Annotated in this window: 46 protein-coding genes and 1 pseudogene (1 of these 47 running past the window's edge); 32 read left to right on the plus strand and 15 right to left on the minus strand. The window is 41.5% G+C overall.

Annotated elements, in window-relative coordinates; all coding sequences use genetic code 11:
• The 7 genes from ENH88_RS07760 to ENH88_RS07790 all read left to right on the plus strand — a co-directional run.
• On the plus strand, window positions 1–852 hold an 852-nt coding region (locus ENH88_RS07760; protein WP_349768649.1), incomplete at its 5' end, for a glycosyl hydrolase family 95 catalytic domain-containing protein.
• A 109-nt stretch (window positions 853–961) separates the two neighbouring features.
• A complete protein-coding gene (locus tag ENH88_RS07765; RefSeq protein ID WP_304181389.1) occupies window positions 962–3,871 on the plus strand; it encodes a TonB-dependent receptor in 2,910 nt (969 codons plus the stop codon).
• A 93-nt stretch (window positions 3,872–3,964) separates the two neighbouring features.
• Complete coding sequence (locus ENH88_RS07770) at window positions 3,965–5,008, plus strand: UDP-glucose--hexose-1-phosphate uridylyltransferase (RefSeq protein WP_304181487.1); 1,044 nt, start codon at window positions 3,965–3,967, stop codon at window positions 5,006–5,008.
• Window positions 5,008–6,153: a galactokinase gene (gene galK / locus ENH88_RS07775; protein ID WP_304181489.1), complete on the plus strand. Its 1,146-nt coding sequence runs from the start codon at window positions 5,008–5,010 to the stop codon at window positions 6,151–6,153. Before ENH88_RS07770 ends, galK begins: the two co-directional genes overlap by 1 nt.
• Window positions 6,154–6,201: 48 nt before the next feature.
• The gene (locus ENH88_RS07780; RefSeq protein WP_304181390.1) at window positions 6,202–7,758 is read left to right on the plus strand and encodes a sodium/sugar symporter; all 1,557 of its coding nucleotides are present in this window, start codon (window positions 6,202–6,204) and stop codon (window positions 7,756–7,758) included.
• Between the two features lie 265 nt (window positions 7,759–8,023).
• Window positions 8,024–8,269, plus strand: coding sequence for a YfhL family 4Fe-4S dicluster ferredoxin (locus tag ENH88_RS07785; RefSeq protein ID WP_304181392.1), 246 nt, complete (start codon window positions 8,024–8,026; stop codon window positions 8,267–8,269).
• 224 nt (window positions 8,270–8,493) lie between these two features.
• Window positions 8,494–10,245, plus strand: a complete 1,752-nt coding sequence (locus tag ENH88_RS07790) for an SWIM zinc finger family protein (RefSeq protein ID WP_304181394.1) — start codon at window positions 8,494–8,496, stop codon at window positions 10,243–10,245.
• A 148-nt stretch (window positions 10,246–10,393) separates the two neighbouring features.
• Here the strand turns inward: ENH88_RS07790 and ENH88_RS07795 are convergent, their stop codons facing one another.
• On the minus strand, window positions 10,394–10,807 hold the full coding sequence (locus tag ENH88_RS07795; RefSeq protein ID WP_304181395.1) for a LysR substrate-binding domain-containing protein: 414 nt from the start codon (window positions 10,805–10,807) through the stop codon (window positions 10,394–10,396).
• Here ENH88_RS07795 and ENH88_RS07800 point away from each other — a divergent pair.
• Both ENH88_RS07800 and ENH88_RS07805 read left to right on the plus strand, forming a co-directional pair.
• A complete protein-coding gene (locus ENH88_RS07800; protein WP_304181397.1) occupies window positions 10,790–11,077 on the plus strand; it encodes a hypothetical protein in 288 nt (95 codons plus the stop codon). The genes ENH88_RS07795 and ENH88_RS07800 overlap by 18 nt on opposite strands.
• Window positions 11,078–11,238: 161 nt before the next feature.
• Complete coding sequence (locus ENH88_RS07805) at window positions 11,239–14,160, plus strand: TonB-dependent receptor (protein ID WP_304181399.1); 2,922 nt, start codon at window positions 11,239–11,241, stop codon at window positions 14,158–14,160.
• Window positions 14,161–14,204: 44 nt separating this feature from the next.
• On the opposite strand, the gene ENH88_RS07810 is transcribed toward ENH88_RS07805, so the two are convergent.
• Complete coding sequence (locus ENH88_RS07810; protein ID WP_304181402.1) at window positions 14,205–14,603, minus strand: ribbon-helix-helix domain-containing protein; 399 nt, start codon at window positions 14,601–14,603, stop codon at window positions 14,205–14,207.
• Between the two features lie 30 nt (window positions 14,604–14,633).
• Window positions 14,634–15,191, minus strand: coding sequence for a DJ-1/PfpI family protein (locus tag ENH88_RS07815; RefSeq protein WP_304181404.1), 558 nt, complete (start codon window positions 15,189–15,191; stop codon window positions 14,634–14,636).
• Between the two features lie 695 nt (window positions 15,192–15,886).
• Between ENH88_RS07815 and ENH88_RS07820 the strand changes: the two genes are divergently transcribed.
• Entirely contained in the window at window positions 15,887–17,371 is a 1,485-nt protein-coding gene (locus ENH88_RS07820) for a SulP family inorganic anion transporter (RefSeq protein ID WP_304181406.1), read from the plus strand.
• A 10-nt stretch (window positions 17,372–17,381) separates the two neighbouring features.
• Window positions 17,382–18,230 carry a universal stress protein gene (locus ENH88_RS07825; protein WP_304181408.1) on the plus strand — a complete coding sequence of 283 codons (849 nt, stop codon included), beginning with the start codon at window positions 17,382–17,384 and terminating at the stop codon, window positions 18,228–18,230.
• A gap of 116 nt (window positions 18,231–18,346) precedes the next feature.
• Here ENH88_RS07825 and ENH88_RS07830 read toward each other — a convergent pair whose 3' ends face one another.
• Both ENH88_RS07830 and ENH88_RS07835 read right to left on the minus strand, forming a co-directional pair.
• Window positions 18,347–19,471: a GGDEF domain-containing protein gene (locus ENH88_RS07830; RefSeq protein ID WP_304181410.1), complete on the minus strand. Its 1,125-nt coding sequence runs from the start codon at window positions 19,469–19,471 to the stop codon at window positions 18,347–18,349.
• A 271-nt stretch (window positions 19,472–19,742) separates the two neighbouring features.
• A complete protein-coding gene (locus ENH88_RS07835; protein WP_304181412.1) occupies window positions 19,743–20,627 on the minus strand; it encodes a LysR family transcriptional regulator in 885 nt (294 codons plus the stop codon).
• A 127-nt stretch (window positions 20,628–20,754) separates the two neighbouring features.
• Between ENH88_RS07835 and ENH88_RS07840 the strand changes: the two genes are divergently transcribed.
• From ENH88_RS07840 to ENH88_RS07850, 3 genes are all read left to right on the plus strand, one after another.
• Window positions 20,755–21,387 carry an NAD(P)-dependent oxidoreductase gene (locus tag ENH88_RS07840; protein WP_304181413.1) on the plus strand — a complete coding sequence of 211 codons (633 nt, stop codon included), beginning with the start codon at window positions 20,755–20,757 and terminating at the stop codon, window positions 21,385–21,387.
• 62 nt (window positions 21,388–21,449) lie between these two features.
• Window positions 21,450–21,653, plus strand: coding sequence for a hypothetical protein (locus ENH88_RS07845; protein WP_414704819.1), 204 nt, complete (start codon window positions 21,450–21,452; stop codon window positions 21,651–21,653).
• Complete coding sequence (locus ENH88_RS07850) at window positions 21,650–22,369, plus strand: SIR2 family NAD-dependent protein deacylase (protein ID WP_304181415.1); 720 nt, start codon at window positions 21,650–21,652, stop codon at window positions 22,367–22,369. Before ENH88_RS07845 ends, ENH88_RS07850 begins: the two co-directional genes overlap by 4 nt.
• Here ENH88_RS07850 and ENH88_RS07855 read toward each other — a convergent pair whose 3' ends face one another.
• Window positions 22,370–23,962 (minus strand): carboxylesterase/lipase family protein, encoded by a 1,593-nt coding sequence (locus ENH88_RS07855; RefSeq protein WP_304181417.1) that lies wholly within the window; start codon window positions 23,960–23,962, stop codon window positions 22,370–22,372. It abuts the gene before it with no gap.
• A 195-nt stretch (window positions 23,963–24,157) separates the two neighbouring features.
• Entirely contained in the window at window positions 24,158–27,097 is a 2,940-nt protein-coding gene (locus tag ENH88_RS07860) for a TonB-dependent receptor (protein WP_304181419.1), read from the minus strand.
• 201 nt (window positions 27,098–27,298) lie between these two features.
• Here ENH88_RS07860 and ENH88_RS07865 point away from each other — a divergent pair, with 201 nt between their 5' ends.
• From ENH88_RS07865 to ENH88_RS07895, 7 genes are all read left to right on the plus strand, one after another.
• Complete coding sequence (locus ENH88_RS07865; RefSeq protein ID WP_304181421.1) at window positions 27,299–28,546, plus strand: amino acid deaminase; 1,248 nt, start codon at window positions 27,299–27,301, stop codon at window positions 28,544–28,546.
• A 12-nt stretch (window positions 28,547–28,558) separates the two neighbouring features.
• Window positions 28,559–29,410, plus strand: a complete 852-nt coding sequence (locus ENH88_RS07870; RefSeq protein WP_304181424.1) for a MurR/RpiR family transcriptional regulator — start codon at window positions 28,559–28,561, stop codon at window positions 29,408–29,410.
• 2 nt (window positions 29,411–29,412) lie between these two features.
• On the plus strand, window positions 29,413–30,882 hold the full coding sequence (locus tag ENH88_RS07875) for an N-acyl-D-amino-acid deacylase family protein (protein ID WP_304181426.1): 1,470 nt from the start codon (window positions 29,413–29,415) through the stop codon (window positions 30,880–30,882).
• Entirely contained in the window at window positions 30,875–31,258 is a 384-nt protein-coding gene (locus tag ENH88_RS07880; RefSeq protein WP_304181428.1) for a RidA family protein, read from the plus strand. The genes ENH88_RS07875 and ENH88_RS07880 overlap by 8 nt, the downstream gene beginning before the upstream one ends.
• A gap of 147 nt (window positions 31,259–31,405) precedes the next feature.
• A complete protein-coding gene (locus ENH88_RS07885) occupies window positions 31,406–32,854 on the plus strand; it encodes a sodium:solute symporter family protein (protein WP_304181430.1) in 1,449 nt (482 codons plus the stop codon).
• Window positions 32,847–33,803 (plus strand): sugar kinase, encoded by a 957-nt coding sequence (locus ENH88_RS07890; RefSeq protein ID WP_304181431.1) that lies wholly within the window; start codon window positions 32,847–32,849, stop codon window positions 33,801–33,803. The genes ENH88_RS07885 and ENH88_RS07890 overlap by 8 nt, the downstream gene beginning before the upstream one ends.
• Complete coding sequence (locus ENH88_RS07895) at window positions 33,796–36,108, plus strand: family 20 glycosylhydrolase (RefSeq protein ID WP_304181433.1); 2,313 nt, start codon at window positions 33,796–33,798, stop codon at window positions 36,106–36,108. Before ENH88_RS07890 ends, ENH88_RS07895 begins: the two co-directional genes overlap by 8 nt.
• A 56-nt stretch (window positions 36,109–36,164) precedes the next feature.
• On the opposite strand, the gene ENH88_RS07900 is transcribed toward ENH88_RS07895, so the two are convergent.
• Window positions 36,165–36,845 carry an SDR family oxidoreductase gene (locus ENH88_RS07900; protein ID WP_304181435.1) on the minus strand — a complete coding sequence of 227 codons (681 nt, stop codon included), beginning with the start codon at window positions 36,843–36,845 and terminating at the stop codon, window positions 36,165–36,167.
• Between the two features lie 337 nt (window positions 36,846–37,182).
• On the opposite strand from ENH88_RS07900, the gene ENH88_RS07905 reads away from it, so the two are divergent.
• Window positions 37,183–37,443: a hypothetical protein gene (locus ENH88_RS07905; protein ID WP_414704820.1), complete on the plus strand. Its 261-nt coding sequence runs from the start codon at window positions 37,183–37,185 to the stop codon at window positions 37,441–37,443.
• A gap of 215 nt (window positions 37,444–37,658) precedes the next feature.
• A pseudogene (locus tag ENH88_RS07910) lies at window positions 37,659–38,300 on the plus strand (mechanosensitive ion channel family protein); the annotation flags it as partial.
• 97 nt (window positions 38,301–38,397) lie between these two features.
• On the opposite strand, the gene ENH88_RS07915 reads toward ENH88_RS07910, so the two are convergent.
• The 3 genes from ENH88_RS07915 to ENH88_RS07925 form a co-directional block, all read right to left on the minus strand.
• Window positions 38,398–39,312, minus strand: a complete 915-nt coding sequence (locus ENH88_RS07915) for a DUF4382 domain-containing protein (RefSeq protein ID WP_304181438.1) — start codon at window positions 39,310–39,312, stop codon at window positions 38,398–38,400.
• A gap of 414 nt (window positions 39,313–39,726) precedes the next feature.
• Window positions 39,727–41,067 carry an N-succinylarginine dihydrolase gene (astB, locus tag ENH88_RS07920; RefSeq protein ID WP_304181439.1) on the minus strand — a complete coding sequence of 447 codons (1,341 nt, stop codon included), beginning with the start codon at window positions 41,065–41,067 and terminating at the stop codon, window positions 39,727–39,729.
• 63 nt (window positions 41,068–41,130) lie between these two features.
• Window positions 41,131–41,361 carry a helix-turn-helix domain-containing protein gene (locus ENH88_RS07925; protein WP_304181442.1) on the minus strand — a complete coding sequence of 77 codons (231 nt, stop codon included), beginning with the start codon at window positions 41,359–41,361 and terminating at the stop codon, window positions 41,131–41,133.
• Window positions 41,362–41,850: 489 nt separating this feature from the next.
• Between ENH88_RS07925 and ENH88_RS07930 the strand changes: the two genes are divergently transcribed.
• Together ENH88_RS07930 and ENH88_RS07935 are read left to right on the plus strand one after the other, a co-directional pair.
• Window positions 41,851–42,516, plus strand: a complete 666-nt coding sequence (locus tag ENH88_RS07930; RefSeq protein WP_304181443.1) for an alpha/beta hydrolase — start codon at window positions 41,851–41,853, stop codon at window positions 42,514–42,516.
• A 41-nt stretch (window positions 42,517–42,557) separates the two neighbouring features.
• On the plus strand, window positions 42,558–43,595 hold the full coding sequence (locus tag ENH88_RS07935) for an acyltransferase family protein (protein ID WP_304181444.1): 1,038 nt from the start codon (window positions 42,558–42,560) through the stop codon (window positions 43,593–43,595).
• A gap of 68 nt (window positions 43,596–43,663) precedes the next feature.
• On the opposite strand, the gene ENH88_RS07940 is transcribed toward ENH88_RS07935, so the two are convergent.
• On the minus strand, window positions 43,664–44,674 hold the full coding sequence (locus ENH88_RS07940; protein WP_304181445.1) for a zinc-binding alcohol dehydrogenase family protein: 1,011 nt from the start codon (window positions 44,672–44,674) through the stop codon (window positions 43,664–43,666).
• A 112-nt stretch (window positions 44,675–44,786) separates the two neighbouring features.
• On the minus strand, window positions 44,787–45,218 hold the full coding sequence (locus tag ENH88_RS07945) for a MarR family winged helix-turn-helix transcriptional regulator (protein ID WP_304181446.1): 432 nt from the start codon (window positions 45,216–45,218) through the stop codon (window positions 44,787–44,789).
• 124 nt (window positions 45,219–45,342) lie between these two features.
• Here ENH88_RS07945 and ENH88_RS07950 point away from each other — a divergent pair, with 124 nt between their 5' ends.
• Both ENH88_RS07950 and ENH88_RS07955 read left to right on the plus strand, forming a co-directional pair.
• Window positions 45,343–45,771 carry an organic hydroperoxide resistance protein gene (locus ENH88_RS07950; RefSeq protein WP_304181449.1) on the plus strand — a complete coding sequence of 143 codons (429 nt, stop codon included), beginning with the start codon at window positions 45,343–45,345 and terminating at the stop codon, window positions 45,769–45,771.
• Window positions 45,772–46,039: 268 nt separating this feature from the next.
• Window positions 46,040–48,160, plus strand: a complete 2,121-nt coding sequence (locus tag ENH88_RS07955; RefSeq protein ID WP_304181451.1) for a methyl-accepting chemotaxis protein — start codon at window positions 46,040–46,042, stop codon at window positions 48,158–48,160.
• Window positions 48,161–48,297: 137 nt separating this feature from the next.
• Here the strand turns inward: ENH88_RS07955 and ENH88_RS07960 are convergent, their stop codons facing one another.
• Complete coding sequence (locus ENH88_RS07960) at window positions 48,298–48,642, minus strand: PEGA domain-containing protein (RefSeq protein ID WP_304181453.1); 345 nt, start codon at window positions 48,640–48,642, stop codon at window positions 48,298–48,300.
• A gap of 256 nt (window positions 48,643–48,898) precedes the next feature.
• Window positions 48,899–50,869, minus strand: a complete 1,971-nt coding sequence (locus tag ENH88_RS07965; RefSeq protein WP_304181455.1) for a serine/threonine-protein kinase — start codon at window positions 50,867–50,869, stop codon at window positions 48,899–48,901.
• 417 nt (window positions 50,870–51,286) lie between these two features.
• Between ENH88_RS07965 and tagH the strand changes: the two genes are divergently transcribed.
• The 5 genes in view from tagH to tssM are tightly spaced (at most 21 nt apart) and all read left to right on the plus strand, a layout consistent with a single transcriptional unit that may run on beyond the window.
• The gene (tagH, locus tag ENH88_RS07970) at window positions 51,287–52,600 is read left to right on the plus strand and encodes a type VI secretion system-associated FHA domain protein TagH (protein WP_414704821.1); all 1,314 of its coding nucleotides are present in this window, start codon (window positions 51,287–51,289) and stop codon (window positions 52,598–52,600) included.
• Between the two features lie 17 nt (window positions 52,601–52,617).
• Window positions 52,618–53,082 (plus strand): type VI secretion system lipoprotein TssJ, encoded by a 465-nt coding sequence (gene tssJ / locus ENH88_RS07975; protein ID WP_304181457.1) that lies wholly within the window; start codon window positions 52,618–52,620, stop codon window positions 53,080–53,082.
• 12 nt (window positions 53,083–53,094) lie between these two features.
• A complete protein-coding gene (tssK, locus tag ENH88_RS07980) occupies window positions 53,095–54,423 on the plus strand; it encodes a type VI secretion system baseplate subunit TssK (RefSeq protein ID WP_304181459.1) in 1,329 nt (442 codons plus the stop codon).
• Window positions 54,424–54,444: 21 nt separating this feature from the next.
• The gene (tssL, locus tag ENH88_RS07985) at window positions 54,445–55,725 is read left to right on the plus strand and encodes a type VI secretion system protein TssL, long form (protein WP_304181460.1); all 1,281 of its coding nucleotides are present in this window, start codon (window positions 54,445–54,447) and stop codon (window positions 55,723–55,725) included.
• A gap of 10 nt (window positions 55,726–55,735) precedes the next feature.
• Window positions 55,736–57,671, plus strand: the 5' portion of a protein-coding gene (gene tssM, locus ENH88_RS07990) for a type VI secretion system membrane subunit TssM (RefSeq protein ID WP_304181462.1). 1,565 nt of this gene lie beyond the right edge of the window; only the first 1,936 of its 3,501 coding nucleotides appear in the window; its start codon is at window positions 55,736–55,738; the stop codon falls past the right edge of the window.

The raw sequence follows: 57,671 nt of genomic DNA on the forward strand, positions 1-57,671 counted from the left end.
AGCAAAGGGACTTATATGGTTAGCCCTAGTTATTCACCTGAGCACGGCGATTTCTCTGTTGGTGCGGCAATGTCACAACAAATAGTCAGCAAGTTACTTGCCAGCACCCTCGCGGCTGCAAAGTCTTTAAACGATCAAACAATGGTGAGTGATATCACTGCGGTACTTGCGAAGTTAGATACAGGTTTAAAAGTCGGTTCGTGGGGCCAGCTACAAGAGTGGCAACAAGATTGGGACGATAAACTTTCTCAGCATCGCCATGTTTCACATTTATTTGCCCTACACCCAGGTAATACTATTTCACCGTTATTTACACCTGCGCTTGCAAAAGCCGCTAAAACAACATTGTTAGCACGCGGTGATCAAGGAACGGGCTGGAGTAAAGCATGGAAAATTAATTTCTGGGCACGATTATTTGATGGCGATCATGCTCACCAATTACTGCAAGAACAGCTCAATGGATCAACATTAAAAAACTTGTGGGGTAATCATCCTCCATTTCAAATCGACGGTAATTTGGGGGCGACAGCTGGCATTACCGAAATGTTGCTACAAAGCCAAAATCAAGAAATACATGTTTTACCTGCACTACCAAGTGACTGGCCGATGGGCAGCATCACGGGATTAAAAGCACGCGGCAATATAACAGTGAGTTTTAAATGGGCTAACCACCAGCTTACTCATCTTGAACTGAGCTCAGCGTATTCACAAGCTGTGGTGATCAGAGCTGCTGCGCTTAACGGCAAGACTAAGGTGTTAACTCGTGATGGTAAAACAGTTAATGCGCGTTTCGAACAAGGGGTATTGCAATTCGAAGCACTAAAAGCGGAGTCATACCAGCTCAAACTATAGTGCCTAACAGGATTAATTTACATTATTTATTGTTTTTAGATATTAAAAAATCAATAGGTTACGGCAGTTGTTGCAAAAATAATAACATTTAAAATATCAGAAGGTAACGATGAAAAACTATATTGAACACACACACACTCGCTTACAAAAAAAGTTTAGCAGAACCTACATTTCACTCATAGTACTAGGCGCATTCGGAGGCGTTTTACCATGCATTGTTGCGGCTCAAGAATCGTTGCCGGAACCTGCAGCAAAAGAGTTAGCGAAAGATCCTGTTGATGATATTGAAATAATTTCTGTGACAGGACTGCGCTCATCGGTTATTGCATCGCAAGCCCGTAAATTAGATTCAGATAAAATTATGGATGGTATTACGGCTGATGACATGAGCGCGTTACCCGATAATAGTATTACAGAAACATTGCAGCGGGTGGTCGGCGTAACAATTGATCGTTATATGCAGCAAGATGATCCTGAGCATTTCTCTGTTGAGGGGAATGGTGTTGCGGTACGTGGTTTAACCCAAGTTAGTAGCCAACTTAATGGCCGTAGTACATTTAGCGCTACGGGTGGCAGAACCTTAAGTTTTGGCGATATTCCCCCCGAGTTGATGTCGGCTGTGATGATTTATAAAAGCCCAACGGCAGATCAAATAGAAGGGGGACTAGGCGGAACTATTGATTTAGAAACTCGTAAGCCTTTTCAACAAGATGGTCAAAAGTTTGCCTTTGATATTGCTGGCAATTATGGCGATTTAATAGAAGAAACAACGCCGTCTTATTCGGCGCTTTACAGTAATTCATGGGATACCGATTTAGGGCGTATTGGCTTTTTGGCCGATTATGCCTATTCGGAGCTTAAAACAAGAAATGATTCTATGTACTTACGGCCTTTTTTTACTCGTACTGACATTATTGGCAATGAAGGTCAAGAGGTCTATGTGCCACGCGGGGCTGACTGGCGCAGTATGAGTTTTGATCGTGAACGTGAAGGTCATTATTTAGCTTTGCAATGGGCGCCACGTGAAAACCATGAATTTACATTTACTTATTTTAATAGCCAGTACGATATGACGTGGGATGAAGATGCCATTTTTGTTGGTAATGATGCGTTAGCGATTCAAGTGGAACCTGGGGCCAGTTACGACTCACAAGGAGTGATTGAAAAAGGCCGATTGTACCAACCCGACATAGGGATTGCGATGGGATCTGACGTAAGAGTATCTACGCAAGATTCACGCACACAAGACTACTCTTTAGAATATAAATTTTATAACGATAGTGTTGAGTTTAAGGCTTCGGCGCAATACGTTAAGTCATCGTCTACTGGATTTGATTCAACCGTCGCAACCGAAATACTCGTGCCATACATTGATATTGACCTATCGGCAAGCCTGCCGCGCATTTCATCAGATGATGCTGCATTGACCGAGGTTGGTAATTACACTTGGAACTTCTCTCAAGATCAACTCTATAATCGTGAAGGCGATATGTTAGCTTTACAAGCTGATACTAAGTTTTATATTGAGCATGACATAGTGCGGGCGATTAAAGTCGGTGTGCGGTATACCGACTCTTCATCTGATAACGCTGATACAGGTTATAATTGGAGCCCACTCGCGCCCTCATGGTTAAACTTAGTGGACGGCGATCCGGTGCCCACATCAGCAGATGTTAACCTAAATACGTTTGATAACTTTTTTGGTGGTGAAACGGTCTCGCCTTCAAGTGTGTATGCGCCAGTGGTTAGTTATGCACTGGACTACCCAAATAGCTATGCAAAATTGAACGATAAATTTGTTTATGATGAAGCCAGTAGCTGGGCTTATTGGAGTCAACGTAGTTTAACGGATCCACAATATCAAAATAATCAATCAGAAAAGACCTACGCTGCTTATCTGATGGCGAACTTTTCATTTGAAGATTTGCCCTACCCCATTGATGGTAATCTCGGCGTGCGTTACGTCAGAACTGAAAATAGTGCCGCAGGTTATTTAACCTTCCCTCAGCCTGATTTTTTTGGAGCAAGTGCATATAGCCCTACGCAAGCGGAAAATAGCTATAGTCATTTTTTACCTAGCTTTAATATGAAAGTTGAACTTGCGGAAAGTGTGTTATTGCGTTTTGCTGCCGCACAAGCCATAGCGCGACCTGATTATTCACAAATGGCGGCAAACCAAGTGTTAAGTGCAGGTTATACAGAGGAGTTTCAAGAAGCGTTAACAATGGATCCCACTTTAACTGCGCAACCAGAAAACTATTTATTAACCTCAAATTCTGATCAAAATCCTTATCTAGAACCGATGAAATCAACCCAGTTTGATTTGTCTCTTGAGTGGTACTATAGCGATAGTAATACTGCTTATTTAGCGCTATTTACTAAAGACATAGACGGCTATCAAGCTAAGCAAGAAGTGACTGAATCGTACGGCGCACAGGGGTATGAGCAATATGATTATAAAGTTACTCGACCCGTAAACTCTGGCAGCGCCAAATTGTCGGGTGCGGAAATTAGTATTAATCACTTTTTTACTTCACTGCCAACGCCGTTTAATGGTTTTGGCGTATCGGCAAATTATACTTATATTGATAGCTCAACAGATACCGAGCTAGATACTCAACCTGTTGATACCGATGGCTCAAGTTATGGCAAAATGCCTTATTTTGGTATTTCAAAAAATGCTTACAACGTGGTTGCTATGTATGAGCTTGATGATTTTCATATTCGGCTGGCGTACAACTGGCGAAGTAAGTACCTCACCTCTATTGGGGCTAATGGCTTTAACGGCAGTAATGCTGGAATTGATTGGAAATTACCTGTCTACAATGAGGCTGCTGGGTTCTTAGATGCATCTATTGCTTATGATATCACGCAGAACATTTCTGTATCGCTTGAGGCGAACAACCTGACTAACGAAGTGAGTCGCAATATTATGCAACAAAATGCACCTGGCAGTCAGTATAGCGCATATCACTATAGCGACTCTCGTTACACTTTATCTATTCGCGGCCGCTTTTAACTGCACCTAGCAAAAAATAAAGCAATTATGTTTTGGTCTTAACAGGCCAAAAACATGTGGTTTGTATATTTTGGTAATGACTTTGGGGTTTATATGAATCGTTGTTTTTCGCCTACTGAGCATCCGCATCGGCGTTATAATCCGTTAATAAATGAATGGGTGCTAGTTTCTCCTCATCGCGCAAAGCGTCCTTGGCAAGGGCAGTATGAAACGACACAAGCAGATGAAGTAGCAAACTATGATGAGAACTGTTTTTTATGCCCAGGTAATCAGCGTATCAATGGTGAACTAAACGAAAATTACCAAGCTACGTTTGTTTTTCAAAATGACTTTGCAGCACTACAAGCCGACACCCCCGAATATGAGTCAGATGAGCCGCTTTTTAAACTCGTCTCTGAGCAGGGCGAGAGTCGGGTTATTTGTTTTTCGCCTGATCACAGCAAAAGCATACCGCAATTGAGTATTGCTGAAATAACAGCCATTGTAAAAACTTGGCAAAGCCAATGCAAAGAGCTTGGTCGTCACTATAAGTGGGTACAAGTATTTGAAAATAAAGGCGCTGTTATGGGCTGTTCAAATCCTCATCCACATGGGCAAATATGGGCGCAGCAGCATTTACCAACCTTGGTCAATAAGAAGCAACATGCGTTGTCTGATTATTATCAAACATATAAGCGCAATTTATTATGTGATTATGTTAAGCGCGAAATTGAGCTGAAAGAGCGGCTTGTGATCGAGCATGAAGAGTGGCTTGTTGTGGTGCCGTATTGGGCAAGCTGGCCTTTTGAAACCTTGTTACTGCCACGTTTTCCTGTAAGCCGAATGATCGATTTAACCCCAGCACAACAAAGTTCATTGGCTGTGATCCTTAAGGAAATCACAATTAAATACGATAATTTATTTAATTGCTCATTTGCTTACTCGATGGGCTGGCATGGCGCGCCTTATGACGGACAAGTACACAGCGAATGGTTACTTCATGCTAGTTTTTTCCCGCCTTTATTACGCTCTGCCAGTGTGCGAAAATTTATGGTCGGCTATGAAATGATGGCTGAACCACAGCGCGATTTAACACCAGAGCAGGCAGCCCAACAGCTTCGAGAAACGGCTAATACGCATTATAAGGAAGCCAGATGATGTCGTCTTATACTGCGCTTGAAGCATTTGAAAGTTTTTATTTGTCATCCCCTGAGCATGTTATTGATGCACCTGGGCGAGTTAATTTAATTGGTGAGCATACCGATTATAATGATGGTTTTGTGTTACCAGCGGCTATTAACTTTGCCACCAACATCGCCGCTAAAGCGCGTAGCGATCGCATAATAAATGTACTGTCAGTGGATTATCATTACCAACATAACTCTTTTAGTTTAGATGCAATTGCATTTAGCGAACAGCAAATGTGGGTTAATTATATTCGTGGCACAGTGGCAGAGCTGCTAAAAATTTACCCCGATATTCAAGGTGCTGATCTGGCGATTTCGGGTAATGTACCACAAGGGGCAGGCCTTAGTTCATCAGCAAGCTTTGAAATTGCGATACTGAAAACCTTGGTGGTGCTCAATCAATTACCACTTGATGGCGTGAAAGCGGCGTTAATTGCGCAACGAGCAGAAAACAATTTTGTGGGTTGTCGTTGTGGCATTATGGATCAACTTATCGCGTCGTTGGGTAAACAAGATCATGCAATGCTGCTTGATTGTCGCAGTTTAACCTTTGAATACGCAACAATCCCGAACGATATAGTCCTGCTTATTATTAATTCTAATCAGCAAAGAGGCTTAGTTGAAAGCGAATATAATACGCGACGAATACAATGTGAACTGAGTGCTAAACACTTTGCTAAACCAGCTTTACGAGATGTTAGCTTGGCTGAATTAGAGTGCGAAGCAGCAAATTTAGAGCCACTCATTTACAAACGTGCTAAGCATATTATTACCGAAAATGACCGCACAATACGTGCTTTTAACGCACTTAGAAGCAAGGATATGCGCGCCATGAGCCAGCTGATGAGAGAGTCTCATCTTTCTATGCAGTACGATTTTCAAATAACCACACCCGCAATTGATTATTTGGTTGATATTGTTGCCGACGTTTTAGGAGATAGCGGCGGTGTGCGAATGACTGGCGGAGGTTTTGGCGGGTGCGTTATCGCGTTAACTCCAGCTCATTTAATTGATCAAGTTAAAAGCACGGTCACCCAGCTGTATCAGGCTAAAACCGGTTTTAAAGCCGATATTTATGTATGTGATGCTATGGATGGTGCTTTTTTAAATAGATAGCGGTAGCTGAAAAATAATAATTAACAGTAATCAACAAGGTTTGCGAGTATGAAATTAGCATTACTAGATATGGTGATATTTACCACCTATGTGGTTGGACTATTAGGGTTAGCGCTGTGGATATCAAAAGAACAAAAAGGTGCCAGTAAGAATACCGAAGATTATTTTTTGGCGAGCAAAGCCTTGCCTTGGTGGGCCATTGGCGCGTCGTTAATTGCTGCTAATATTTCTGCGGAACAAATAATTGGTATGTCAGGATCTGGTTATGCCATTGGTTTAGCAATTGCGTCATATGAATGGATGGCGGCGATCACGCTGATCATCGTGGGTAAATATATGTTACCTATTTTCTTAAAAAATAAAATATTTACCATGCCGCAGTACTTAGAGCAACGCTTTGATAATAGAGTAAAAACCACCTTAGCACTGTTTTGGCTCGCGGTTTATGTTTTTGTAAATTTGACCGCCGTGCTGTGGCTTGGTGGCTTAGCAATAGAGACTGTTGCGGGTGTAGATTGGTTGTACGGAATGATTTTTTTAGCTATTTTTTCAGTTGCATACTCACTATACGGAGGCTTGAAAGCCGTTGCATACACAGACATTTTACAAGTGGTTTTATTGGTGTTTGGTGGTCTGTTTTTAAGTTATTTGGCGTTAGATACCGTGGCCGATGGCCAAGGCATTGTTGCTGGGTTTAATATTTTAACCGCGCAATTACCTGCGCATTTTACGATGATCTTAAGCCCTGAAAATAAGCACTATGCAAGTTTACCTGGGTTGTCTGTGTTACTGGGGGGGTTATGGATCATGAACTTCAGTTATTGGGGGTTTAACCAATACATAATACAAAGAGCGTTAGCTGCTAAAGATATCAATGAAGCACAAAAAGGCATTGTTTTTGCGGCTTTCTTAAAGTTATTAATGCCCGTCATTGTGGTGTTGCCTGGGATTGCTGCGGTGGTTATTTTTCCGCAGTTAAGTGCTGCCGACCAAGCTTACCCAGCGATGATGTCGCTGATGCCGGTAGGGCTTAAAGGGCTTATTTTCGCAGCATTAGTTGCGGCTATAGTGTCGTCGCTTGCATCAATGACAAACAGTATTTCAACCATTTTCACAATGGACATTTATAGTCAACTAAGGCCTGGTAAAACTCAGCGTCATTACGTATTTGTCGGTCGTTTAGTTGTGCTTTTATCATTACTCATAGCTCTAATTGTAGCCCAGCCTTTACTAGGGCAATTTGAGCAAGCATTTCAATACATTCAAGAGTTTACAGGCTTTTTTACACCAGGAATTGTGGTGATTTTTGTACTGGGAATGTTTTGGTCTAAAGCGAGTTCTTTAGGAGCATTGGCGGCGGCGATTGGCTCGGCTGTGTGCTCTATTTTATTAAAAATTTATTGGCCCGCATTGCCCTTTATGGATCGGGTTGGCGTGGTCTTTTTATTATGTTTATTGTTGTGTGTGATTGTTTCTTTAACCAAACCAGATCAAGGCCTGCGGGTTAAGTTAGCCGGTATTAATTTTGTTACTAGCAGCAGTTTTAATATTGCGGCATGGGTTATTCTCCTTATCTTAACTGCCCTGTATGTTGTTTGGTGGTAGTGAGGTTACTAGAATTAAATTTGTGCAGGCTATTTTATCGTCATTGTAATGGGTATAGATTAGATAATGCATACCAGTTTAAGACGCATTGAGGCCGATTTTTAAACTTAGCTGTGAACTTAAATCGATGCTAAAATAGCTGCCAGACAAAAAATGTAAAAATGATGATTAACTGGATATTGCAGCCGATAAATAACAGCAAACGCGGTATTTTATTGTCGGCGCAGCACTGTCATGTTAATGGGACCTCTAGGAAAATAGTAGAATGGCTTTATTGATCAATAGCAAATGTATTAATTGTGACATGTGCGACCCCGAGTGCCCCAATGAAGCTATTTACATGGGCGCTAAAATTTATCAAATAGATCCCGCAAAATGCACCGAATGTGTCGGCCATTACGACAAACCGACTTGCGTGAGTGTATGCCCCATTGATTGTATAAAGCCCGATCCGAACTATCGTGAAAGTATAGATCAACTGGCCGAGAAGTATGTAAGGTTAACGGGGTAGTTTAGTATTTATTTGTTATTTAACGAGCGTAATTTTAAAACGAGAGACACTGTCTCTCGTTTTTAGTTTTTATGAAAAGCAATAGTGTAATCTCATAAGTGTTTAATTAAAGCAAGTCTATTGTTAGTACCAATTTATTATTTTTTACTCTAAAAAGCATGCTCAGTGCGGTATGATAACTCTTTAATTTATAAATGATATTCCCTGAAATAAGGATTATTGCGATGTTTGATTTAAATGATATAAAGCAACGCGCGGCCAGCAAAACCTTCGATCTGGGTTGTGAATTGTATGCGTCAAATAGTGTGAGCAAATTACTGATTATTGATAATCAAGCAATGGCAAGCGTGATGGGGCAGTATAAATACAAAGTCAGTTTAGAAAAGAGTGCCAGCGGGCAGTGTTTAGCAAGCTGCACCTGCCCTGCTGCCGATTATCAAGAGATATGCAAACACGCCGTTGCCGTTGCACTCAAAGTAAATAGTTTATCCGCAGCTGAATTCGCCGACGTAAACGCTAATGACACAACGCAAGACAATGAGCGCAGTGAATTAATCGCGTGGTTTTTAGATAAACCCAGCGATGAACTTACTAATATAATCATGGGCTTTTTAGATGGTTCAGAGCATGAATACGACAAGTGGGCACTGATGATGTCAAACGACAAACAGGCACTGGACGCCAGCGAGCTAAGTAAACTTATCACCAAAGCGTTGCCTAAAACGCCAGTGTGGGGCTGGAATGAGGTGAGTAGCTATTTTGCTGGTGCAGACTCATTGTTTGAATTGATATTGCCTGCAATAGCAAAACTGTCCGTTGAACAGCAATGGAAATTAACCCTTAAAGCCTTGGTGCGTTTAAATGATGTACTTGAAGAAATAGATGATTCTGGCGGCTTTCGCTTTGAAATCGAAGGGCAACTTAACCAAAACCTAAGCGAACTTTTTAATCAACTGCCTTGGTCTGATGAACAAAAAGCGCAGTGGATTTTTGAGCATTTTGCAGACTATAAATACGATGTGTTTCCTCGTGTGCCAGAAGATTTTGAGATAACGCCAAGTGTCAATGCCTTGTTTTTATCACACTGTGCAGCAGCAATAGAAAAACGCCTGCAAGCGGGTGTTGATTTTGATGACTGGAGACAAAAAAGCGCACTTACCCGCCTTACGTCGGTATTAATAAAACACGCGCAAGCGCAGGATGATTGGCAACAGCAACTGCGTTTAATTAAAATAACCGCCCATGATTCAGCTGATTACTTAAAAATAACGGCGCTTTGCAAAGCGCGTAATGACCTGTTAGATGCCGAATACTATTTAAAGCAAGCCTATCAACGCGCGCGCAAACCGCACGAACTGCTTGCATGTAAACGTGATGAAATTGATATTCGCCTTGAGTTATCAGAATTTAAAGCGGCATGGGCCATAGCGTGGCAGATATTTGCAGATAACCCGAGTTTTAATGGCTTTAAAGATTTACAAGCGTTACAACAAAAAACCGGCGTCATTGATGCGCAGTTTACGCAAACTGTAGAGCAATTATTGCTATCTCTTTCAAACCAAGGCACTCAGCTAAATAAAGGGGTTCATCGCTTTACTAATTATCCGAGAGAATTACTGGATTTTTATATTGATCAGCATGACATCGAAAAAGCGCGTTCATGGGCCGCAAAACATAAGGTTAAGTCGAGCCAATTGATAAAGTTGGCTGATCTAATTATGGCGCAGCACCCACAAGAGTCGATAGACTTGTATCATAAGTCACTGAGCGACATAATTGAAAAAACCAATAACGACGCCTACCGTGAAGCAACTAATCTATTAATTAAAATAGAAAAAAGCTTAAAAGATAAGAGCGCTGACTGCACGCCACTGTATAACATGATTGCCGCTCTCATTAAGGATTTTAAACAAAAACGTAATATGATGAAGCTGTTGCGTGAATATTTTCCGAGATTGTTTTTAAGCAAAAAATAAATAAGCCAGTGGACGATATTAAGTAGATTCAATTATTGCACAACTTAAAAAGAATAGAGGGTAAATTTGGTAGACGGTGTCTGCCAAATTGAGCTGGTTAAATCTTGCCTTTCTCTTTTAGCCATGTACCTCTAACTGTATTGATAACTTACATGAGCTCAATGCATTTAGACTTTAAGAATTCTAAAAATACTTTTACCTTTTCTAGCGGGTATTTTCTGCCTGCGTAAAATGCGTATAACACCAGATCTTCTGGTTCATGGTCGAGTTTAATATTGATCAATGAGCCGTTGTTTATATCTTCTTGGCATGCGTGAATGGGCAAAATAGCATAGCCCAGTCCTTTTAGTGCAGCGGCTTTGGCCATGTTGCCACTGTTTACTTTAAAACTAGATTTTACTTGCACTGCTTGTTGCTGTTTAAAACGCCAAGGCATGCCTTGCAGTATAGTAATACACGGGACTTTACTTAACTCATCTAGTGAGCGAGGCGGTGGTGTATTGTTGACTGTTTGCCATATTGGCACCAGGGTAATGTACTGATTATGGGGGATGCGGCTCACGCTCCTTTACCAACTTCGGGGCAGGGGGCATGTCAGGCGCTGGAAGATGCTTGGCATCTTGTGCGGGTGTTAGAAAAGTATGATGATTTAGAGCTCGCATTAACGGCTTTTTATCAACAGCGTATAGATAAAACCTCAGCCTCTCAACGTGTTGGTCGCCAAGTTGCGCAGAAAATTTTCACTACAGCAGCTGACACTAATGAGACACCAGCGTTAGGTATCTCTGCCCAGCAGTTAGTAACGTTATGGATGCAAGGCTTGAGTAATTAACCTCTCGAGCTGTGTACTTTGGTGCGAGCAAGGCTATTGATGAGGTGGTTATTTGTTCGCTTATTCAGTTACTTGCAAGTTATGGTTAACAATCCATTAAGTCTGGCTGTGTACAATTGCCGCCTTTACAATTGTTAACCAGTAATGGACTCGCACATTCAATGGCAACTTCAACGTGTTACTCACCTTTAGCAGCATCGCTGCGTTTTTCTGTTCTTAGTTTATCGGTTTTTAGTGCTATGAATGTGGCTGCTGCCGAGCAGTTAACAAACACGCCAACTGAAAAAGATATGGAAGTGATTGAGGTGCGAGGTATTCGCTCTAGCATGGCTGAGAACTTAGCGGTGAAGCGTTTATCGAGTTCTGTTGTGGATGCTATTACCGCAGAAGATATTGGTAAATTCCCTGATAAAAACGTGGCTGATTCATTAGCACGAGTGCCGGGTGTAGTGATTGACCGCGAAGGCGGTGAAGGCTCAACGGTGAGCATTCGTGGTTTATCGTCTGATCTAACTTACACCCAGTTAAATGGTAATTTTATTGCCTCATCACCGGGGGAGCCATCGCGTTCATTCGATTATGCTTTGTTGCCATCGGCGATGATCGCAAGTGTTGAAGTATTCAAATCACCTGAAGCGCGCCTTGATGAAGGAGGCGTGGGCGGTACGGTATTAATGCATAGCCGCAAACCGCTGAATATGGAGGCTAATTCGGGGGTTTTTAATGTTGAAACTACCTATGCTGATGTAACTGAAGATTATGAGCCACAGTTTACTGGTTTATATTCATGGAAAAACGATAGCGATAGCTTTGGTTTTTTACTTGGCTATACCCGTCAACAGCGCACCAACCGTACCCTCTCTGGTGGCACAGATGCCAATGTATGGCGCTATAATGGCGCGCAGCCCAGTGATGTAAATGGCAACGCGGTTGATAACAGTAATGACTGGGGCGTTGTGACTGATGCCAACGGGCAAGGTTATGAGAATATATGGTTTCCGCAAGTGGTGCGCAGCTCTGTTGTGAATGAAAAGCGTGAACGTGAAGGCGTGCAGTTTACAACCCAGTGGCGACCAACTAATCGCATTGAACTGGGTTTTAATTACTTTGGCTTTAGTTTACAGCAACAACGCACTCACTCTGTGGTTGATATGCCGGAATGGGCGCTAAATCCGGACTTTTTAACAGGTGTTACACTGGATGAAAGCGGCACAATTGTCACAGCAATGGATTATAGTGCAATCGCCAGTGGTATTGAAAAAGATATGCAATTGCCGTGGCTACGTGGCAGTTATGTCGATGAAGAATCAACCTCAGATACTTTTGATTTTAACTTAAGCTACGAAGGCGATAATTTTACAGCGCGTTTTGTGGCGGGTAAAACTAAAGCTAAAGGTGGGCCAAAAGAAAGTTGGCAAGCAGCGTATAAAAGTTCAAACGCGGGTGAGGGACAAAGTCATATTGAGAATGCATCGCAAAGTGCCGCTTGGTCAATAACAGATGACCGTATTTCGATGCAGATTGACCCTAACACACTGAATAATTTACTCGCAGGTGTTGGCGGTGGTCGTGATGCAGGCTCATCAAATTCAAGTTTTGTACGCAGCACGCTGGAAGAAAACTACTACCAAGCCGACGTTGATTTTTATGTTGATTGGGGTATGTTTACCACCATTCGCACTGGTGCAAAATACCGCGATGCATCACTGCACCGTGAAACTGGCAACAACTTTTTCCTTGATCCGAGTTTTGATATTGCCGCAGGCGAGGCCAGCGCAGGCGGTATCACTCAATTTGATAGCTATCAATGGAATAATGGTATGCCAGCAGCGCAAGATGTGTTTAACAGCGCGGGCGAGGGCAATATTGCTGGTGGTTTTAATATCAACCTCATGCCGACCATTAATTGGCATAAATATCGCGATTATATTTACAGCAACTATGTGCCGTATACCCGCATTGAAGATAACTTTGTCTATGATATTGCCGAGCAAATTAGCGCGTTTTATTTGCAAGGGGATTTTGAATACAGTGATGTACGCGGTAATTTAGGCGTACGGGTAGTGCAAACTAAAACCACCAGCGCCTCAACTGATTTGTATACCTTTTTGCTCGATGAAACCGATGACGAAACGGGCGAGCCGGTCACCGGCGATGATCGCTTGGTTGAGCAATACCAATTGATCACACAACAAACAACAGACACTCACGTATTACCAAGTTTAAATATTGCGTGGGATGCCAGCGACGATGTGGTGATACGTGGTGCGCTTGCTAAAGTGATGTCGCGCCCCGATTACGGTGATTTAGGCAGCCAACAACGTATTACTTTCGTATCTGATGAATGGGCTGCTGATCGTGCTGCGTTTAACGAGCAACCAGGGTTTAGCGGCAGTGGCGGTAATAAAAACTTAACAGCGTTTGAGTCTGTACAAGCCGATTTATCTGTTGAGTATTACTATGCGCCAGGCTCTGCATTAGGTGTAGCGTTATTTCATAAAAAGGTAGATAACTTTGTGGTGCCATTGGTGATTGATTCACAGCGTGAATTTGCAGGCCAAGCGGGTATTGTTGATGCTGGTACTATTACTATTTCGCCTTACAGCACGGTAGGTAATGGTAGCGATGCCGTATCTAAAGGGGTGGAAGTGTTTATTCAACACGCCTTTGATAGCGGCTTTGGTATTTATGCTAACTACACGTATAACAACACCAATCAGGCTGATGTGACAGTTGCCGGTGAAAAGTTTGCTGAATCGCCATTAATAGGCAGTGCCGATTACCAATATAACACCTCGGTTTATTATGAAGGGGATAGCTTTAATATTCGCGCGTCATACAATAAACGAGGCGAAACAGTGCTCGGTATTAATAGCGGCTTAAATGTATATCAAGACCCATACCAGCAAGTAGACGTAAATGCCGCGTATAGCGTTACCGATAGCTTTAGCTTTACCGCAGCGGTAATTAATTTAACGCAATCAGAATCCGTTACACGCTTAGGTAAAGATACCGGCGCTCGTTTGTTGAATACCAGTTACTCAGGCCGCCGTTATTACGCCGGATTTAATTACAGCTTTTAAGTTAACCTGAACGCTGGTGATAGATTTATTATCCAGCGTTCAGATTAGTTAAGTGAAGACTTTAACGATGTATCGTGATATTGGCTTTTGCGCACACTGCTACGCAGTTTTTCTTGTTCTAAAACGTGACTAGCGTCGATGTCATTTAACGGTAGCGTATCTTCGCGGCTTAAGTTGCCATCGGCCACCAGCGATAAGTAACGAGAACAACACACTCGCAAAAACGAGGTGAAATTACCAATATCATGATCAGCATCAAGAGACTCAAGGTACAGTTTAGTGATCATTTGATTGACGGTCATTTGATCGCGAAAAGCCACTTCTTCTAAAATATCCCAAAAAAACTCTTCTAAACGAATCGATGTAACTACACCATCAATACGCAGTGATTTGGTTCGACAAGTCCATAACCGGCTGTCGGCATTAATGAAAAGTTGGCACATAATTTACCTCTTAATGCCGCGCAGCGGTGATTATAGTAAGGCTACAAACTGTTTTAACATGGCTGGGTGCGCAGGCCATGCTGGTGCTGTTACCAATTTTCCATCGGTAATGGCGCCATCCATTGGTAACTCAACGTACTCGGCACCCGCCATTTTTACTTCAGGTTGGCAAGCAGGGTAAGCAGATACTTTTTTACCTGTGATCACACCTGCCGCGGTTAGCAGTTGCGGGCCGTGGCAAATAGAGGCAATTGGTTTATCAGCTGTGGCAAAGTGTTGAATTATTTCGATTACTTTCGCGTTCAAACGTAAATATTCCGGGGCACGACCACCGGGTAAATACAGCGCATCGTAATCAGCGGCATTAATATTGGCAAATGTCGCGTTGAGCGCAAAGTTATGACCGCGTTTTTCAGTATAGGTTTGATCGCCTTCAAAATCATGAATTGAGGTGGCGATTGTATCACCCGCTTTTTTATCAGGGCATACAGCATCAACCTGATGACCCATTGCCAATAATGCTTGAAAAGGCACCATGTTTTCATAGTCTTCCACAAAGTCACCGGTGATCATAAGTACTTTAGCCATGTTTTGCTCCAGATCTTAATTGTGCGTAAACGTATCAGAGTGGAAATTAAGTACACACTAATACCGTGAGTGTTTAGTAAAGCACATATAAATCAGCAGCGGGTAATATTCTAATACTACAATAGCGGGAGCTGCTGTGTTCCATTCCTTATTGTTTTTAATGACTTGAATAACCAGAAAGCTGATATATAACTTATCTCCAGTGGCTTTGTTGATCTAAATAATACCTGCTGGAGCATGGTTAAAATATATGTTTTACATAACATAGTTAAAAACCCCAACCGATTCGAAGTCGAGTGCTATTTACTCGCTGCAATTGATTTTAATGAGAAATTAGCTTATTATCGCAGCAACTATTACTGATAAGGCTCGTTATTTTGCGCATTACGCCGCCCTAGGTTTTCCCCCCTCTAAATTGCCATAATTTAAATGGCTATCAATTGCTGTTTTCAGCAGGTGCTTGTTTGCGCCATCAAAAAATATTTAAGCACCCTGTTCAACGCGTTAACTGTCGATACGCTAATGTATTGCTATGTTGAAATTGTGGTTTATCGAATTTTTATCAATTTAAATTGTGTTTTTACTTTTGGCTAAATGATTTACGTATCAAAGCAGCGCATTGCTTTGCGTGTGAGCGTGTTAAGTTAAAAGAATTTTGCATGATGAAATTGATAACACATAAAACAAGGTTTTCTATGTTCGAAAAATTTAAACTCGAATGGTTCGCTAACATTCGTGGCGACTTACTTGCGGGTATTGTGGTCGCATTAGCTTTGATCCCTGAGGCTATCGCGTTTTCTATTATTGCCGGTGTTGACCCTAAAGTCGGCCTCTATGCTTCATTTTGTATTGCGGTTGTGATTGCCTTTGTTGGTGGCAGACCCGGTATGATCTCTGCGGCCACCGGCGCGATGGCACTGTTAATGGTGACGCTAGTAAAAGAGCATGGCCTAGAATACTTACTTGCCGCAACTTTACTCACCGGTGTATTACAAATTATTGCCGGTTATTTAAAGCTTGGCAGCTTAATGCGCTTTGTCTCGCGCTCGGTGGTTACTGGCTTCGTTAACGCTTTAGCAATACTGATATTTATGGCGCAGTTGCCAGAGCTTACCAATGTTACTTGGCATGTCTATGCGATGACCGCCGCTGGTTTAGGTATTATTTACTTATTCCCTTACTTACCAGTTATAGGTAAAAGCATTCCCTCGCCGTTAGTGTGTATTGTGGTACTGACTGCCGTTGCCATGACTATGGGGCTTGATATTCGTACCGTGGGTGACATGGGCGAGCTCCCCGATACCTTGCCTATCTTTTTATGGCCTGATGTGCCGCTAAACCTAGACACCTTGTTAATTATTTTACCTTATTCAATAGGCCTTGCTATTGTCGGCTTATTAGAGTCAATGATGACGGCCACTATCGTTGATGACCTAACTGACACCTCAAGCGATAAAAACCGTGAGTGTAAAGGCCAAGGTGTTGCCAATATTGGCGCGGGTTTATTAGGTGGTATGGCCGGTTGTGCGATGATTGGTCAGTCAATTATTAATGTTAAATCGGGTGGCCGTGGCCGCTTATCTACTTTTGTAGCCGGTACTTTCTTGTTAATTATGGTGGTATTTTTAGATGAGTGGTTAAAGCTCATTCCAATGGCGGCATTGGTTGCAGTAATGATCATGGTGTCAATTGGTACCTTTTCTTGGAGCTCTATTCGCGATCTTAAAAAACACCCATTCTCAACCAATATAGTTATGCTTGCTACTGTGGTCGTAGTCGTTGCAACTCATAACTTAGCAATGGGTGTGTTTGTTGGTGTATTACTGTCTGCGGTGTTCTTTGCTAATAAAATTAGCCGCTTTATGGTGGTACAGTCTGAGGGTTCTAATGGCGACAAAGTGTATACAGTGACTGGCCAAGTATTCTTTGCCACAGCGGATAAATTTGTTGATTCGTTTGACTTTAAAGACGCAGCCGACAATGTCACGATCGATTTGAGCCATGCGCATTTTTGGGATATCAGTGGTGTAGGCGCACTTGATAAAGTGGTGATTAAATTACGCCGAGAAGGTGCCGAAGTCACTATTAAGGGCATGAACGTAGCAACCCAAACCGTAGTTGATAAGTTTGCAATTCATGATGACCCCGCTGCCGTAGAAAAAATGATGGCAGGCCATTAAGGAGAACACAATGAAAAAAATAATATCGTGCGTTGACGGCTCAGCTTTGGCACCCTCTGTGTGTCAAGCGGGAGCGTGGTTATCTGAGCGTTTATCGCTGCCTTTAGTGCTACTGCATAGTATTGAAAAAGAGCACACCGGCCAAGTTAATTTAGCCGGTAGTATTGGCCTTGGGGCAAATGAAAGCTTACTGCAAGAATTAGCCGATCACGATGCGAAAAAAAGCAAACTGCTAAAAGCACACAGCAAAGCCTTACTAGAAGAGCTACAGCAGTCACTGCCTGAGCTAAATAGCCCAGTTGCAACACTTGAGCGCTTTGGTGATGTAAACCACACCCTTAGCGATATTAAAGAGTCAATTCGTTGCTATGTGATGGGCCGCAGTGGTGAAAGCCACGGTAATGAAACTCACTTTGTGGGTTCGCATATTGAAAGCGCATTACGTTTGGTTGACCGCTCTATGCTACTGACCGTTGGCGAGTTTAAAAAACCGCAATCGTTCTTACTTGCCTACGATGGCAGAGAGCAAGCTAACTTGGCCATTGAGCGGTTACTCGAAACCAAGCTACTGGCTGATTGCGATTGCCATTTAGTGATGGTGGGTAACACCAGCCATGCCACTAAAGACGCGTTTGATAAAGAGCTAAGCCGTTTAGAGTCAGAGTTTGCATCAATTACTCCGCACTTTGTTGATGGTGGTAATATTGCCGATTCATTATTAGCTAAGCAGCAACAGCTCAATGTTGACTTAACTGTGATGGGGGCGTTTTCGCACTCTAAAGTGAGGCAGTTCTTTGTGGGTAGTAATACGCTAAAATTAATTGCTAACAGCCACACTTCATTATTAGTGATTAAGTAAACTTTCAGTTTTAATGAGCCTAGCCACTACAAGACTGGGCTCATTTTTCATCCTGTTGTACGATTCAGTGCCAATATTACCTAGGATCTGCCCTGCATTAACCAAGGCTGTGCTGGTTAACCATGATTAGCGTTTTTCATTTTATACATTTTTTTATCGGCCGTTTCGATTAACGCATCCAAGGATTCACCATCGCTTGGGTAAAAGGCTGCACCATAAGAAAAGTTAATTTTCATCTGTGGGTAATCACTGCTTGCTGCCGCTTGGGCAATCGCTTTTGCAATCCTGCTGGTTAATTTATGAATATCCGCTATGGTATGAAAATGTTCCAGTAACAACACAAATTCATCACCGCCAAGCCGTGCTGCGGTATCGTCTTCTCGTAACGTATTTTGAAAAACATCCGCTAAAATCTTTAGTGCATCATCACCTGCTTGATGACCAAATTGATCGTTTAACTCTTTAAATTGGTTTAAGTCAATAAATACAATGCTTAAGTGATTAGCCTCAGCTTTTTGACTACGCTTAAAATGCTTTAACACTTGCTTAAAACGATCTTCTAGCAACAGCCTGTTAGGTAACCCCGTTAAGTGATCGTGATAGGCTAAAAAGCGAAACGTATCGCGTTGCGAAATATGATTACTAATATCAGAAAAAATAGTAATAAAACCTTTAATTTCATCATTATGTGTAATAGACGAGGTTGATTGCCAAGTGTGGATCGTTTCCCCCGAGGCTTTGCGGATCATAATTTCACCGCTCCAGTGGCCTTCGTTTTTAATGGCTCTAAAGGCTGCACGAATGGTATTACTTTGGTTTAGGCCGCTTCGTAAAAAGGTGGGTTTACGAAACAAAACACGTTCACGTGGATAACCGAACAACATAATAAAGGCGTCGTTCACTCTAATCACATCATCGTCTTTATCGGTCACCATCATCGCTTCGCCGCTGTGATTAAAGACTAAATCATCAATTGAACGTTGCTCGCTGGCTTGGGTATTAAACACACAACACACCGTCGACTGTGCTTGACTACTTTTTTTTAAGCTTATTGAGTAAATATGCTGCTGCAATCGCAACTCAATCGTTTTGTAAAACGCCGTGCTGTTTAAGTTAAACTGCTGTGTTATATCAGATATTTGCAGCTGCACCGCTTCAGGCAATGAACAAAATTGTGTATTACTACTAACATGCTCTGCACATACAAATAGTGCCGGAACAGGTAAATCATCAACTGTCATTGTATTCACCTTAATGCCTTATACTCGTTTATATATTAGTTAAGTGCATGTTATATGCTAAGATAGATTATATTTATCGCAAATTTATATACTCAGCTAATCTGGTAAATGATCACTTATGGCATAAGGAAATTTATAGCGTCGTTTGATTTTAAAGAGGTGCTCGCTAAAGTTATCATTGATTTAACTGATGGCCATTTTTGGAATATCACGGCCATTAATTGTCCTTTGCTAAGTATATGCTCTCCAGCAGCGTCTTGCTGCTGGAGGTTTAGAGTATCTGTTGTTGCCAACGCTGCGCTAGAAAGTCGATAAATGCTCTGACCAAATTTTGCTGATAGTTACGCGATAAGTAAACGGCCCATAAATGGTTACCTGGGGTAGCGTAGTTAGGCAGTACCTTCACCAATTGCTTTGTTTCCAAATCCTCTTGTGCCAAATGATAAGGTAAATTGGCAACGCCCATCCCTCTGATTGCGGCCTTGCGTAACACCGACATATCATTGGCGTTAAGATTGCCCTTTACAGTGATTTTTTCATCCGAATTCTCACCTAAGATATGCCATGTTGAACTGCCACTGTGCAGCAAACAATTATGCTGCAATAAATCTTGCGGTGTGGTGAGGTTACTTTTGCCAGCTAAATAGTCAGGGGATGCGCACATAACCGTATTTATAAACATTAACTTACGGGCAATCAGTTGTTCATCGGGCTGGTGAGTATAACGCAAGGCAATGTCTATTCGCTCATCCACCAATTGCGATAGCCGGTCAGAGAGCACCAGCTGAAACTGTGTATTTGGGTGTATAGCAACAAATTCTTCGATTGCATCAAACAACATGTTTTGCCCAATACCAATAGGCGCTGCCACCCTAATTGTGCCAACTAGCTCGTTATTATGGCTATGTGCTCTACTTTGTAAATCCAATACAGTGCTGAGTATTTGCTTACAGTAGCTAAGCGCTTCTTCGCCTTGATTAGTTAAACTGACTTTACGGGTGGTGCGGTGAAATAACCGTAAGCTAAGCCACTGCTCAATGTCTTGTACGTGGCGGGTGACTTGTAAGCGGCTGAGCTCTAAGTTAGCAGCTGCTTTTGTAAAACTGCCACAGCGGGCAACTTCAACAAAGCTTTGGATTGCAGTTATTTTGTCCATTAGTATCCTAAAGTGAACCAATGTGTATCTGTAAGGTTTATTTATCATCAATTATCGTTCAAGTAAACTGATTATCCAGAGCTGAGGTGACGACTCAGATGATTAATACTTTTTTAAGGATACAGATATGAATATTACTATTTTAGGTGCAACTGGTTGGATTGGTGGTGAGATCACTACACAGGCATTACTACGCAACCACCAAGTAACAGCAATAGCCAGAAATACCGAAAAATTAACCGCTGAAAACGTGACGCTAAAGAACTTTGATTTGCAATCAGATGACGATATCGCTCCGTTACTTGCTGGTGCTGATGTGGTGATTGCCTCAATTGGCGGCCGTGCCGCTGGTAATCATGAGTTAGTTGCCCGCACTGCAAAGCGTTTATTAGCGGCACTTTCTGGTAGTAATACTCGGCTGTTATGGGTCGGCGGCGCAGGGAGTTTAGAGGTGTCTGCTGGCGTTACCTTAGTGTCATCCCCCGATTTTCCTGCTGAATATAAAGATGAGGCATTGGCGCAAGGTGAAGCTTTAGAGGTATTTAGGGCGACCAACACAGCTACACAATGGACGTTTGTAAGCCCTGCGGCGGTTATTTACCCGGGCGCGAGTGAAGGTGCGTATCGTATTGGTGGCGATGAATTTTTCACTAATGAACAAGGTGAAAGCAAAATCTCGGTCACCGATTACGCGATTGCGATGCTGGATGAAGCGCAACATGCCGCGCATATTAATCAACGTATCAGTGTGGCTTATTAAGGTTTTTTCCAAGGGCACATAAGTGTTATTCTTGATCAATACTTGATCAGTGAATGGTACTTATGAGCCTATTTTTCTCCCTTGCTTTAGCAAGTTTACCTGTCTTACCAGAGCCCATTACAAATAACGCGGCCGCTAAAGTTATTGTTAATGAACAGCCGTATTTATTAAGCTTTATGGGCTTAATCCAAAGCAAAGATCATCACAGTGTGCATAATAAAGTGTGGGCGCTAAAGCTTGGTTATAAAATAGAGCTTTCGTTATGAATACCTTATATATAACAGGAGCCGGTGTGAGTGCCGCCAGCGGCATTCCAACTTTTCGTGGCGAAGACGGCTATTGGACTATTGGCAGTCAAAACTATACGCCAATGGAAATGGCCACTCGCGCGATGTATGAAAATAATCCGCGGGAATTTTTAGCGTGGTATTATCATCGTTTTGCCACTTATCGTAATCATGGCCCTAATGAAGTGCATCATTGGCTCAGCGATAAAAACTTAATCACTCAAAATATTGATGGCTTAGATGGTAAAGCGGGGAATAGTAATTACATTGCGATTCACGGTCGGCTTGATCAAATGACCTTGTTTCATACCCAAGGTGATGATGTTAGCGCGCATCTCACCCCTTGGGATAACGTAGATGAAAGCCGTTTGCATGACTCACTGCTGGAATTATTTAACATCGAAAACCAACAGCCGCAGCTTAATCATTCCTTTAAACCCTATGTGCTGCTATTTGATGAATATTACACTGAGCTTTATCGGATCACGCAAGCACAACAGCGGATGATCGCAGCCGATAAAATCGTATTTATCGGCACTTCGTTTAGCGTAAATATCACCCAAATGGCACTGGAGATAGCGCGCAGCTACGACATTGCTATTGAAGTGGTTGATCCACAGCCTGCGCACATAATGCACCCTAATGTGAGTTATAAAAAAATGACTGCATTAGAGTACATTCAATTTAAGGGCTAATTACTGCTGTGCTTTCGCTTGCGCTACATTGAGTCGCAGACCTAGCGGATCAGTAACAAATTCTGCCACGCCGGATTTATTTAACTCTAAAATAGCTTTAGGTGCTTGCTGAAAACTTTGCCAATTTATTAGGCCTGGGCCATTTGGGTTACCTGCTTTGATAAAGTTAGTGACGTAGCGATGCATGGTTTTGCCCGCTTGTTTATCTTGCTCAGTAGTGACATGGCCATATTTAGTGGCCACCGTATTAAAAAAGTAAGGGATCTCGCTCGCGTGCGCTGCACCTTTTGCATCTAACGTTTGTGCGACATAAGCGAACCGATAAAGGTAAGCATTTTGGCCACGTTTACTAAAGCGTTGCGCAGTAAAACGAGCCGGTTCTTGCATTAGTTTGTCTTGGCCAACTTGGTAGTTTAATAATGCCAGTGGCTTATCATTTTCTGGATCATAGGCAAACTGGGCTTGTTTGGCATTATCGGCAAAGCTGTTGAATAAAGCGTGTTTAGAGGCAAAGTTGGCATTGCCGATATCATGGCTGGTGGTACCGACCATTAACGGTACTTTGCTAAATTGACCATTGAGTAGGTTTTCGTTGGTGCTGCCAGTTATGAGTGTACCGTCTAAGATTGGCCCACCAGAGTAAGTTACAAGCGAATCATTAATACTGCTTAAGGTACTTAGGTTTAAATTACCAACAATAGCTTGGGCGGGGAGTGCACGCAGTGCTGTTAGGCTATTTTTATCACTGCCGGTTATTTGATGTTGGGCTGCAAAGTTAACGCCTACTTGCTCGGCTGATAATGTGTCTGGATCATCACTGTGCAGTGGTAACTGATTAAATAACTCACGACCGCCGCCAGACATGATAATTGCTTTATTAAATAGCCCTTGCGCGCTTGGTGTTTGCAACATGGCGTGTACTGATTTACCACCAGCGGATTCGCCCATGATGGTTACTTGGCTTGGATCGCCATTAAACTCAGTAATATTATTTTTAACCCATTTTAAAGCGGCTACTTGGTCCATAAATGCATAATTACCAAGCGCGTCATTTTCAAAACTGCTCAGTGCAGGGTGAGCAAAGAAACCAAAGCGACCTAAACGGTAATTAAAACTAACAAACACAATGCCTTGTTTGGCAAAGCTTGCGCCAGAATAAACCTCAGGAGATGCACCGCCATTTACAAAACCACCGCCATAAAACCACACCACCACAGGGTAGCCCGTATCGCTTTGTTTAGCAGGCCTGATCACATTTAAATACAAGCAATCTTCCGCAGCTGTTGTACCCAGTGGTGCGGCATCGCCTGCAAATGGTTTTTGCATGCAGTCTGGCGCATAGTGATCAGCTTGCTTAACACCTTGCCATTTAGGCACAGGTTGTGGAGAGCGCCAACGATAGTCCGCTACTGGAGGCGCAGCATAAGGAATGCCTTTAAAGGATACTATTTTGCCTGATTCAGTGCCTTGCACTGTACCACCGGTTACATCCGCAGTTGTGTTTGAGGTGGCTTTAGAGCAGCCTTGTAAAGTTATTGCTGCAAGCGTAAAGCAGGTGATAAAAGCCAATGGTTGTAGTGAGCGCAGTAGCATGGTTAATCCCTATAAAATGAGCGTGCCATAGTCGAAAACCAACAGATACTAGCATAAAAAATGGCGGGATAGATAAAGGCTTAAATAAACTAAGGTGATTAGATAGGGAGTATAATCACCTTAAGTATTTGGCAAAAGGCTAATTTAAAACCTTTAATCTCCTGGGCAGAAGTGTGCCAAATTAGTTGCTAAGCGTTAAAAACGGGTACGAATACCAAATGTAATACGACGCTCAAAGATATTTTGCGTGATCACATGATCTGACCATTGTGCGTAAATATCTTCTTTTTCCTCGGTTAAATTACTCACTGAGGTATAAATGCTCATATCTTCAGCAAATTCATAGCCTGCATACATATCAAAATACAAGGTGCTGTCGGTCCAAAATGGCATAACCCCTTCGCCCATTGGCGAACTTAAGCTGTCTAAGCGATCGCTGCGGTAGTTAGCTGCAAGGCGCAGTTGTAATGGGCCTTTTTCATACCAAAGCACCGCATTAGCTGATTTTTCAGAGTTATCTTGAATTGGTAAACTTTCACCATAAACATCAACGTTTGCGCTGTCGCTTGGCGCATAGGTAAAGTTAACTGACGTGCCTAAGCCATCAAATGGCGCCGGTAAAAAGTCAAATGCTTGCTGATAAACCACTTCAAAGCCTTTAATGTCACCACCTTGGCCATTTATTTCAGTGCTTACCGGTACTTCACGACGAATAACGCCATCAATATCGGGTAAGCCTTGCATGACAATACCGTTTTCAACAAATGATTCTATATCCATTAAAAAGGCTGAAATGCTTAGTAAACCGCTGTCATTAAAATACCACTCGGCAGATAAGTTATAGTTAGTGGCGCGCCATGGCTCTAGATCAGGGTTACCATTTTGTGTGCCTTGTACCGCGACTAATAAATCAGGACTTACGCCAAGCTCAGCGGCAAGTACATCACCGGCACGAGTACGACCAACACTAATACCACCGGCAAGTTTACCAATATCGAGCGTGGTCATGGTTTTACCGTAACCAGCACGTAGGATCAGCTCTTCGGTGAGGTTTAAGTTAAAGTTCATGGATGGTAAAAAGTCAGAGTAATCTCTGTTTAGCCATTTTTCACCGGTTTTTTCACTGGCAGTACACAATGAGCAAGGACGTGCTGAGCCTAGCTGATTCTGCAGCATGTCGAGTTCAGTTTTAATGTATTGCGCGCCAATATTAGCGGTATAACTTAAATCCCCCAATTCACCGGAAAAGTTTGCTTTAAAGTAAGCGGTTTGTGTTTGCTCTTTGACTTGATAGGTACGAGATGGGTTAGCTAAACGCTTATTACCTGGGTAAATAGCGTTTTGGAATGCCATTGGATCGTCCATCACTTTCGGATCGATTAAGTAAAAACTATGCCCAGCGCCGCCAGGGCCTAAACCATTGACTTGGTTAACCCACCCATTGGGCATATCACTAAAAAAGTTGGTTTTACCTAGGGTTAAATCACCACCTGCTACGCTATTTTCACCGTCGCCATTGGTATCACCTAGTGATGCGCCAGAATCTTTCCACATCACATCTGCTGTAATATCACCGGTGGTAAATGGCGCAACGAGAATATAGGTTTCACGCTCTACATCACGTTTGGATGCGCGCAGACCAAAATCAAAATTCTGCAGGTGATCTGTGTCAAAGGCGTAATGGCCATCAATACGGGCAACATCAAGTGTGGCCTCTTCTTCAAAGTTATTTTCAGAGTAGGTTGATACCAGATTATATTGGCTTATATCATTGCCAAAACCTTCTGCAAAACCAAGGGTGAGGTATTCGCCACTGCGTGAAAAGCTGACATCAACGTCTTCTGGGCCGTAACCATTGGGGTTAACAGGGGTAATGCCATCACCATGATTTTTTAATAGTCCATGTTGTGCGCCTGAAGTTAAAAAGCCGTGGGCTACATTTTCAGTATGGCTGCGCTCTGCTGAGCCATGAATATACCTAAATTCACCTGATAATGGGCCATCACCTTGGTATTCGAATAAAAAGCTGGCATTGGTTGATTCACGATCGTTAGTTAAACTTTCCGAGTAGGCACTAACCCGGCGAACTTTTAAATCAGCTTCATTGACTGTGTATATTTGCCCGCCCTGATCATTATCTAAACGGGGAATAAAATTATCAGAATACGCCCAGATAGAGCCACGGGCATTATCAACCATCACCCCTTGTTTACGGTCAGCATCATCCATTTTGGTATAAAATAGGTCGCCGGTAAAAGTCAGGGCATCGGCAATTTGATATTGAATAGTGGTGTTTAAACCTAAGCGATCACGCTCGGTTTCACGGTCCATCACGCCATAAAAACGTTGGCTGTAAAAGCTGTCGTTAAAATCGCCATCACCGTTAAAGTCTCTGTCAGTTTCATTTTGCACTTCTGAAGAGGTTAAAATTGTGCCATTGCGATAATTTGCTAAGGTGCTTTCGTCATACGCGGCGGTGACAATAATACCAAACTTATCATTGTTGTATCCGGCAAAGGCTACCAGTTTAGGATCGGTTTCTTCAGATAAGCTGCCGCGGGTGGCTTCCCCTGTCAGTGAAAACGTAGTGCCTTGGTCAAGAGCAAACGGCCGGCGCGTTTTTAAATCTAAAGTACCTGAAATGCCTCCAGCTAAAGTATCTGCTTGAGGTGATTTAAGTACATCAATCCCTGATAGCAACGCGGCTGGGACATCAGTGAAGTCTGGTTGCAAGGTTGTAATTGAACCGGCACTTAAAAACTGCTCGCCATTTAAAAGAGTGGTTACTTGCGGCATACCCCGTACGTTAATGGTCGAGCCTTCCCCTGCCGAGCGGCGAATTTGCACACCCGGAATACGTTGCAGCGTATCGGCAATGGTTACATCGGGGAGTTTACCAATGTCTTCGGCGGTAATTGAGTCCATCACCCCAGTGCTAAAGCGTTTGTTGTTAATATCTTGTTTGTTGCTGGCGGCAATACCACGTACTTCGATGGTTTCTATTTCGTCATTGGCAACTGGACTTTCGTCCGCGGCATAAACCCCAAAGCTCGTATAACCACAGATAATAGCAGCCACAGTTTTTGCTATTACACTTATATTTAACGTGGCTTGGCGACGGTTTTTACTATGCATTTTGTTGTACCTCATCCTGTATTTTAGAAGGTGAATTATTATTTTCTGTTAATTTGTAACATTTGTTGACTATTGTTTTGTTATTAATTAGCATCACTTTCAAGCAAAATGCAATAACAATTACATTAACATTTGATAATTTTTTGCTTCTTAATGTAATGTTGCTATCTAAGGTAATGATTTAAAATAAGAGTTTTATTTATGGAAAAGTTAGCCACAACAAGTGCTGAAAATATCGCAAGTGTGAATAAAGGCTTAGGTAAAGGCGAGGTCCCCATACATGGGGATTATAATGTTGCCTTACAGCAAGTTAGTTTGCCTTGTGCGTGTATTTATCAAACTCGGTTAGATAATAACATTGCCTGGATGGCAAAGTTTGCAAAGCAAAGTAAGGTGGAGTTTTCCCCCCATGGTAAAACTACCATGGCACCGGGTATTTTTAACAAGCAATTAAATGCAGGGGCTTACGCGATCACTATTGCCACAGTGCAACAGGCGGTAGTGGCTGCACGCGCTGGTGCAAAGCGCATTATTATGGCAAATCAGTTAGTTGGCAAAGCTAACATGGCGCATCTTGCAAGTTTATTAAAGCAGCATCCGGTTGATTTTTATTGTTTAGTGGATGATATCAGTAATGTAACAGCCCTTGCTGAGTTCTTTAGTGAGCAAGGTTTACAGCTTAAATTACTGATTGAATTAGGCGTAGCTGGCGGGCGTTGTGGTGTCGTTGATAATCAACAACTGCAGCAATTGGCTGCGCATATTCAACAGTTTGCTTCATTACAGCTTGCGGGTATTGAAGTGTATGAAGGCGTATTGAGTACAGAAAATGAAGTGGCTGCTTTTTTAACGGATGCGGTAGCAAAATGTAAAGCCTTGATTGAAAAGCAGGCTTTTGCGACAGAGCAGGTGATCATTACCGCTGGTGGCTCTGCTTGGTATGACTTAGTGTGTGATGCATTTGCACCGCACAACTTGTTAGACAACATGATACCTGTGATCCGCCCTGGTTGTTATGTGGCTCATGATCAAGGGATTTATCAGCAGGCCCAGCAGCAAGTGTTAGCGCGTAACCCGCTGGCCTGTAATATTGGCAGTGATCTACAGTCGTGTTTAGAAATTTGGGCATACGTACAGTCACTACCAGAGCCAGGTCGTGCCATTATTGGTATGGGTAAACGAGATGTCGCCTTCGATGCTGGCTTACCCATTGCCAATTTACATGTTGATCAAGCTGGCACGGTACGACCTGCAGGGGCTGATTGGCAAGTTGAAAAAATAATGGATCAACACGCGATGCTGACTTATACCGACCCTGAGCAACTAAAAGTGGGCGATATTATTGCATTTGCAACCTCGCACCCGTGCCTTACATTCGATAAATGGCGTTATATTAACGTCATAGATGATAACTATAACGTTATTGAGATCTTTGATACGTATTTTTAGGAGAGTAAATAATTGGATATTGTTTCACGAATTAAAGAGCGCTTAGGGCATTTACGTCAATCAGAGCAACTCGTTGCACAATTAATTTTAACCGATCTGCAATATGCAGCTTCAGCAAGTATTAGCGACTTAGCGCAGCGCGCTAAAGTGAGCCACGCGTCAATTACTCGCTTAGCTAAAGCCTTAGGCTGCGATAATGTGCGAGATATGAAACTACAACTTGCGCAGTCACTGGCAGTTGGTGAGCGTTTTATTAGTGAAAACGCCTCAGTACGCGAAGATATTCCAGCAATATACCAAGCAATTCACGATATTTTAGATATCAATGCCGGGCTTATTGAGCAGTCTTTAGTGGAAGAAGCCGCACGTTGTATTGCTGGTAGTCGTCATACACTCATTTTTGGTGTTGGTGGTGGCAGCTCGGTAGTGGCACAAGAGTGTCACAATCGTTTGTTTCGACTCGATGTACTTAGTAATGCCTATAGCGATCCTGTGATGATGCGCATGACAGCAGCCAGTGTTGATGTGAGCGATGTGGTTATGGTGCTGTCGTTAACGGGGCTTGCCAAAGATCTGATTGATGCCGCAAGTATTGCCAAAGATTATGGTGCAAAGGTGATTGCCATTTGCCCTGATAGTACGCTTGCGGATATAGCGACAATTCACTTACCAATCAAAACCAATGAATCAGATTACATTTTCACGCCAAGTACCGCGCGTTACGCCATGTTAGCCGCCGTTGATGTGCTTGCCAGTGAAGTGGCGATATTAACGCAGAAAAAATCTCGTGAGAAACTGCGCCGTATTAAACATGAGTTAGATGAGTACCGTCAAGGACCTGACCGCGCACCGCTAGGAGATTAACAATGCAGTACGATAGCTCGCAAGCAGTAGACACAATCATCTATCAAGCAAAGGTATTTGATGGCTTAGGTAATGCGCCAGTGCAGATGGACGTTGCAATCAAAAGGCAGCAGATTGTCGCATTGGGTGAGTTATCTGCATATCAAGCAACAAATAAAGTTAATGCCGATGGATTGTGTTTAGCGCCCGGCTTTATTGATGTACATACTCACGATGATTTAGAAGTACTCAGAAACCCTGAAATGGCGGCTAAAATCAGCCAAGGGGTGACGACGGTTATTACCGGCAATTGTGGCATTAGCGCCGCGCCCGCCCAATTAGCCGCGGATGCGCCTGATCCAATGAACTTATTAGGTGATAAAACTGAATTTAAGTTTGCCCAGCTGCGCGATTATATCGACGCTTTTAATGTGCAAAAAGCCAATGTCAATGTGGCTGCGTTGGTTGGGCATACCACGCTTAGAAATAATGTGATGACCGATTTATTACGCGCAGCGACAGCAGCAGAAATCACCTTAATGCAGCAGCAACTAGACCTTGCACTGAGTCAAGGCGCATTAGGCTTGAGTACCGGCCTTGCCTATAAAAATGCCAATCAAGCGCCATCTTCTGAAGTGCACGCATTTGGTGAAGTGTTGAAAAAACACCATGCGCTGTATACCACGCATTTACGCACTGAATTTGATGCGGTACTTGATGCAATGGACGAAGCCTTTGCAATGGAGCAAGTATTTGATATTAAGGTGATTATTTCACACCTTAAATGCGCGGGTAAAAATAACTGGGGGCGAGCTCCGGAGTTATTGGCTAAGTTTGCCGAGCAAGGTGAACATTCAAAATGCAGTTGTGATGCGTACCCATATGCTGCCAGTTCCAGCACCTTAGATTTAAACCAAGTGACCGATGAATTTGATATTTTTATAACCTGGTCAACGGCTCACCCTGAAATGGCTGAACAGTTACTGGCCGATATCGCTAAACAGTGGGGCGTGAGTTTGCTTGATGCGGCTAAACGACTACAGCCCGCAGGGGCGGTTTACCATGGTCTTAATGAAGACGATGTAAAAACCATTCTTGCCTTTGATAAAACCATGATTGGCTCAGATGGCTTACCGTGCGATCCGCATCCGCATCCGCGTTTGTGGGGCTCATTCCCACGGGTTTTAGGTCATTACAGCCGTGAGCAAGGCCTTTTTTCGTTGGCAACGGCGATCCATAAAATGACCGGTTTAAGTGCTGCAAATTATCGCTTAGCAAACCGTGGAGTGATCAAGGTCGGTTATTTTGCTGATTTAGTATTATTTGATGCCGATGAAATTATCGATAACGCGACCTTTGTTGAGTCTGCCTTACCGGCATCGGGTATCCGTCGGGTTTGGACTAATGGCCAAACCACATTGAAAGATAAACAGGTTCTGCCCGCGTATTCGGGTAAATTTTTAACATCTCTAGGAGCAAGTAAACATGATTAGACGAATTGGTATTGAAGGCGGTAAAGGCACGGGTGGCCAACACTTACCGTTTGCCCGCGCAGTAGAAGCCGGTGGTTGGTTGATGGTGTCAGGGCAAACCCCAATGCAAGACGGCGAAGTGGTTGAAGGCGGTATTATTGAGCAATCAACCCTCGCGATTGAAAATTGCCTCGAGATAATGAAAGAAGCAGGTTACGAGTTAAAAGATGTGGTGCATGTGACGGTTATTTTAACTGACTCGCGTTATTTTCAGTCGTTCAATAAAGTATTTAAAGCGTACTTTGGTGCTAATCCACCAGCACGTATTTGTGCGGTCGCGGATCTAGTTGTCGATTGTAAAGTTGAGGTAGATGTTACTTGTTATAAGGCACCTTAACTTTTTGTCAGCGCCTTAATGACAGCGTTGACATACACCTAAGAGCACACAAAAAAATAATCGCTCTTAGGTGGCTTGGATATATTAATCAACAGAATAATAACTATCACCGCCAGCGCTGCGTGGAACGGTGGAGCAGGGTGTCTTATGAAGTGGCAATTATTAATGGCCTTTTTGGGCTACTTAGGATTTATGATTTGGTTTGGCTGGTGGGTGAGTCGCAATGCCAAAGGCGGTGACAATTTTTTACTGGGCGGGCGCAACTTACCTTTTTTACTCACCCTTGGTACAACTGTTGCCACTATGGTGGGCACGGGCTCATCGATGGGCGCCGTTGGTTTTGCTTATTTAAATGGCTGGGCCGGAATGATTTATGGTCTTGGTGGTGCATGCGGTATTTTACTACTGGCAAAACTGTTTGCTCCAGTGCGTGAGCATGAATTTATGACCATGAGTGAAGAAATATCCTACTACGTTGGCGCTCACCCTGTGGTTAAAAACACCATTGCGGTATTTATTTTTGTTGCCAGTATCGGTTGGTTAGGCGCACATATTCTCGGTGGTGGTATGTACTTAGCATGGCTAACGGGGCTGTCGCCATTTTCAGCTAAATTAATCATTGCTTTAGGGTTTAGTATTTACGTGGTGATTGGCGGTTATGTTGCTGTGGTATGGACCGACTCGATACAAGCATTAGTGTTATTTGTGGGCTTTTTCTTGATGGCGGGGGTAGCTCTTTATGAAGTGGGTGGCTTAGCAGAGATGGCCAATGCGCAACCTGTACTCAATCGTAGCTTTTTATCGCTGGATAAAATTGGCGCAGTGCATGGCTTATCACTGTTTTTTGCAGTGTTAATTGGTGTGTTAGTTGCGCCTTCGTTTCGCCAGCGTATTTATTCAGGTCGGCATGTTAAAAGCATTCGCCAATCATTTTACCTCTCTGGCGGCTTATATTTAGTATTTGCCAGCGTGCCTGCCATTATCGGTATGGCTGCATATGCGCTTAATCCTGCCTTAGAAAACAGTGCATTTTCGTTCCCTTATATGGCATTTGAATTACTACCGTTTGGCTTAGCCGCGTTGGTGATAATAGCAGGGCTGTCGGCGACAATTTCTAGCGCCAGCTCAGATGCCATCGCAGCGGTGAGTGTGTTAATTCGTGATATCTACAGCTTAGTATTCAAGCGTATGCCGCATGCTAAAGATGTGGTGATCCTCTCGCGCATTGGCTTGGTAATGACCATCGGTATTGCTTTATTACTGGCGTTATTAACAAACGATGTGATTGGCTATATAACCAATATGATTGCTACGCTCATGTCGGGTTTGTGTGTGTGCGTGTTGTTTGGCCATTTTTGGCCACGCTTTAATTGGCAGGGGGCGATTACTGCGTTAGTGGTGTCTTTATCGGTGTCATTGGCGATTATTGTCACCCCTAACTGGCTTGCGTATTGGGGGAACCCGATTATGCCAGCCACCTTAGCCTCTTCACTATGTGCCGCAATCGTTACCCTAGTTACGCCAATGCAAAAGCACACATCAGCCCAAGCCTTGGCTATTTTACAGGCAGAGCGTGAGGAGATGCAGCATGATTAAAGTGGCATTTTTTGGCGAAGCGATGCATGAGTTATCGCTAAACGATGAACCGTGTTTTGGTGGCGATAGCTATAATAGCGCGGTGTATTTAAAGCGCTTAGTAATGAGTCATGCTGAGGTCTATTTTGTATCGGCAATCGGCAGTGATGAATTAAGTGATAGGGCTTTCATTCGCTGGCAAAAGCAAGGACTTAATTTACAGTACGTATTACGCAGTGATGTTCGCACTTTAGGTGCTTATGGCATTGTTGTTGATGATAGCGGCGAGCGTACTTTTCATTACGACCGTAAAGACAGCGCTGCCAGAGAATATTTTAATCTTGATAAACAACAGGCTTTTTTAGCGGCACTTAAACATAAGCTATTTGATTATGTGTACTTTTCGGCAATTAGTCTTGCTATTTTAGACGAGCAAAGCAGGCAGTTATTTATGGCCGCGATTGCAGCTTTTAAACAGGCTGGTGGCAAGGTTATTTTTGACAGTAACTATCGCGCGGTACTTTGGCAAAATAAAGCCACTGCGCAAAAATGTTATAAGCAAGCCTATGCCAGTGCCGATATTTTATTGGTCACGGATGACGACCACTTTGGCGTTTTTGGGCATGCTGCGCCTCAGCAATTAGTGGATTTTTATCAAGCATATGCGCATAGCTTAGTGATCATTAAACAAGGGGTGAACGACACCTTAGTTCTGCAACAGCAGCTTCTAAGCCGCTACCCTGTGCTGCCTGTAAAGCGTGTTGTTGATACGACTGGCGCAGGAGATGCGTTTGCCGCTGGATTTTTGGCTGAATATTTACTAACGCAACAGTGCGAACCGGCGGTTAATACGGCGCAACAGCTTGCCGCGCAGGTTATTGCTGTAACCGGAGCTGTTGTTGCCACAACAATTACAACAACGCCAAGCAATCAACTAAGCGCTACCGAACAGGACACTGACTATGAATAAGTTTATGTATTTGCTTTGCATCATTATGCTCATCGGCGCACTGCCAAGTACCGCAAGCGCTCAACCCGCACTTATGCCAATGCCTGCAAAGGTACAGATGCTTGCAGGTAAAACCCAATTAAATGCCGAGCTGGGTGTGTATATTAGTAAACAGCAGCAAGCGTTATTAACGCCATTAGTTTTGAATTCAACGTTTGCCCAGCAGTTTACTCGGCTTGATTGGCGTGATGTTAAAAACGCACAGTTACAAATAAGCATCAGCCAAAGCGCTGCGCCTTTACCTTATTTAGGCATGGATGAAAGCTACGAAATTGTCATTGCTGATAACACCGTAAAGCTCACCAGTAACAATCAATATGGTATGTTACGCGGCCTTGCAAGCTTATCGCAGTTATTGTTTAGTGCCGAACAGCCTCGCGAGCTGACAAACCTAACAATAACCGATGCACCTACTTACCCGTGGCGAGGGTTATTGTTTGATGGTGTGCGTCACTTTTTACCGATTGCGGATGTAAAACGCACGCTACGTGGCTTGGCTTCAGCCAAATTTAATGTGTTTCATTGGCATTTAACCGATGATCAGGGCTGGCGCATTGAATTAACTAGTTACCCTAAACTGCATCAACACGCCTCTGATGGTTTGTATTATAGCCAAGCCGAAATTAAAGAGGTGGTTAGCTATGCGGCTAAGTTAGGTATTCGAGTAGTGCCTGAATTTGATGTCCCTGGGCATGCAAGTAGCATTGTACTTGCTTACCCTGAGCTTGGCAGCGGCACAACGTTAACGCAAATAGAGCGTTGTTGGGGCGTTTTTAAACTGTTACTCGACCCAAGTAACCCGAAGGTGTATCAGTTCATTGATGAAGTGGTTGCTGAGCTTGCTGAGTTATTTCCTGATCCGTACTTGCACATTGGCGGCGATGAAGTCGATGATAACGATTGGCAAAAAAATAATAACATACAAGCTTTTATGGCGGCAAAAAAATTAGCTGATAGCCATGCTTTACACGCCTACTTTAATCAACGGGTCGCTAAAATTTTAGCAACACACAATAAGCAGATGATTGGCTGGGATGAAGTGCTGCATCCTAGTTTACCAAAAAATACCTTAGTGCAGTCATGGCGCGGGCATCACTCACTAAGCGACATTACCAGCGCAGGCCATGATGGATTACTCTCAAGTGGTTTTTACATTGATCAACCACAATGGACTAGCTATCACTACCGTAATCATCCTATTCAGCCAGCGCAAGCGATTGTTACCGCAAAAAATATTGTAGGGACGGTGGAATTTACCCTGACGCGCTTAAAAGGCAGTGCTGTTGTTGGTGATGTTACTATTTTTAGCAATCAGCAAGGTAAGTTGCATGGCAAAGTAAGTATTGCAGGTAAAGGCAGCTTTCTTACAGCGAATGTGAATAGGGTTGCCAAACACTACCAGTTGCAGATTGATACTTGGATGGGGCCAACCAAGCTGACTATTAGCGTTGATAAGGCATCGAGCGAGCCTGCAATGATCGGTAACACTCCCTATAAATTTACTGCAGCAGTTATTGATAACCCCTCAGTTAAACAATTAAACCAAGCATTAACCGAGCAACAGCACCGCAAAAAAACAGCCAATGTGCTTGGCGGTGAAGCCACCGCTTGGGCTGAACTTATTACCAGTGATAATTTAGATACGCGTATTTGGCCAAGACTCTATGCAATAGCTGAACGTTTTTGGTCACCGGCGAGTTTAACTGACGAGCGAGATATGTATAAACGCCTTGCAGTGATGGACAACTTTGCTGATCAACAACTTGGTTTATTGCACCAACAACAGTTTATTAAGCGATTAAAGCAGCAACCAGCAGTGACCAGCACTGATCTGAATGCCTTACTTACTTTTACTCAGTTAATTGAGCCTGTGCATTATTATACTTTACACCATTTAGCGTTTTTACGTGGTGACTACCATCAACAAGCGCCACTAAACAAGTTAGTGGATGTATTACCGGTAGAGAGCTTAGCCCTTAAGCTGTTTGATTATAGCGTTGCTGATTACCAGCAACAGTGTGGCAGTCAACAGCTCAGCGCACTGAAAAATCAATTGCTTAGGTGGCAGCAAGTACTTAACGATAACCGTCAGTTGTTTTTAACCATCAGTGAATGGCAAGCCAGCTATTTGGCGATTATGACGGCGCTAAAAAATAAAGATGAGTTAAATAAAACGCAGGCCATTGAGATCAATAATGGAGTGATTGCGCAGGTTATAAACTCTATTAACCTGTTAAAGCAAGCGCGGTTAATTTGCAGCCATTAACAGATTGCCGAGGTTTAAATTAAATGCCCTAATTAGGGCATTTAAAAGTATTAAGTTTAATTACTTGGCATTAAAAATAGCTCTCGAACATTACAGCGTTTGTCTGCTTCGATGGCGAAGAGCACGGCATCGGCTACATCTGTTGGATCGAGTTTGTCGGGTTTAGCTTCATCAAAAAATGGGGTATTTACCATGCCAGGCGCTATGGTGGTACAGCGGCCTTGCCACTCTTTCATTTCTTCTGCGAGGTTTTGTCCAAAGCCGTAAGCAAACCATTTTGTTGCACCATACACAGACCCTTTTAGCGCAATCCGTCCTGCGGCTGAGCTGGTTAAAATAAAGTGCCCAGTGGTTTTTTTAAGGTGTGGCAGAGTGAGTTTTGCAGTGTAAAGCAGTGCGTTGATATTTATATCAATCATTGTTTGCCATTGCTGCGGCTCGCCTTCTTCAACTCCTGGAGTTTGTACACCCATACCGGCATTGGCAAATGCGACATCGAGTCGGCCAAAGTGTATTACACCTGCATTAACGACTTTTTCAAGCGATGAAAAATCAGTGGCATCTGCGCAAACGGCTAATGCGTTATCAGCCCCTAACTCTTCAACCAGCACATTAAGTTTATCTTTACTACGAGCAGTCAAAATTACTTTATGACCGTTTGCGACTAACGTTTTTGCTGTCGCTTCACCAATACCGCTTGAAGCACCTGTAATTAGTACAACTTTTTCTTTGCTCATGACTTCCTCCTAGGTTAAATCTGAAACTGGTTTCTTTAGTAATGATAGTAACAGTTATGGATTAACCTCCATTGAATACTTATCACATAAACTAAGTTGGCTTTTAACTATATGATTTTAAATCGCTTTCAAGGATTTAAAGAAAAGATTAGGTTTATAGTTATTATGCTATATAATCGCGCGGTTTCGCTTTGAGGCTAGCTGATTTTTTCGCGGGCTACAAATCGCAAATGGTTATATCGGCTCAAACTTTTTGGCTTATAACAATGTGGTTTTAACCTTGTGTAAGCTATGTTAAACCTTGCTCAATTGCAGCAATTATTACCGGAAATAAAACGTGAAAGATAAGCTTTTAGTATTTTGGCAAAACCATTCAGAAACCATAATGACTTTAGGTTATAACCTGATTTTAGCGTTGGCTATTGTTATAGCTAGTGCACTTATTGCGCGCTCTGTTAAAAAAGCGATTCAAAACACTAAGTCGCCTCTAAAGAAGATAGATAAAACCTTACTGCCGATCCTCTCGAGTGTGCTGGGTTACTTGGTATATACCCAAACCACCTCAAGATGCAGAATTCAGCGTTTCACAGGGGCTTAATATCAAGGCGTTACTTTGCAACAATGGCAGTCCCTTTTAAGAAGTAACAACGATGAGAGTAAGTTCCTGTGAAGCGCCCAGAGGGTTGGTTTAAAAGCGATTTATACTGCGTTATTGATTTTAACAATAGAACCACTATTATTTGCAATCAATGCCTTGCCTAAATCGCTTTTAATTCCAACTGAAACTCACATCTTGAGGTGGTTTGGGTATAAATCATTGCTGGGTTGTTTATTTTAGATATTTTTGGCGTTAATACAGCAAGTTTAATTGCGCTGATGGGGGCGGCTGGCCTTGCAATAGGCTTAGCACTTAAAAATACCTTAAGCAACATAGCAGCAGGCATAATGTTGCTGATATTAAGACCATTTAAAGTAGGTGACTTTGTCGATGCCAGTGGCACTGTGGGCTCTGTAAGCGAAATAAACTTATTTACCACCATTTTTAAAACTAATGATGGCCTGTATATCGCGTCACCCAATGGCAAAGTATGGGGTGGTAATATTAAAAATTTCACCCGTAATGGTAAAAGGCGCATGGATATTGTGGTGGGTATTTCGTTTGCTGATTCAATCGATGATGGCTTAAAGGTACTTAAAGAAATCGCCGCGTCAGAGAGCCGATTATTACCAGAGCCTGCACCAAAAGTAATGGTGACTTCAATTGGTGAAAGCGCGGTGAATATTCAATTGCGTGCATGGACGGTGAACGGCGATTATTGGCAAACTGTGTGGGATCTTAATAAACGGGTGAAAGAGTCTATTGAGCAAGCGGGGCTAACTATTCCATTTCCACAGCGTACGCTACATATAGCAGAGTCGATGGCCTCGGCGATCACCGTTAACAAAGATCTATAAAAGTCGCGTTTAAAGGTATCTAATTATAAATAAAGCCAGTCAGTGTTAGTTGACTGGCTTTTTACTTATACAGGGCTGATTTTATTGTTAGCAGTCACTATTGGCTGACAGTGAAAGTCACGTCAAGATCATCACCAGCGGTGACCGTAATAGGTTTAACTTGGTACAGGGTAAATGCTTCATCTTGTATTTCAGCATCATCAATGTGTGCCGCGCAGGTGTAAGCTAATTGATAATCACCCGGGGTGATGAAAGCAAGCTCAAACTCATATTGATTGTCTTCGCTATCAAATACCACATCGGCTGTTGCCAGTGGCGCATCAGCAGGTGTTTCATCCTCGTTTACTTCGTAAATATCCAGTGGTGCTGCTACATCACTGCTATAAAGGTAGAGTGCATGAGCAAATGAGCCATCAGCAGCGGCAAGGGCGATGTTATCTGTTTCACAGTTGGCGATGAGTGCATCGCTCACAGTACCTTCAATATCTTCTGACTCAGCTAGGTTCTCTAAACGAACGCCGCGAGGTTTTAAGAATATTTCATCGCTATTTTGTGGATCGACAAGGGATTTTTTCAGATCAAATTCAAGTACAAAATCATTGTCTGCTTGGTTGAGGGTAAAGCCGTCAAGTTGGATTTCACCAATGCCGTCATTCCCTTTGCGTTTAACAACCAATGGTGCAATGCTACCGTCTTCATAAACAACGTGCGAGGTCATAGTGAGATCGTTTTCATCGCCAGTATAGTCAAGCAGGTTTACCATTTCAGGTTTGCTTTCGTCATCCGCTTCACGTGTTGCAAAGGTAATATCTTGCCCAACTTCAGCTTGCCTTAGGGTGATAGAGTTAAATACGACATTAACTTCGCGTAAGCCGCTAACAGGTGCATCAGATACACCTAGACTAAATTTTGCAGACTGCGGTGTTGTTGGTGAGTCATCGTTGTCTGAGCCACCACATGCAGTAAGCGCAACTAAAATAGCGCTACTTAATAGTGTTGTTTTGATATTCATAATTTAACCTTTTCCTCAGTGTTGGCATCAGTATAGAGGTTAATACTTAACGTAACTTGAATTGGTGTTAATACATTGTTTCAATGTTGGGGTTGGGTATACATTTTGAGCAAGACTAAGCAGTGTTTTGATGGTGTGACTCAACTTGAATTATGGCATTCGCGGCTACTTTAATAGTCATGATGCAAACGCGATAGATCAATAAAGCGAGGAACAAATATGCAAGTCTTAGATTTAGAAAACAAGGTGAAGTAACCATATTTATGCTGCTTGTTATCGACTCATTATTGCTAAGAATTAAGCTCTCGCAGCGAAAAATCCCGCTGTTTGCTTATCTCAACGGCAATTTTCCACCAATAAACCCAGTTTAGTGTAACTGGGTTTATTGGTGGAGAAACTCACTCGCAGCACAAATTAACGCTGAAATGCATACACAGAGCCTAAATTTAAAATGTGGGTTAGCTCATCGAGCGCTTGGTAGCTTTCGGTTAATAAATTAGCATCGGCAAAGTCGTCATTACAGAGTTTGTCGCGGTAATGTTTATTTGCCCAATCACACAGTTGTTGGTACTTACTATCGTTTAAAATAACCGCAGGATTCACTGCCGCTAGCTCTTGCTGATTAAGCGCTACACGTAAACGTAAACACGCTGGGCCACCACCATTTTGCATGCTCTGTTTAAGATCAAAAAACTGCACTTGATTGATTGGGTTATCAGCACTGAGCAGCTCATTGATATAGGCATTTACTGCGCTGTTATTATGGCACTCTTGTGGCGCTACCAGCAGCATTTTACCATTACTTAAACTCACCAACTGGCTGTTAAATAAGTAACTGGTTACGGCATCTGTAATGCTGACTTTTGCACTTGGCACTTCAATAATGTGCAGCGTTTCATCACCTTGATAAGCATGTCGAAGTTGTTTTAAGGCATCGCTTTGATTTAAAAAAGCTTGTTCATGACAAAGTAGAACATTGGCGTTACCCACGGCAATAACATCGTTATGGAACACACCTTGGTCAATCACCGCGGGATTTTGTTGCAGTAATAATTGACTCGATGATTTTAATTGATGTAATCGGCAAATGGCTTGCGATGCCTCGAGCGTTTGCCGTGCAGGAAACTTACTTGGTTTTGGTAATGCGCTGTTAAAACTACTTGCACCAAATACAAACAGCTCTAACCCTTGTTTGCCATGTGCATCGGTTAGGCGAGTATGATTAGCGGCGCCTTCATCGCCGAAAAAGCCCTGATCGGGTAAATGCTCATGATGACTAAAATAGCTGTCGTTATTGAACATGGCTTTGAGTAAGCGAGTTGTGGTAGCAGGCTCTAACGAACGATGAAACTTATTGTTCAAGTTAGCCGCAGTAAAGTGTACTTTGCCATCGAGGGTATCCGCTGAGGGGGAAACTGTGGCTGCATTTGCAGTCCACATTGCCGAGGCTGAATAACAGGCACGTAAAAGTACCGGATCTGCCTTAAATGCTTTGCTGATCACTTCACTATCTTTACCAGTAAAACCTAAACGACGTAATACGTTGATGTCAGGTCTGGCATGCGGGGCAAAAACACCTTGGCTAAGCCCTAAATCATGCATTGCCTTCATTTTTGCAAGGCCTTGCAGTACCGCCTCTTTTGGATTTGAGTAACTAGCTGCATTACTTAATGATGCAACGTTACCATATGATAATCCCGCGTAGTTGTGAGTCGGGCCCACAAGGCCATCAAAATTTACTTCTACTGCTGTCATTATTGTCCCGCAATTTTACTAATTGAGTGTCATTAAACTATACAGAAAATAACCTGCGATGGTTTAATTAAAATTAGCTAATTCTAGCTCTACCGTTTGTAAGTTCTGTTGCAAACGTTTTTGCGCCGCGAGTAAATAAGTTTTCTGTTGCGATATTCTTGCTTGCTGTTGACGCAGTGCTTTATAAATAACGCGTTTCGGTAAATCATAGTGCTCTGATGCTTCACTAATCGTTAATTGATGTACCGATAATTTTTTTAGCGCTTCGTCTAAGTGCGGATAGTTATTTAACATATCTACGCTCCTTTTCTGACGTAGTGTGTGGATCATTGGCATGGTGTACATGCCAAACACTAATGTCTAAGTGCCATAATAGATACAACATGTGATAAAAGTTAGTCATAGCTCGCTCCCTGTAAACGAGGTAAATGAAGATAAAACTCACTATTAATGAGTTACCTTTTCTATAAGGAAGATCTATGCCAGAGTTAATATTTATTTTTAGTTAAATAATATCAATGACTTGTGTTTGTTCTGCTTATTGTCGATTGAGTATAAGCACTAATGTAGTGAAAAGTGATGATGGCTTTGCACTTTGCTGGAGCAAAAGGAGTGTATTAACAGTAAATATACATTATTATAAATTAAACCTTGCAGTTGTTAGTTAACGCATTGTATAAAAATGAGTTTTTAATGATAATTGTTTTAGTGGTGATGTTTTGCCTTGGATTTGGCCCTTATATGTACAGCCATTTTTTAAATAACTAATTAATATGTCCTATTATGTTTAAATTATTATTCTTATTACTATTTTCTAGCGCACCTTTTGCTGGGGAGGTTTTTACTGCATTCCCATCAACTATTGATGCGACGCAAAAATATGTGTTTTATTCTCATGGGTTGATTGTCGAAGGTACTAACCCAAGGCCAGTTAATTCGCGTTGGGGAACTTATGAATTTCCAGAAATAAAAGCAGCGCTTGCAGACACAGATTATAATCTGATTGCATATCACAGGGCTAATAATACTCAGCCTAAAGCTTTTGCCCAAAAACTAGCAAGCGATGTTCGTTTGCTCATCGCAAAGGGCGTTCCAGCTGGCAATATTTCACTGATTGGTTTTTCCCGTGGTGGTGCTATTACTATTTTGACCTCTAATCTATTGGCGAATAATGATGTAACTTATATTATTTTGGCTGGTTGTGGTCGCTATTTGCAAAATAACCCAGAGTTAAACGTGCATGGAAGTATTTATTCGATATTTGAAACTTCGGATGATGTGGGTTCTTGTCAGTTGCTAATAGATCGTAGTAAAGGTGTGAAGCGTTTTACTGAAATATCAATCAGCACCGATAAGGAGCATGGCGCTTTTTATACACCAATAGCTGAGTGGGTGGTACCAGTAAAAACATGGCTGAAACAATCAACCCATCATCGTGCTGCAAACTAGATGCACAAGTCTATTTAAATTAACACTAACAAGGAGCCGTTTTGGAAATTAGGAAGTTAAATGCCTTGCGTGGCATAGCTGCAATGATTGTTTTTATAACCCATTTTAGTGATATAACTAACTGGTTTGATGGGGTGTTGGGTGGTGGCTCCGGCGCATATGGGGTGATGCTGTTTTTTATGTTGAGTGGCTTTTTAATGTCATACCTCTACTTAGAAAAAGCGTTTAATAAAGAGCATGTAAAACATTATTTTTTAGCCCGAGCGGGGAGAGTGCTACCACTTTATTTAGCTGTTGTCTTAGGCTCATATTTATTCACTCAGTTTGACCAAAACCTGTTGTATGACATACCTAACGTTAATATTCTATTGGGTCACTTATTGTTTTTACATGGTGAAAGCGTGCTATGGTCTATCCCGCCAGAGGTGCAGTTTTATCTGATTTTTATCATTTTTTGGGCTTTTGCTAAAAACCGAGCTGGGTATATTTATGTATCAATAATCACGGTGATGCTTGTCTTGTTTTTGACAAATTTTCCTAGGATAAGTGGTGATTTAAATGGTATTCCCTACAATGTGTTTAATTCAATCCGAAGCCTTCCTTTCTTTTTTGTTGGGGTTATTTTTGGTTTACATTACAAGTCATTAGTAATACCAAGCTACCTTAAAAAGCATTGCTTTGTATTTTCGCTTTGTCTGATACCGTTATTGTATCCAGAGTTTACGCCAGTAACATCCGACGCTAAACGTAAGATGTGGTTAAGTTATGAAGTACTGCTGGTAATGAGTAGTGTGTTTTTTGCAGTCGTGTTTTTGGTTCCTGATAATAACGTTTTGTTAGTTAATAAGATCACTGATTTATTAGGTAAAGTCTCATATTCTTTGTATTTACTGCATATGCCGATTATCGTGCAAGTGAACAAACTTAATTTATCTATAGAAATTAAATTGTTAGTTTCACTATTTGCCAGTGTCTTGTTGGCATATCTGTCGTATAGCTACTTTGAAAAACCTATAGCAAATTTAATACGTAGTACTAAATCGAGTAACATAAAAAACGCGACTAAAGCTTTGATATAAAAGCTTTAGTCTGAGGTAATGAGTAGTGTGCAAATATTATGACAGCACTACTACGGTAATTGGATTAGTTAAAACCCTTCAAGTACCAGCTTACCGCGCGATTGATGAGATTCTAAAATTTCATGTGCTTTGAGTAAATTCTCAACGTTAATTTTCCCTAAATGTTGCCCTAGGGTGGTTTTAATGGTGCCGTTATCAACCAACGCTGCTAATTCAGTAAGTAACTGATGTTGCGCTATCATATCCTCGGTTTGAAACATTGAACGGGTATACATAAACTCCCAATGCAGTGAAATACTTTTACGCTTGAGCTTTAAAATATCAAAACTGGCTGGGTCGTCTATTAACGCTAATTTACCTTGTGGCTTGATCACTTTGATGATTTCATCAAGATGTTGATCGGTATGAGTTAGGCTTATTACATAATCAAATTCAGCAAGGTTATGCTCAGTTCGTTGTGCCTCTAAGCTTTGCGAGTGATCAAGCACTTGATCAACACCTAATTCGTTTAGCCATTTTACACTATCGGCTCTTGATGCAGTACCAACAACGGTTAAGTTAGTAAGCTGTTTTGCCAACTGCACTAAAATTGAGCCTACACCACCTGCGGCGCCAATAACTAATAATGAAGCTGGTTTAGCATTGTTACCTTTGGGTATTTGCAAACGATCAAACAGTAGCTCCCACGCGGTTATACTGGTAAGCGGTAAAGCAGCCGCTTCAGCGTCGCTAAGTGATGACGGGGCACGGCCAACAATGCGTTCATCTACCAGTTGCAATTGGGCATTGCTGCCTGAGCGAGTTAAGTCTCCGGCGTAATACACTCGGTCGCCAATATCAAATAAACTAACCTTGTCACCAACGGCTTTAACGATACCTACAGCATCCCAACCAATGACTTTATGGCCGTGTTCTGGGCTTACATTGGCACGGATTTTGGTATCCACGGGGTTGACTGAAATAGCATTTACCGCCACCAATAAATCATGGCCCTGCGCCGTTGGTGTTGGTAACTCGATAATTTCGAAAGAATCTTCGCTGAGTGTTTTTGTAGCTGCTTGGTAACCAATGGCTTTCATGAGTTGCTCCGTTGAATCAAATTTCTATATGCACACTATAGCGCAGCTTTATAATAGAAAAAGGGTGTTATGACTGAATCACTATCAAATGTTTTTTGATAATTGTCTTTACCTAGGCTAAATCTGTATTGAGTTTATCGAGTAGTGTCATAAGTTGTATTGCTTCTTGCTCATTGATTGAAGAAAACTGACAGCGTATTTGCTGAGGAATTGCAGCTGCTTGCTGTTGCATTTTCACTCCATACGGCAGCAATTTGACAAGTTTCTTGCGCTTGTCATCGTCATCTTTAATAACCACTAATAATTGTTTATCGGTCATTTTTTTTAAAATTTGGGTCATTGCCCCACCGTCTATGGCGGTTTTTTTCAGCAGCTGGGCAATGGTTATTTTATCTTCTTCCCATAACGCCATCATCACCACGTATTGTGGGTAGGTGAGCTCAAGCGCATTGAGGGCATCTCGATAGGCACGCACTACAGAATTGGATGCCATATACAAGCGATGACAAAGTTGATTATCTAATTTTAGTTGTGGGTATTTCATAACGACTCTCGCATAGTGACAGGGTATTTTAGTTTGTATGCAAAATATTTGCAATGCTCACTAAATTGGTCTATTGTTTTGCATGCAAAGTAAATTTAATCCTCACTTAAACAAGGAAAATACCATGAAAGAATTACTACAAGTCGCTTACACAGCTAAAGCAACTGCAACGGGTGGCCGCGAAGGGTCTGCAAAATCTGACGATGGCCGTTTAGATGTTGCACTTTCAACACCAAAAGGTTTAGGCGGCGATGATGGCCAAGGTACAAACCCTGAGCAGTTATTTGCAGCGGGTTATGCAGCTTGTTTTATTGGCGCATTAAAATTAGTGGCAGGCCAAGCTAAAGTAAAATTGCCAGCAGATACACGCATTGACTCAGAAGTATCGATTGGTCCAATCGAAGGTGGTTTTGGTATTGCGGTAAAATTAGCGGTGTTTGTTGGCGATGTTGATAAAGCCACCGCAGAGCAATTAGTGGCTAAAGCACACGAAGTTTGCCCATATTCAAATGCTACCCGTGGTAATATCGCGATTGCATTGTCGGTTATCTAACTTATTGTAAATTAAGATGATTTATATTTATAAAAGGCGTGTTTAAGATAGAAATGCGCCTTTTTTGTGGCTATTTTTTTATAATTCTGTGCTTATTAGATCACCACTTATAACGAAGAAGCGCAATTGTGATAATTCGTACTTAACTTTGCAATCCTCGCTAAATAGTATTTGCACACCAATTAATGGGTTTTTTTCAACAAAATAGATTAACTTATGAATAATTGAACTAGAATGTAAACGTAGTTTTAATTAAAGGATAAGTGGAATGCGGCAGTTAGCGTTAGCAAAAAAATTACTTTGGCTCACTTTAGGCAGTATATTTTTAACCGTATTGGTATTGTCGAGTGTGCTGTGGTGGCAACTTTCAAGTAGTAATAAAGTACTTTCAGTGCAGGCTGAAAAACTGATTGTTGCAGAGGTAGAAGACAAACTCGTCACCAACGCCGCAGCCTACGGTGAAAAAATTGCTGGTTTTATTAATGAAGCTTATCGTGTGCCTTTTTCACTGGCTGCAACATTGGGTAGCCAAACTGCAGCAGATAGTTTAACGCGTGAATCTGTGGAGCAGCTCAACCGCTCAATTATTGTCGGTAACTCATTACTCTCGTCTATTTATTCTCAGTTTGAAGCCAATGGTTTTGATGGTGAGGATCAGCAATATATGAATGGCTATGCTCACTCTGTGGCAGATCAGGGCACCTTAGAAATTTACTTTACGCGCAGCCGTGAAGGTGTGATTGAACAACAAGTTGTTGAAGATGCAGCAGAAAAATACGTTACGACCTTAAACGAATTTGGGCAACGTGAAGCCGAATGGTATTTATGTGCCAAAGACAACCAAAAACCATGCATTATGGAGCCCTACCTTTACGAAATATCGCCAGGTTACTCAGAAATGATGACCTCACTGACTGTGCCAATACTTCGCGACGGTAAGTTTATTGGTCTTAGTGGTGTTGATATTACACTGCCAGTTTTTCAAACCATGACAGAGCAGTTATCAAAAGAGTTATATAACGGTCAAGCGCGCGTGACACTACTAAGCTCGCTCGATTTGATTGTGGGCAGTAGTCACTATAAAGAAAAATTAGGACGTCCACTTAAAGAAGCCGTGCCAGCAGCGATTTTTGATCATTATAGCAGTTTAAATAAACAGGTCAGTGTGCAAAAGGTTAACAGTGAGTATTTAGTTAACTATCCAATAGACATTAAATTAGCAGGAAAAAAATGGACACTGTTAGTAGAAGTGCCAGCGGTGCTTGCATTACAAGGCCCGCAAGCGCTTAGTGCCAGTATGCAAGATAACGCCAACACCCTCGGTGGGCTAATTTTGATCTCGGGTTTAGTAATTGCAGGTGCTGCATTTATCATTATGACGTTAGTTGTAAAAAGCATTGTTGCGCCACTACAACAAATTCAACAACGGGTTGATAATTTAGCCAGTAGCGAAGGGGATTTAACGCAAACTTTAAGTGTTGATAGCCATGCTGAATTAATAGCGCTTGCTGTAGGCTTTAATGCATTTTTAGAAAAATTACGTGATTTGATTGCACAACTTAAAGATGTATCTGGGCAAACCAAACAACAAGCTCAAATTGCCGCCCATGTTGCGGTTGAGACAAAACAGAATGTACAGGCGCAATTTCAAGAAATTGAAAGTGTAGTAACGGCAATGAACGAAATGAGTGCGACCGCACTTGAGGTCGCCCGTGCATCTGAGCAATCAGCGCAACAAGCCGATGAAATTAATACCTTAGTGGTGCGTAGTGAAACAAGTTTATCTTCTGCGGTATCGCAAGTAAAAACCATGTCAGAAGAAATAAAACAAGCTAATCAGGCAGTTGAAAAAGTAGCCGCACGTAGTAACGATATCACCCAGATTTTAGATGTGATCCGAACCATTTCAGAACAAACTAATCTATTGGCACTCAATGCAGCTATTGAAGCAGCTCGCGCTGGTGAGCAGGGTCGTGGCTTTGCCGTTGTTGCTGATGAAGTCAGGGCGCTTGCTTCAAAAACACGTGCCTCAACAGATGATATTAGTGGCTTAATTGACAACTTACAGCTAGAAGTTGGCAATGCATCTAAAGTGATTGAGCAAGGAGTCGTGAGAGCACAAACTGCGGTGGATGAGACTACCGTTGCCTTTGATGCCTTGCACAGTGTGGTGGTTAAAGTGGAAGAAATTACCAACCAGATCACCCAAATTGCAACCGCTGCTGAGGAACAAAGCTCTGTCACTGAGGAGATCAATCGTAATTTAACGTTGATCTCCGATGCCGCGTCACAATTGGCCGAACTATCAACTCAAGCGGGCGATGGTAGTCAGATGTTAAATCAACTCGTTGCGCAACAAGATGACGAGTTAAATAAGCTAAAAACATAGTGAATTAACCGCACTTAATTATCGCAGTAATGGCGAAGGTAGCAAGGCTACTTGAAAGGGTATCAAGTGCTGCGTAAATTACTATTCTATCGCCTTTAAACATGTAAGTTTACACGTTTAAAGGCGTATTTTACTTATTAAATTTCTTCGGCTTTACTTAGCTCTACAGTTAAAATTGTTCTTTTATCCACAACTACCCATTCGCGGTACGTAGTATAACCAGGCTTACTTACCTCGACATCGTATTTGCCTTCTTTTAGCTCAATACCACTTTCATATTTGGGTTTGATATTCATAATACGTACGCGTGCATCAGAAGGCTGAGCCGCTACAGTTAAGGAAATTGCTTCAACAACTTCTTCAACAGGTGTTTGCGCTTGCGTTATGGTATCTTCAGATACTTGAGCTGTCTCATCTACCGTAGCAGTAGTCGAACAACCACTTAGTATTAATATTGCAGCTAAGGCGCTTATCTTTTTCATAAAAACTCCATATTAATTTAAAATGCTGAAAGCCCTGAAGGAGTAAGTGGAAGTAAGGTAGCTTCCAAGTCATCCTTGACTCTCGTAATACTAATTACAGCGAATTAGTGGTCTATTAGTGAGTTATTTAACTCGCTAGAATAATCATATTTTTAATAAAATTGGCATTAAAGCGAGTAAAGACCATTATAGTCCTACTAGCTTAGAATCTTAATTAGTAAACAGCTGCTATCAGTGGCTGCCAGTGAGTACTATTTTATAGCAAACTATCAAGCAAACGGGTTATCTCTTCACTTCGCTCAACTAATTTTTCAGCTGTTTTATACATTTTTTGCTTTAATAAGCCATTTGCCATTGTAATGTAACGCTTAGATAGCTCTTCTTTAAAAGCGACTAACAAAGTAAAGTCATTCGGTAAATCAGTTGACTCTGAGTTAACTAATTCTTCTAAGGCGAGTAATTCTTGATAATTTTCAATTGTCGCTAATTTTTCAAAGTAACGGTCAAATCGAGGTTGATAGAAAATTATTGCATCTTTAGTCGGAAAAGTTGCTTGCTTGCCTAAGTTTATTTTCTGCTGATAAAGGCTTAGCACTTCTATTGCTGATTCCCTTTTTAATAACTCATTAAATTGTAATTCAGACTTCTGCTCGGCTGTGAAGATAGCTTTCCCTACATCTAATAACACTTTTTGAGCAACCACATTATCATCTTCAATTGATTGATCTAAGGCTATTTTGAAGTTATTGATGTGTAGTTCATTTGGCTGATATACATAGTCACTATCAACATCTTTTAAATCATCAATTAATTTAATAATGTTGTTATTTTCAAGTTCATCATAGCGTGATTGTTCTAATAACAAGTCAATTCTTGATGTTATGTCAAAGATGATTGATTGGCGCTCTCTTAAAACGCTTTCTAATTGAACGGTTAGCTTTTCAGAGTCTGGGTAGTATTCCAAAGCGTTAGAGTACAGGCTAATCGTGCCATCAAAATCCTTGAATTTACCAGACTGATTATTTAACTGATTAGCTTTAGCATTGAAATCTTGTAAGATGCTTGCTTGATTGACTCTTAATAACCCCTGTTTAAGCACGTCATACTGAGGAGGGATCTCCGCAAGTTTAGTCAGGACCTCAGGGCCGTGCCAGGACATCCAAGTTGCAACTTGCTGGTTAATTGCGTTTGCATTTTCAAGCTTTGCTTCTAACTGCTTTATTTGGGTCGAATTTGAGGCATAAAATTGGCTAATAAAGACGGCAATGGCGATCACACATACACTTGCGGCGATAGCTGGTTTGAAATTGCTTGTAAGTTTGCTTGATACAGCCTGTAATGAGTCTAACCTTTTCGTTGCATCCAATGACATTGCTTTTTGTAAACGACCCCAAAGCCATACTGGGCAATTGCTAGGGCGTTTTGCTGTAGTCTCTTTGGGGAGCTTATCGGCGGCAACCCGATCAAATGGGTGCTTACTGCTCAATAGTTCATAGGCAATACATGCATACGAGAAGATGTCATCTTTTACCGACGCGTCAGCCCCTTTAAGTTGCTCTGGGCTTGCATAGGTTGGTGTGTAACCACCGACAGCTGCGACATTTTTACTATTGTTAAAAGCATAGGCATCTTCGATTGTTTTATGCTTAGCAATGCCAAAGTCGAGAACTTTCAAGCGTCCATTAGAATCAAAAATAATGTTAGAAGGTTTTAAATCATTATGAATAACGTTGCGTGAGTGGGCATAAATCAGGGCATCAGCAAGTTGTTGCAGGATGACATTCGCTTTTTTAAAAGGCATTCCTGAAGGTTTATTACGTTTTATTATTTGTTCTAATGTTTCGCCATCAACGAGTTCCATCGTCACATAATGCAAATCACCATCAGCACTGGCTGAAAATACTTTGACAATATTAGGATGTGAAAGTTGTTGGGTTTTAGTGGTTTCATCTTTAAGCAAGGTTATTGCTTCTTCAGATTGACTAAACTCTTCTAGTAATACTTTGAGCGCAACGTGTACTTCTGGACTGCTAGGACTTTCTAAAAATAGATCCCTAGCTCTGTAAATGTAGCACATGCCTCCTTGGCCAATGAGTTCCTCAACTAAATATCGTCCAGATATTTTTTTACCAATTAAATTGAGTTTACTTTTTGGTTGGGAAGATCTAACGCTAGAATCCAGCGCAGCGATTTGAGTTTTATCATTTGAGTTATTGATACCGCTCATTATAAATCCTTTTATTGTAGATAGTTAAATAATTGCAAAGGTAGTTTTTTGTAATTTTTATCAATATTCCCTTTGATTAGCCCGCTATTTTTACAAAAATTAGCACTATAAGCAATGTTTCTATTGTAGTACTTCTGGTAATTATATGTTTATTTTATTTGTTAGATATTATTTGTGGTGTTATATGTATGAAAAACAGGGAACTAGAGAGGTTGAGTTGATTTTTAATAGGAACATACACGCTTAATTTTATTGTCTTTAATAGTTTAAATAAACAAAAAATAAGACTATATCATTAATGTTTATTTGTCGTTTTGAATGACCCTCAAATATTCCATATATTAATTTCAATGTTGACAATAGTTTCCCTTCTAATTTATTCTAATGGGAATGTAGAATATGGGATTAACACGTCAAATGGAACTGATACTAAACATTACTAGTTATCATCGACTCTCGCCTGAAATTGAAGCATCTAAAACGGTAACAGACTCACTTATTTTTGGTCGCTCAGAAACATGTGATTGGCATCTGCCAGATCCTGAAAAAATTATTTCAAGCAAGCATGGTCGTATCGAGAGGGAAGGTGATTCGTTTGTTGTGATTGATACCTCTACAAATGGTATTTATTCAAACTATAGTGTCTCAGCAATTGGTCAAGGTAATAAACAAAAATTATCTGATAGCGATATTTTAACGGTCGGTGATTTTCAAATCGAAGTGAAAATCGCAGCTGCTAAGTCAGCTATTCCTGCTGTTGATGAGTTTAATTTAGTAACCAATGCAAAAACTAATAACGCCGCTATTCCATCGCAACATTTTGATTCTAATGGTAGTAACTCAAGTTCTGAGCATTTTTATAATGACTCAATTATGAATGAATCGATGCCCGATGTTTCTATGGCTCAAGCTGAACATTCACAATCGCAGAGCCATATTCCAGAGAATTGGGATGAGATCGCACATTTATTGAACCCTGACATGGCTAATACTAGCAATCAACATGCAATAGCTAGTGACGCGGTGCCCAGTATAACTGAGCCTAAAATTGCAGCACCTGTAGATATACAGCCAGAAGTAGCAAAGGAACTTCAAGTCTCTGCTGCAGCTGCACAACCCACGGTAGAAGCACAATCAATAGCGAATAGCGCAGGACTAACGGGTGCCTTTTTAAAAGGGCTCGGGGTCAAACCTGAATTGCAAAATGCGTTAACGACTGAAAAGTTATGGTTTGAAATGGGCCAAGGGTTAAACCTTCTTTTAACAGAATTGATGGAATCGTTACGCCAAAGAGCATTGGTGAAAAACCAATTACGTGTGAATCAAACGATGTTTCAAACCCAGCAGAATAATCCAATTAAGTTTTCGGCAAATATAGATGATGTTATTCAGAACTTATTCATAATCAATAGTGCAAGCTTTCTGTCTTCTCGAGAATCGATTAAAGAAAGCTTTATCGACACTCGTAGGCATGAACATGCTTTATTAGCAGGAGCTGATGGTGTACTAAAAGGAATATTAGAGCAAGTTTCACCTTCTCACATAAATCAACAAGTGAACAATAACTCTAATATTTTGAAAATAATTCCTGGCCAATCGGAATCGAAAAGCTGGAAGTTGTATCAAAACCTGCATGACGAGTTATCACGTGACGTTAATGCTAAAGGTGCAATGGCATTATCAGATGATTTCCTCAAAGCATACAATGATAAAATTCAAGAAACTTTTTAAAAAAAGGAAAGTAAATAATGCGTAACGTTAAGCTCTACATACTGAGTTTTAGTTTACTATTTTTGATAATGGGTTGTTCAACAATGAATAAATTTGTCCCGCCATCAACAGAATTAATCATTAATGTATCAGAAAATGTAAATCCTGATACTTCTGATCGGCCGTCTCCAGTTGTAATGAAAATCTTTGAGCTTAGTTCAAGAACTATATTTGATACACAAGACTTTTTTAGTCTGTATGAGGCGCCAGAAAAGTTACTAGGTCCTGATTTACTTAAAAAAGATGAGTTAGAATTACAACCGGGTTCAGTACAAAATTATGAGATGAGCCTTAATCGTAATACTCGCTATGTAGGAGTGGTGGTCGCGTATAGGAATATAGATCAAGCCAGATGGAGAGCGGTAATAGAAGTCGATCCTACTGGTTATGACGATATCGATGTAAATGTTGAATCAATTGCAACATACATGAGAGAGCATTAATAAGGATATAAAATGAGTGATACCACTCGTGTTGCTTGGACTGAAGGGATGTTCTTAAGGCCACAACACTTTCAACAATCAGATAAACATTTTTCACATTTAATTAAGCAAGTGTGTAATGGTAATTTAGCTGATCCTTGGGGAATTTTAGAGTTAGATATTGACACGGAACTGTTAAATACAGGGCAATTTGCAATCGATTTTTTGTCGGCAATTACTCCTGATTTACTGCCGATTGATATGCCAAGGTCAACGTCTTTACCTGAACCGCTGGTTGTTAACAAGGACACCTATAATGAAATTGTTTATTTGGCAATCCCGGCACTGAAAGCCAGTGGTATTAACATCTCAGCTGCGGACGAAAATTTAGTTACCCGTTATAAGCTCACCGATTTAGCGGTAAATGATGATTCATTGGGCCCGCAATCACAAGAGACCATTCAGGTTGCAAAAATTTACAGCAAACTGGTATTAGGGTCAGATGATCACGCTGGATTTATACTTCTACCTTTGGCTAAAATTGCAGAAGTTAGTACTGAAGGTAGGATCAAGCTTGATAGTAAGTTTATTCCAGCTTCGTTAAAAGTAGCGCAATGCAAGCCTCTATTAGGGTTAGTAAGAGAGATAGGCTCAATGATCAAGCAACGATCAGAGAGCATTGCTGTGCGCCTATGCCAAGGTTATGCGGGCAGCACCTCGGTTGCTGATTTTATAATGCTGCAAACGCTTAATAAATACGATGCGGTATTTGATAGCCTGTTAACGGTTAATAATTTACATCCAAATATTCTTTATACACGCTTAATTGAACTGTCGGGTGAACTGGCAACATTCAGTACTGCTAATAAACGAGTTCCTAAACTTCCTAAATATGAACATGATAATTTAGGGGCCGTATTTGGTGAAATCGTTAACTTCTTATATCAATCTTTAAGTCATGTGATTGAGCAAACAGCGACAGAAATTAAGCTTGAGCAAAGTAAATTTGGTATTTCCTTTGGTGCATTAAAAGATAAATCGATTCTTGATTCTGGGCAGTTTATTCTCGCTATTAAGGCGAGTGTTCCCCATGAAGAGTTACGTAAAGTTTTACCTTCTCAGGTTAAAATCGGTAGCGTTGAAACTATTCGTGATCTAGTTAATAACCAGATACCAGGTATAACAATCAGCAGTTTACCTACAGCACCAAGGCAAATTCCGTATCATGCAGGTTTTCATTACTTTGAGTTGAACAAGCATGGTCAGCATTGGGATAAGCTGCGCACTAGTGGTGGCATCGCCATTCACTTATCTGGTAGTTACCCAGAGTTACAATTAAGCCTTTGGGCTATACGAACTTAACTGTTAAAAGGAAGAGTTTCAATGGATGAAACCATTATCAAACCACGCCCTGGCAGACTTGGGCGTGACATTTCAAATAACTCAAAAGCAACGACTGATCCTGAAAAAACAGTGATGTCTATTGAGCCAATAGCAAATGCTGTTTCTAGTAATGCGAAAGTTTCTATTTTCAAAAACCCATTACTAGAAGCTGCTACCGATTGCTTTTCACTGGTTATATCAATCAACCAAGCTAAAGAAATGACAAATTTAGCCGCTTTGAAGCATCGCTGCGTTGAAGCGATCAAGCGTTTTGAGGTTGAAGTTAGAAACCAGATACTACCCAAAGAAGTAATTGAAAATTCACGCTATTGTTTATGTGCAGTGTTAGATGAATCTGTTTTAAACGCTAAGTGGAGTTCGATGGAATGGGCTGATGAGAGCTTGTTGTCAACTTTCCATAAAGAAACCTTTGGTGGCGAGTATTTTTATACTCTATTGGATAATGCACTTGGGCAACCAGAGCAACATAAAGCGTTTTTAGAATTACAGTATCACTGCTTAAATTTAGGTTTTAAGGGCAAGTATCGGGTTGATAGTGTTGGCGATAATAAAGTTGAAGAGTATCGTTCTCGCATTTATCACCTATTAAATCAGTTAGATGGACCTATTAGCAACAAGTTATCGCCTAATTGGAAAGAACGAGTTGCAGCAGGTGTTGAACTTAGAAATCAAGTACCTCTTTGGGTTATTTTTTCAGTGTTAGGTTTAGCATTATTAATAGTCTATCTGTTTATCAATATGAAACTTAATGACCAAGTTGTATTGGTGAATGAGAAGTTGGCGGTGATCCATCCATTAGCACAAACGCACAGTGTTGATAAAAAAGATCAGCAACTGCAAGTGTTAGAACAACTTTTACAAACTGAGATTCAGATGGGGATAGTCTCTATCGAAAAGAGCAATGATCGCATTCGGATCACTATCAATAGTGAAAGCTTGTTTAACCAAGGAGACTCAAAGTTATTACCTTCATTTCAGCCAATACTTGAAAAACTAGCACTGAGTTTAGAAGGTACAAAGGGGCGTATTTTAATTACAGGCCATACCGATGACACGCCTATTCGCACCGACAAATACCCCTCTAATTGGCATCTTTCTTTAGCTAGAGCAACGCAAGTTGCTAATTCTATGGCTAAAAGTACTAACCTTAGCGGCCGCTTATGGCCGGAAGGTAAAGGTGCTGCCGAACCAATCGCTAGCAATTCAGATTCAGCTTCTCGGTCATTAAACCGACGAATTGAAATTGATTTATTATTTTAATGGGGCTGGAATGAACTTTTTACAGAAAATCAGATACCTACTTACATCGCGTACCGCAATGCTAATTATTGGTTTTAGCGCACTGTCATTACTAATTTGGTTTGGCGGGCCATTGATTGCCATCGCAGGTTATGTGCCACTGGCAAGTGTTGCCTCAAGATTATTTACCATTTTAGTGGTTATTCTTATTTTTGCGATCACGAAAATATACCGTTTGACTCGACAAAGTAAACGAGATGAAAAAATGGCCAATGAGTTAATCGATAGCGATGACTCAAACAGTAATGAAGTTAATGAAGAAATTACGACTTTAAAAACAAGAATGGGTGAAGCCATTGATTTACTTAAAGATGTAAAACTCTTTAAGGGAAAGAATATCTATCAATTGCCTTGGTACATCATGATAGGGCCACCTGGAGCTGGAAAAACAACGGTGATCAACAATTCAGGCTTAGACTATCCATTAAAAGATAAGCTCGGGGTTGATTTGATCCATGGTGTCGGTGGCACTCGAAATTGTGATTGGTGGTTTACTAATAAAGCTGTACTCATTGATACGGCAGGGCGTTACACCACACAAAGCAGTCATGCAAAACACGACTCACGTGCTTGGGAAGGCTTTTTAGGATTACTGCGTAAATACCGGCCATTACGACCCATTAATGGGGTAATGATCAGTATGGGTATCTCTGAGTTAATGAGCCAAACTAAAACAGAGCGAAACCTACATGCGCGCGCAATTAAGCAACGTTTGCAAGAATTACAGAATCAGCTAGGAATGACTTTTCCTGTCTACGTGATTTTCTCAAAAGTTGATTTAATCGAAGGTTTTAGAGAGTTTTTTGCCGAATTAAGTGAAGAAGAATGTGAGCAAGTTTGGGGGGTCACCTTTGAACTTGATTTAGCTAAAAACACCCAAGTTGATGCCTTTAATAAAGAATTTCATACGCTTATTGCTAAGTTAACAGAGCTGTTAAATCGTCGTTTGATTAATGAACGTAATGAAGAGATCAGAGCGAAAATTTTCGAATTCCCAAGACAACTTCGTGTATTGCAAGGTGTTGGTGACGCATTCTTGAAAGAAATTTTCACCCCTAATGCGTATGAAGAACTACCTATGTTTAGGGGAGTATACTTAACCAGTGCGACTCAAGAAGGGACACCGGCCAGCCTTTTAAGCGATGCAAATAACGTCAGCGGCAGCTACATAAATCAATCTAAGAGTTTTTTCATAAAAAATGTTTTAGAAAGAGTCATTTTCCCTGAGCAAAATTTAGCAAGTACCAACAAACACCATGACAAGCAAAACAAATGGTTACGTGTAGCAAGTATTTCTTTGGCGTGTGCTTGCGTGGTTGGTTTTTCAGCTTCATGGTATTTTAGTTATGCTTGGAATAATAACCTGATCACAGTCACTGAAGATGCAATTGAGTCATATCAAGAAATAGATGCGGCATCATTTGACCGCAGCAATGTACTGGTGCTCAATGACAGGCTTAATGCGTTAAGATCATTGCCTGCGCGTAGTGATGCCTTTAATAATGAGCAAGACTCGTCATCAGTTGGCTTTAATAAATTAAATGAAATTAAACAATCTTCGAATGATGCTTATGACAGAGCATTACAAACGTTCTTGGCACCTTTTGTTCTCAATACCTTAACGAAGGAAATGGAAACTCATCCAGAGCACTTGAGTTATTTGTACGAAACATTGAAGTGTTATTTAATGCTGTTTCAACCGGAATATTTTGAGCGTGAAGATATAATCGTTTGGTTTGATGCATACTTAGAACGTAACTTCCCCGGCGAGAAAAATACACAAACTCGACTAGATTTAATGGATCATATAGCGACATTACTTGAAAAAGGTGTTGTCTATGAAGATGTTGATAACCAAGCAGTTAAAATTGCACGTGCAGAGCTCACTAAATTACCGATTGCTGAGC

The sequence above is a fragment of the Pseudoalteromonas prydzensis genome, assembly GCF_011050055.1.
GTDB lineage: Bacteria > Pseudomonadota > Gammaproteobacteria > Enterobacterales > Alteromonadaceae > Pseudoalteromonas > Pseudoalteromonas prydzensis_A.

Excerpts from the sequence above, each read along its gene's own strand:
- ENH88_RS07765 (WP_304181389.1), top strand. The coding sequence starts at position 962 with ATGAAAAACTATATTGAACACACACACACTCGCTTACAAAAAAAGTTT.
- ENH88_RS07770 (WP_304181487.1), top strand. The coding sequence starts at position 3,965 with ATGAATCGTTGTTTTTCGCCTACTGAGCATCCGCATCGGCGTTATAAT.
- galK (WP_304181489.1), top strand. The coding sequence starts at position 5,008 with ATGTCGTCTTATACTGCGCTTGAAGCATTTGAAAGTTTTTATTTGTCA.
- ENH88_RS07780 (WP_304181390.1), top strand. The coding sequence starts at position 6,202 with ATGAAATTAGCATTACTAGATATGGTGATATTTACCACCTATGTGGTT.
- ENH88_RS07785 (WP_304181392.1), top strand. The coding sequence starts at position 8,024 with ATGGCTTTATTGATCAATAGCAAATGTATTAATTGTGACATGTGCGAC.
- ENH88_RS07790 (WP_304181394.1), top strand. The coding sequence starts at position 8,494 with ATGTTTGATTTAAATGATATAAAGCAACGCGCGGCCAGCAAAACCTTC.
- ENH88_RS07800 (WP_304181397.1), top strand. The coding sequence starts at position 10,790 with ATGGGGGATGCGGCTCACGCTCCTTTACCAACTTCGGGGCAGGGGGCA.
- ENH88_RS07805 (WP_304181399.1), top strand. The coding sequence starts at position 11,239 with ATGGCAACTTCAACGTGTTACTCACCTTTAGCAGCATCGCTGCGTTTT.
- ENH88_RS07810 (WP_304181402.1), bottom strand. The coding sequence starts at position 14,603 with ATGTGCCAACTTTTCATTAATGCCGACAGCCGGTTATGGACTTGTCGA.
- ENH88_RS07815 (WP_304181404.1), bottom strand. The coding sequence starts at position 15,191 with ATGGCTAAAGTACTTATGATCACCGGTGACTTTGTGGAAGACTATGAA.
- ENH88_RS07820 (WP_304181406.1), top strand. The coding sequence starts at position 15,887 with ATGTTCGAAAAATTTAAACTCGAATGGTTCGCTAACATTCGTGGCGAC.
- ENH88_RS07825 (WP_304181408.1), top strand. The coding sequence starts at position 17,382 with ATGAAAAAAATAATATCGTGCGTTGACGGCTCAGCTTTGGCACCCTCT.
- ENH88_RS07830 (WP_304181410.1), bottom strand. The coding sequence starts at position 19,471 with ATGACAGTTGATGATTTACCTGTTCCGGCACTATTTGTATGTGCAGAG.
- ENH88_RS07835 (WP_304181412.1), bottom strand. The coding sequence starts at position 20,627 with ATGGACAAAATAACTGCAATCCAAAGCTTTGTTGAAGTTGCCCGCTGT.
- ENH88_RS07840 (WP_304181413.1), top strand. The coding sequence starts at position 20,755 with ATGAATATTACTATTTTAGGTGCAACTGGTTGGATTGGTGGTGAGATC.
- ENH88_RS07845 (WP_414704819.1), top strand. The coding sequence starts at position 21,450 with ATGAGCCTATTTTTCTCCCTTGCTTTAGCAAGTTTACCTGTCTTACCA.
- ENH88_RS07850 (WP_304181415.1), top strand. The coding sequence starts at position 21,650 with ATGAATACCTTATATATAACAGGAGCCGGTGTGAGTGCCGCCAGCGGC.
- ENH88_RS07855 (WP_304181417.1), bottom strand. The coding sequence starts at position 23,962 with ATGCTACTGCGCTCACTACAACCATTGGCTTTTATCACCTGCTTTACG.
- ENH88_RS07860 (WP_304181419.1), bottom strand. The coding sequence starts at position 27,097 with ATGCATAGTAAAAACCGTCGCCAAGCCACGTTAAATATAAGTGTAATA.
- ENH88_RS07865 (WP_304181421.1), top strand. The coding sequence starts at position 27,299 with ATGGAAAAGTTAGCCACAACAAGTGCTGAAAATATCGCAAGTGTGAAT.
- ENH88_RS07875 (WP_304181426.1), top strand. The coding sequence starts at position 29,413 with ATGCAGTACGATAGCTCGCAAGCAGTAGACACAATCATCTATCAAGCA.
- ENH88_RS07880 (WP_304181428.1), top strand. The coding sequence starts at position 30,875 with ATGATTAGACGAATTGGTATTGAAGGCGGTAAAGGCACGGGTGGCCAA.
- ENH88_RS07885 (WP_304181430.1), top strand. The coding sequence starts at position 31,406 with ATGAAGTGGCAATTATTAATGGCCTTTTTGGGCTACTTAGGATTTATG.
- ENH88_RS07890 (WP_304181431.1), top strand. The coding sequence starts at position 32,847 with ATGATTAAAGTGGCATTTTTTGGCGAAGCGATGCATGAGTTATCGCTA.
- ENH88_RS07895 (WP_304181433.1), top strand. The coding sequence starts at position 33,796 with ATGAATAAGTTTATGTATTTGCTTTGCATCATTATGCTCATCGGCGCA.
- ENH88_RS07900 (WP_304181435.1), bottom strand. The coding sequence starts at position 36,845 with ATGAGCAAAGAAAAAGTTGTACTAATTACAGGTGCTTCAAGCGGTATT.
- ENH88_RS07915 (WP_304181438.1), bottom strand. The coding sequence starts at position 39,312 with ATGAATATCAAAACAACACTATTAAGTAGCGCTATTTTAGTTGCGCTT.
- astB (WP_304181439.1), bottom strand. The coding sequence starts at position 41,067 with ATGACAGCAGTAGAAGTAAATTTTGATGGCCTTGTGGGCCCGACTCAC.
- ENH88_RS07925 (WP_304181442.1), bottom strand. The coding sequence starts at position 41,361 with ATGTTAAATAACTATCCGCACTTAGACGAAGCGCTAAAAAAATTATCG.
- ENH88_RS07930 (WP_304181443.1), top strand. The coding sequence starts at position 41,851 with ATGTTTAAATTATTATTCTTATTACTATTTTCTAGCGCACCTTTTGCT.
- ENH88_RS07940 (WP_304181445.1), bottom strand. The coding sequence starts at position 44,674 with ATGAAAGCCATTGGTTACCAAGCAGCTACAAAAACACTCAGCGAAGAT.
- ENH88_RS07945 (WP_304181446.1), bottom strand. The coding sequence starts at position 45,218 with ATGAAATACCCACAACTAAAATTAGATAATCAACTTTGTCATCGCTTG.
- ENH88_RS07950 (WP_304181449.1), top strand. The coding sequence starts at position 45,343 with ATGAAAGAATTACTACAAGTCGCTTACACAGCTAAAGCAACTGCAACG.
- ENH88_RS07955 (WP_304181451.1), top strand. The coding sequence starts at position 46,040 with ATGCGGCAGTTAGCGTTAGCAAAAAAATTACTTTGGCTCACTTTAGGC.
- ENH88_RS07960 (WP_304181453.1), bottom strand. The coding sequence starts at position 48,642 with ATGAAAAAGATAAGCGCCTTAGCTGCAATATTAATACTAAGTGGTTGT.
- ENH88_RS07965 (WP_304181455.1), bottom strand. The coding sequence starts at position 50,869 with ATGAGCGGTATCAATAACTCAAATGATAAAACTCAAATCGCTGCGCTG.
- tagH (WP_414704821.1), top strand. The coding sequence starts at position 51,287 with ATGGAACTGATACTAAACATTACTAGTTATCATCGACTCTCGCCTGAA.
- tssJ (WP_304181457.1), top strand. The coding sequence starts at position 52,618 with ATGCGTAACGTTAAGCTCTACATACTGAGTTTTAGTTTACTATTTTTG.
- tssK (WP_304181459.1), top strand. The coding sequence starts at position 53,095 with ATGAGTGATACCACTCGTGTTGCTTGGACTGAAGGGATGTTCTTAAGG.
- tssL (WP_304181460.1), top strand. The coding sequence starts at position 54,445 with ATGGATGAAACCATTATCAAACCACGCCCTGGCAGACTTGGGCGTGAC.